Annotated in this window: 49 protein-coding genes (1 of these 49 running past the window's edge); 2 read left to right on the top strand and 47 right to left on the bottom strand. The window is 48.1% G+C overall.

The window, feature by feature from the left end:
- On the bottom strand, positions 1-197 hold the 5' portion of the coding sequence (locus AC27IB_RS05035) for a hypothetical protein (protein ID WP_296044574.1). The gene continues 61 nt to the left of window position 1, outside the view; 197 of the gene's 258 nt are visible here — the first part of the coding sequence; the start codon lies at positions 195-197; the stop codon falls past the left edge of the window.
- Positions 198-411: 214 nt separating this feature from the next.
- Between AC27IB_RS05035 and fabA the strand changes: the two genes are divergently transcribed.
- Entirely contained in the window at positions 412-930 is a 519-nt protein-coding gene (gene fabA / locus AC27IB_RS05030) for a bifunctional 3-hydroxydecanoyl-ACP dehydratase/trans-2-decenoyl-ACP isomerase (RefSeq protein WP_296044471.1), read from the top strand.
- Between the two features lie 94 nt (positions 931-1,024).
- Here fabA and rmf read toward each other — a convergent pair whose 3' ends face one another.
- The 29 genes from rmf to AC27IB_RS04885 all read right to left on the bottom strand — a co-directional run bounded on the left by rmf (position 1,025) and on the right by AC27IB_RS04885 (position 42,301).
- Complete coding sequence (rmf, locus tag AC27IB_RS05025) at positions 1,025-1,201, bottom strand: ribosome modulation factor (protein WP_296044470.1); 177 nt, start codon at positions 1,199-1,201, stop codon at positions 1,025-1,027.
- A 311-nt stretch (positions 1,202-1,512) separates the two neighbouring features.
- Positions 1,513-2,295 carry a DUF817 domain-containing protein gene (locus AC27IB_RS05020; protein WP_487119362.1) on the bottom strand — a complete coding sequence of 261 codons (783 nt, stop codon included), beginning with the start codon at positions 2,293-2,295 and terminating at the stop codon, positions 1,513-1,515.
- Positions 2,296-2,384: 89 nt separating this feature from the next.
- On the bottom strand, positions 2,385-4,121 hold the full coding sequence (locus tag AC27IB_RS05015) for a DUF3466 family protein (RefSeq protein WP_487119360.1): 1,737 nt from the start codon (positions 4,119-4,121) through the stop codon (positions 2,385-2,387).
- 21 nt (positions 4,122-4,142) lie between these two features.
- Positions 4,143-6,068, bottom strand: a complete 1,926-nt coding sequence (uup, locus tag AC27IB_RS05010; protein WP_296044464.1) for an ATP-binding cassette ATPase Uup — start codon at positions 6,066-6,068, stop codon at positions 4,143-4,145.
- A complete protein-coding gene (locus tag AC27IB_RS05005) occupies positions 6,065-6,298 on the bottom strand; it encodes a glutaredoxin family protein (protein WP_296044462.1) in 234 nt (77 codons plus the stop codon). The genes uup and AC27IB_RS05005 overlap by 4 nt, the downstream gene beginning before the upstream one ends.
- Positions 6,295-8,415: a bifunctional 23S rRNA (guanine(2069)-N(7))-methyltransferase RlmK/23S rRNA (guanine(2445)-N(2))-methyltransferase RlmL gene (gene rlmKL, locus AC27IB_RS05000; protein ID WP_487119357.1), complete on the bottom strand. Its 2,121-nt coding sequence runs from the start codon at positions 8,413-8,415 to the stop codon at positions 6,295-6,297. Before rlmKL ends, AC27IB_RS05005 begins: the two co-directional genes overlap by 4 nt.
- Positions 8,415-9,422: a quinone-dependent dihydroorotate dehydrogenase gene (gene pyrD / locus AC27IB_RS04995; protein WP_487119525.1), complete on the bottom strand. Its 1,008-nt coding sequence runs from the start codon at positions 9,420-9,422 to the stop codon at positions 8,415-8,417. The genes rlmKL and pyrD overlap by 1 nt, the downstream gene beginning before the upstream one ends.
- Before the next feature lie 131 nt (positions 9,423-9,553).
- Positions 9,554-14,389 carry an NAD-glutamate dehydrogenase gene (locus AC27IB_RS04990; RefSeq protein WP_487119355.1) on the bottom strand — a complete coding sequence of 1,612 codons (4,836 nt, stop codon included), beginning with the start codon at positions 14,387-14,389 and terminating at the stop codon, positions 9,554-9,556.
- A gap of 195 nt (positions 14,390-14,584) precedes the next feature.
- Positions 14,585-16,906, bottom strand: coding sequence for an efflux RND transporter permease subunit (locus tag AC27IB_RS04985; RefSeq protein WP_487119353.1), 2,322 nt, complete (start codon positions 16,904-16,906; stop codon positions 14,585-14,587).
- Positions 16,907-16,915: 9 nt separating this feature from the next.
- Positions 16,916-17,953 (bottom strand): WD40/YVTN/BNR-like repeat-containing protein, encoded by a 1,038-nt coding sequence (locus AC27IB_RS04980; RefSeq protein ID WP_487119351.1) that lies wholly within the window; start codon positions 17,951-17,953, stop codon positions 16,916-16,918.
- 64 nt (positions 17,954-18,017) lie between these two features.
- Positions 18,018-19,385, bottom strand: coding sequence for a DUF1329 domain-containing protein (locus tag AC27IB_RS04975; RefSeq protein WP_296053615.1), 1,368 nt, complete (start codon positions 19,383-19,385; stop codon positions 18,018-18,020).
- An 18-nt stretch (positions 19,386-19,403) separates the two neighbouring features.
- Positions 19,404-21,467: a DUF1302 domain-containing protein gene (locus AC27IB_RS04970; protein WP_487119349.1), complete on the bottom strand. Its 2,064-nt coding sequence runs from the start codon at positions 21,465-21,467 to the stop codon at positions 19,404-19,406.
- 199 nt (positions 21,468-21,666) lie between these two features.
- Entirely contained in the window at positions 21,667-21,903 is a 237-nt protein-coding gene (locus AC27IB_RS04965) for a DUF2835 family protein (protein WP_487119347.1), read from the bottom strand.
- Positions 21,893-24,493, bottom strand: coding sequence for an aminopeptidase N (pepN, locus tag AC27IB_RS04960; RefSeq protein ID WP_487119345.1), 2,601 nt, complete (start codon positions 24,491-24,493; stop codon positions 21,893-21,895). The genes AC27IB_RS04965 and pepN overlap by 11 nt, the downstream gene beginning before the upstream one ends.
- 20 nt (positions 24,494-24,513) lie before the next feature.
- On the bottom strand, positions 24,514-25,977 hold the full coding sequence (gene nhaC / locus AC27IB_RS04955) for a Na+/H+ antiporter NhaC (RefSeq protein WP_487119343.1): 1,464 nt from the start codon (positions 25,975-25,977) through the stop codon (positions 24,514-24,516).
- A gap of 10 nt (positions 25,978-25,987) precedes the next feature.
- Positions 25,988-27,322, bottom strand: coding sequence for a sodium-dependent transporter (locus AC27IB_RS04950; RefSeq protein WP_296046863.1), 1,335 nt, complete (start codon positions 27,320-27,322; stop codon positions 25,988-25,990).
- 126 nt (positions 27,323-27,448) lie between these two features.
- Positions 27,449-29,488 (bottom strand): carboxy terminal-processing peptidase, encoded by a 2,040-nt coding sequence (prc, locus tag AC27IB_RS04945; protein ID WP_487119340.1) that lies wholly within the window; start codon positions 29,486-29,488, stop codon positions 27,449-27,451.
- A 4-nt stretch (positions 29,489-29,492) separates the two neighbouring features.
- A complete protein-coding gene (proQ, locus tag AC27IB_RS04940) occupies positions 29,493-30,155 on the bottom strand; it encodes an RNA chaperone ProQ (protein WP_487119523.1) in 663 nt (220 codons plus the stop codon).
- A gap of 21 nt (positions 30,156-30,176) precedes the next feature.
- Positions 30,177-30,461, bottom strand: coding sequence for a hypothetical protein (locus tag AC27IB_RS04935; protein WP_296046858.1), 285 nt, complete (start codon positions 30,459-30,461; stop codon positions 30,177-30,179).
- The gene (locus AC27IB_RS04930) at positions 30,458-30,916 is read right to left on the bottom strand and encodes a GAF domain-containing protein (protein WP_487119338.1); all 459 of its coding nucleotides are present in this window, start codon (positions 30,914-30,916) and stop codon (positions 30,458-30,460) included. Before AC27IB_RS04930 ends, AC27IB_RS04935 begins: the two co-directional genes overlap by 4 nt.
- Before the next feature lie 85 nt (positions 30,917-31,001).
- A complete protein-coding gene (locus AC27IB_RS04925; RefSeq protein ID WP_487119336.1) occupies positions 31,002-31,679 on the bottom strand; it encodes an SIMPL domain-containing protein in 678 nt (225 codons plus the stop codon).
- A 65-nt stretch (positions 31,680-31,744) separates the two neighbouring features.
- Positions 31,745-32,974, bottom strand: coding sequence for a nucleoside recognition domain-containing protein (locus AC27IB_RS04920; protein ID WP_487119334.1), 1,230 nt, complete (start codon positions 32,972-32,974; stop codon positions 31,745-31,747).
- 220 nt (positions 32,975-33,194) lie between these two features.
- Positions 33,195-34,316, bottom strand: coding sequence for a pyridoxal-phosphate-dependent aminotransferase family protein (locus AC27IB_RS04915; RefSeq protein WP_487119332.1), 1,122 nt, complete (start codon positions 34,314-34,316; stop codon positions 33,195-33,197).
- 508 nt (positions 34,317-34,824) lie between these two features.
- Positions 34,825-35,691, bottom strand: a complete 867-nt coding sequence (tesB, locus tag AC27IB_RS04910) for an acyl-CoA thioesterase II (RefSeq protein ID WP_487119330.1) — start codon at positions 35,689-35,691, stop codon at positions 34,825-34,827.
- Between the two features lie 49 nt (positions 35,692-35,740).
- Positions 35,741-37,585 (bottom strand): protein kinase domain-containing protein, encoded by a 1,845-nt coding sequence (locus AC27IB_RS04905; RefSeq protein ID WP_487119328.1) that lies wholly within the window; start codon positions 37,583-37,585, stop codon positions 35,741-35,743.
- Positions 37,582-38,439, bottom strand: a complete 858-nt coding sequence (locus AC27IB_RS04900) for a 23S rRNA (adenine(2030)-N(6))-methyltransferase RlmJ (RefSeq protein WP_487119326.1) — start codon at positions 38,437-38,439, stop codon at positions 37,582-37,584. Before AC27IB_RS04900 ends, AC27IB_RS04905 begins: the two co-directional genes overlap by 4 nt.
- Positions 38,440-38,557: 118 nt before the next feature.
- A complete protein-coding gene (locus tag AC27IB_RS04895) occupies positions 38,558-40,126 on the bottom strand; it encodes a dihydrolipoyllysine-residue acetyltransferase (protein ID WP_487119324.1) in 1,569 nt (522 codons plus the stop codon).
- Positions 40,127-40,133: 7 nt separating this feature from the next.
- Positions 40,134-41,111, bottom strand: coding sequence for an alpha-ketoacid dehydrogenase subunit beta (locus AC27IB_RS04890; RefSeq protein ID WP_487119322.1), 978 nt, complete (start codon positions 41,109-41,111; stop codon positions 40,134-40,136).
- Complete coding sequence (locus AC27IB_RS04885; protein WP_487119320.1) at positions 41,111-42,301, bottom strand: thiamine pyrophosphate-dependent dehydrogenase E1 component subunit alpha; 1,191 nt, start codon at positions 42,299-42,301, stop codon at positions 41,111-41,113. Before AC27IB_RS04885 ends, AC27IB_RS04890 begins: the two co-directional genes overlap by 1 nt.
- Positions 42,302-42,621: 320 nt before the next feature.
- Here AC27IB_RS04885 and AC27IB_RS04880 point away from each other — a divergent pair, with 320 nt between their 5' ends.
- Entirely contained in the window at positions 42,622-47,430 is a 4,809-nt protein-coding gene (locus AC27IB_RS04880) for a S8 family serine peptidase (protein WP_487119318.1), read from the top strand.
- Between the two features lie 90 nt (positions 47,431-47,520).
- Here the strand turns inward: AC27IB_RS04880 and AC27IB_RS04875 are convergent, their stop codons facing one another.
- From AC27IB_RS04875 to AC27IB_RS04795, 17 genes are all read right to left on the bottom strand, one after another.
- Positions 47,521-48,021: a hypothetical protein gene (locus AC27IB_RS04875; RefSeq protein WP_487119316.1), complete on the bottom strand. Its 501-nt coding sequence runs from the start codon at positions 48,019-48,021 to the stop codon at positions 47,521-47,523.
- Between the two features lie 131 nt (positions 48,022-48,152).
- Positions 48,153-48,521 carry a DUF3703 domain-containing protein gene (locus AC27IB_RS04870; RefSeq protein WP_296046831.1) on the bottom strand — a complete coding sequence of 123 codons (369 nt, stop codon included), beginning with the start codon at positions 48,519-48,521 and terminating at the stop codon, positions 48,153-48,155.
- Positions 48,514-48,975: a hypothetical protein gene (locus tag AC27IB_RS04865; RefSeq protein WP_487119314.1), complete on the bottom strand. Its 462-nt coding sequence runs from the start codon at positions 48,973-48,975 to the stop codon at positions 48,514-48,516. The genes AC27IB_RS04870 and AC27IB_RS04865 overlap by 8 nt, the downstream gene beginning before the upstream one ends.
- Positions 48,976-49,030: 55 nt before the next feature.
- Positions 49,031-49,387: a DUF1428 domain-containing protein gene (locus tag AC27IB_RS04860; protein WP_487119312.1), complete on the bottom strand. Its 357-nt coding sequence runs from the start codon at positions 49,385-49,387 to the stop codon at positions 49,031-49,033.
- Between the two features lie 101 nt (positions 49,388-49,488).
- Positions 49,489-50,040: a histidine phosphatase family protein gene (locus tag AC27IB_RS04855; RefSeq protein WP_487119310.1), complete on the bottom strand. Its 552-nt coding sequence runs from the start codon at positions 50,038-50,040 to the stop codon at positions 49,489-49,491.
- A 53-nt stretch (positions 50,041-50,093) separates the two neighbouring features.
- Positions 50,094-50,600 carry a helix-turn-helix domain-containing protein gene (locus AC27IB_RS04850; protein ID WP_487119308.1) on the bottom strand — a complete coding sequence of 169 codons (507 nt, stop codon included), beginning with the start codon at positions 50,598-50,600 and terminating at the stop codon, positions 50,094-50,096.
- A 119-nt stretch (positions 50,601-50,719) separates the two neighbouring features.
- Positions 50,720-51,055: a hypothetical protein gene (locus AC27IB_RS04845; RefSeq protein ID WP_487119306.1), complete on the bottom strand. Its 336-nt coding sequence runs from the start codon at positions 51,053-51,055 to the stop codon at positions 50,720-50,722.
- Positions 51,056-51,072: 17 nt separating this feature from the next.
- Positions 51,073-51,285 (bottom strand): hypothetical protein, encoded by a 213-nt coding sequence (locus tag AC27IB_RS04840; protein ID WP_487119304.1) that lies wholly within the window; start codon positions 51,283-51,285, stop codon positions 51,073-51,075.
- 99 nt (positions 51,286-51,384) lie between these two features.
- On the bottom strand, positions 51,385-51,741 hold the full coding sequence (locus tag AC27IB_RS04835) for a hypothetical protein (protein WP_487119302.1): 357 nt from the start codon (positions 51,739-51,741) through the stop codon (positions 51,385-51,387).
- 53 nt (positions 51,742-51,794) lie between these two features.
- A complete protein-coding gene (locus AC27IB_RS04830) occupies positions 51,795-52,181 on the bottom strand; it encodes a tautomerase family protein (RefSeq protein WP_487119300.1) in 387 nt (128 codons plus the stop codon).
- A 61-nt stretch (positions 52,182-52,242) separates the two neighbouring features.
- Positions 52,243-52,707 (bottom strand): hypothetical protein, encoded by a 465-nt coding sequence (locus AC27IB_RS04825; RefSeq protein WP_487119298.1) that lies wholly within the window; start codon positions 52,705-52,707, stop codon positions 52,243-52,245.
- Positions 52,708-52,755: 48 nt separating this feature from the next.
- Positions 52,756-53,070, bottom strand: coding sequence for a hypothetical protein (locus AC27IB_RS04820; protein WP_487119296.1), 315 nt, complete (start codon positions 53,068-53,070; stop codon positions 52,756-52,758).
- Between the two features lie 60 nt (positions 53,071-53,130).
- Positions 53,131-53,619 carry a P-loop nucleotide/nucleoside kinase family protein gene (locus tag AC27IB_RS04815; RefSeq protein WP_487119294.1) on the bottom strand — a complete coding sequence of 163 codons (489 nt, stop codon included), beginning with the start codon at positions 53,617-53,619 and terminating at the stop codon, positions 53,131-53,133.
- 48 nt (positions 53,620-53,667) lie between these two features.
- The gene (locus AC27IB_RS04810) at positions 53,668-54,579 is read right to left on the bottom strand and encodes an alpha/beta hydrolase family protein (protein ID WP_487119292.1); all 912 of its coding nucleotides are present in this window, start codon (positions 54,577-54,579) and stop codon (positions 53,668-53,670) included.
- Positions 54,580-54,889: 310 nt separating this feature from the next.
- The gene (locus AC27IB_RS04805; RefSeq protein ID WP_487119290.1) at positions 54,890-55,330 is read right to left on the bottom strand and encodes a putative quinol monooxygenase; all 441 of its coding nucleotides are present in this window, start codon (positions 55,328-55,330) and stop codon (positions 54,890-54,892) included.
- Positions 55,331-56,115: 785 nt separating this feature from the next.
- Complete coding sequence (locus tag AC27IB_RS04800) at positions 56,116-56,655, bottom strand: P-loop NTPase family protein (protein ID WP_487119288.1); 540 nt, start codon at positions 56,653-56,655, stop codon at positions 56,116-56,118.
- A gap of 295 nt (positions 56,656-56,950) precedes the next feature.
- On the bottom strand, positions 56,951-57,589 hold the full coding sequence (locus AC27IB_RS04795; RefSeq protein WP_487119286.1) for a LysE family translocator: 639 nt from the start codon (positions 57,587-57,589) through the stop codon (positions 56,951-56,953).
- Between the last annotated feature and the right edge of the window lie 82 nt (positions 57,590-57,671).

Genomic DNA, 57,671 nt, shown 5'->3' with positions numbered 1-57,671 from the left:
GCGTACATTAAACGAATTGAATTTGACAGCACCTCGTTGTCATTCCAGCCGGTTTTCTGCTGTATTTCTTCATAACAACTTAAGGCCTCGGGTGTAACATACCCCCTCACCTGACGTTTACCGGCTTCGCGCTGTCGCTCTCGGAAGCGCTTTTGTTTATCCGCATTGGCGCGTGGATTCTTCTTGGACTCAGTCATGATACCCTGTATGTAATCAGAAAATGTGTAGCTCAACATGGCGGCTTGCCTCCCCGAATTAAAGTGGGTGACAAAGGTTGAGCGCTACTTCGCGCATTTTAGCCTAAAATTAAAGTATATCCTTGCCAGAGGGCAAAAAATTTACTGTTCAGAGTTGTTTAGCTTACAAGTGTTCGCTAAATTACGCACGTTAAGAATAATCGATGGGAATACAATGACAACGAAACAATCCAGTTTTAACAAAGAAGACCTGTTAGCTTGTAGCCGTGGCGATATGTTTGGCCCGGGTAACAGCCAGCTTCCGGCCCCTAACATGCTTATGATGGACCGAATCAGTCTGATATCTGAAGAAGGCGGCGAGTTCGATAAAGGCCAGATTATTGCTGAATTAGATATCACTCCCGATTTATGGTTTTTTGACTGTCACTTCCCGGGCGACCCGGTAATGCCAGGCTGTTTAGGTTTGGATGCCATGTGGCAGTTAGTTGGTTTCTTTCTGGGCTGGAGTGGCGGTCCGGGTAAAGGTCGTGCTCTGGGAGTGGGTGAAGTGAAATTTACCGGCCAAATCCTGCCTACCGCGAAAAAAGTAACTTATAAAATTCAAATGAAGCGTGTTGTTAAGCGTCGTTTATTTATGGGCCTTGCCGACGGTATTGTGGAAGTAGATGGACGTGAAATTTACGCCGCCAAAGATCTTAAAGTGGGTCTGTTTCAGGATACCAGCGCTTTTTAATTAAGCTTGTCAGTCCGGATAATGCACGGCATTTTACCGCTATCAGGTGCATTATTAAAAAAGCCCCTTAAACGGGGCTTTGACTCAAGAGATGTTAACGAACCACCACACCTAGCTGGCGGTCTTCCATGGCCTCTCTGTACCCGCCTAACCATTCCGAGCGAGTATCGCACGTTTGAAAGGGACATATTTCCTTAGAGCGACCGCTGATTCCTGCCTGATAGCCTTTAGCGTGAGCGCGAGTCAGTTTATCTCTTTTTTGTCTTTTCATTGAATAGCCTCTTTTGTTAGGTTAACAGTGAACAGAATAGGCCAGCAACTCAATACATAATTAGTGGTAGTGTGGCTTTTTCTGAGCACTATTTATTAGATAGTGCAAGGCATGATTTGGTTCAAGAGTGATTAGTGTTTTTAGTTCTTGACAAACTATAACGATCTGAAATTTCGATTCATTTTATATTACAATTTTTTTTCATAATTGTTTCAGCATTTAAAAGTAATTGGTCTAAAAAGCGCCGCAAGTTGGTACAGGTCAAATTATGACCACTTCAAAGATATGATTTTTGCTTATATAGCCACTAGTTAGCGCTTAATTTTGCGAATATTCAGGGTGTTAATTAGCGATACCAGTACAAAACTCAGCAACATAAGCAAATACCACGAACTCAACTTGGCTAACGGCACCATTTGCCATTGTTCATGCTGGTTAGGGTATATCCAGATATTAGCAAAAGTTGCGATATTTTCTGCAAACCAGATAAACATCGCCACCAAAAACCAACCCAATAGCAATGGCATATAACGGTGCGTTTTAATGACGCGAAAATAGATACGGGTACGATAAAAAAGTGCCACGGTAGCAGCCAGCAATAGCCAGCGAAAATCCGCGATAAAGTGATGCGAAAAGAAATTAATGTAGATCAGGCAAACTAAAACCACGGTGAGTTTTACAGGCGGATAATGGCTGTATTCAAACTCAAATATTCGCCATACGCGGGCAATATAGCTCCCCACTGCACTGTACATAAAGCCGGTAAACAAGGGCACATTGGCAATACCAAATACATAAGCTTCAGGATACGTCCAGGATCCAATAGCATCTGAGGTTTTGAATAATTCCATCACCGTGGCCACCAGATGAAAAACGATGATGACCAATGACTCCCTAAGCGTTTCCAGTTTAAAAGCCAACAGGACAACCTGAAATACAATTGCGGCAATAAAGATAAAGTCGTAGCGATGCAAACCATCAAGCGGATACCAGAGGTTCGTGCCTATCATTAGCGCCAGTAAAAAGCCGCCGAATACACAGGCATTGGCCTGCTTAAGCCCGAATATCCAAAGTTCCCTGATAAATTGCTTCATGCGTTGCTGGTTTTATTTATTTGAATGAGGAATAAAAAACACCCGGCTAATGGCCGGGCGCTTTATATCTTAAACTGATCTACCGTTGCTTATTTTTTAACGCGGCGGCGGAACACGGCCAGCAAAGAGAGTAATGCAATCCCATACCAGGATGCAGAAGCTCCCTGACGCTCATAAGGCTGTTCCTCTACGCTGTCACACTGCTCAATACTGCCGGTGCTATTAGGCGTGAGTTTGACGGCCACGATGCGATCTGTCTCTACAGTGTCGCCAGCATCATTTAGCACTTCATCACCGGTAATGTAGCGCTGTGTTGAAACGTAGCGGGCATTCGCAATAATTTCGTTATTATCGTTGATGTCCATAGCAGACACCAGCGTATACTGTTCACGCTGTTCACAGGTAAGCAGGGTATTCAGGTCAACAAACTCCCCTACATTCATGTCGTACATAAACGCGCGAAGCTGGCGGTTAGTCTGGACATCAGACTCGTATTCCCCTTCCCCAACAACAATACCGTTGTTGTTAATCGCTCGAGGGGTGACCGCGGCAGTCTGAAAAAAGCCCTGCGGATATTCCGCTTCGCCACTGTCAATGTTGTAGATAAACAGCTGGTTTCGGGCGACACCGTTATTCTCGCGTAATACAGTACCCACAACCCAGTTATCATCGTTAATGTCTACCGCTGAACTACTGAGATTTTCTTCGCGGGGTAATAATTCGGTAGTCTCACCGTTAGCGAAAGTGGCAGCAACTATATTGGCGTAATAAGCTGCTTGGCCACCGGGTAAAGTATAGATAATACGCTCACCGGTGTGTGAAGTGCCCACGGCTACGCCATTATTGTTTATACCTCTGGCCGTGCTGGTATAGCCGGTTGAATCTTCATCTTCTTCCGGGGTAAATACCATACCGTACTGGGTAGACGATAATACATTGCCCTGGGCATCTAATTGCCAGGTCACAGCCCGGCGATAGCTGCCTGTGGTGATGCTTCTGGCCAGGTTATAGATACACAGCTCAACCGGTGTTTCACCGCGGGTTTCATCATCAAGACATTCGTCGATATCGGTCTGATAATCTTCGGTAAGCGAAACACTGCCCCAGCCAGCTACCTGCAGGGATTCGTTAATAGCAAACGCTTCACTAAAACCATTAATACCGGTATCGCCTGGCATCGTTGGTGGTAATGCCGTGGTTACACCATTGGCTTCAACAAAAGCCTGAGTCAGCGTGTCGTTTACGATATACGTAAACTCATCACCGTCTTCATTGGTGTAATCCACTTTGAAAAACGGCGTGCTGCCGGCGCCCACAAAGAAGTCGCCGCCTACTGAGTCATTTAACTGGCTGTAGGCACTGCGGGTGTAATCTTCGAAGGTTTCATCGATGACGTCAAAACCCGGGATTAAATCGGCAGTAACCGTATCGCCCTGATAACTGCGATAAGTCGCTAATGACTGAATGAGAATATTGATACCATTGCTGCTACTGCGACCGTTCACGACATAGGCATACAGCGCCTGATAGTCAGCATTACTGAAAACGCCTTGTTCCACGGCTTCCGGATCTTCAAAGCCATTGGTAAAGGCTTCGTTTTCGAAGTCCAGAATCGACAGGTCTATAGGCGGGTTATACTCCGACTCACTCACGACCACCATGGTGCCTGTGTTATCAATGGACTGGGCAAAGTTAAAGAATGATTTGTCCTGCACCGGTGCCAGGGTTAAATCATAGGTTGCTGCAGTCGCTAATGGCGATACCGCAACGGCAGTCACTGCGGAGGTTGCAAGGATTACTGCAGATGCAAGCTGTTTTAGTTTCATTCAAAATCCTGTTTACTGCTGTCAATCTTCCAGCATACTTTCAAGTTCGTCCCAGCGCGCATAAGCCTGGGATAATTGTTCTTCACTTTCAGCAAGCGTGCTAAGCACGGCTGAAGTTTGTTCGCTTTCCTGTTTAAAAAACTCAGGGTCGTTTACAAGAGCTTGTTGTTCTTCTACCTGTTGTTCCAGTTTCTCAATTAGCGCTGGTAAATTATCGAGTTCGCGCTGATCTTTATATGATAACTTTTTCGCCTTGCGCGGAGAAGCCTTTGCAGTCGGACTGACTTTTTCTGATTTAGTTTCATTTTTTGCTGTTTTTGCAGAAGAAGAAATATAAATCGATTTCCCCTGCCCGGCATACCAGCTTTCAATATCAGAATAACCGCCAACAAACTCCTCAACTTTACCGTTTTCGGTAAACAATAAACTGGAATTTACAACATTATCAACGAATTCGCGATCGTGACTGACTAAAATCACCGTACCGGTGTAATTAATCAACAATGTCTCGAGCATTTCGAGAGTTTCTACGTCCAAATCGTTGGTCGGTTCGTCGAGAATAAGCACATTGCTGGGCTTAAGCATCAGGCGTGCAATCATCAGACGATTCTTCTCTCCGCCGGATAACGACTTCACCGGCGCATTAACCCGTTCGGGAGTAAACAAATAGTCCTGCAGATAACTCATTACGTGGCGCGGATGACCATTGACCATCAGATCACGTTTGCCGTCGGCCACCACATCAATTACCGTTTTTTCCAGATCCAGGCCAAGGCGATGCTGGTCAAAATAAGCCACTTCCAGATTAGCCCCCTGGCGACTACTGCCAGACACTGGCGATAATTCACCTAACAACAATTTAATTAAGGTACTTTTACCACACCCATTGGGGCCTATCAGGGCGATTTTGTCACCTCGCAGTACAGTTAAATCGAGGCCTTTAACGATGGTTTTACCGGCAATTTCGTAGCTTAGCGCGTTCGTTTCAAAAACCAATTTCCCTGAACGAGCCGCCGTATGCTGAGCCATAGCGGCATTACCGGTGAGTTCACGGCGGGCTGAGCGTTCCTCTCGAAGCTTCTTAAGCGCCCTTACGCGCCCCTCGTTACGGGTACGCCGGGCTTTTATCCCCTGGCGGATCCATACTTCTTCCTGGGCAAGCTTCTTATCAAACTCAGCCTGCTGACTGGCTTCTACTTCCAGATCGTGCTCTTTTTTATCCAGGTACGTCTGATAATTCCCCGGGTAGCTGGTAAGCTGGCCACGGTCTAAATCGACAATACGGGTCGCCATGGCCCGGATAAACGCCCGGTCGTGGCTGACAAAAACGATTGCCCCCTGATACTGCTGCAGACTTTGCTCCAGCCAGCGGATCATTTGCACGTCGAGGTGGTTGGTTGGCTCGTCGAGTAGCAGAATATCCGGTGATCGCACCAACGAGCGCGCCAGCGCTGCCTTACGTCTCCAACCACCCGACAGCGATGCCAGCGAGGCATTACCATCCAGTTGTAGCATAGTCAGCGTCTGCTCTATTTTTTGTTCAAACTGCCAGGCATTCTGAATTTCAAGCTGCTCCTGAAGCGACTGCAACTTGTTGAGGTTTTTTTCGCTGGGATCGTCGGTGACCAGCTGAATTTGCTTAAAATAGCCTTTCAGAATATCGCCTACTTCAGCGAGCCCTTCGGCCACGTAATCAAACAAGGCGATCTCTGTGGTTTGCGGCGGGTCCTGCTCAAGACGGGCAATAATAGTATCCCGTTCCACAACACGCTGGCCGTCATCGGGGATCACATCGCCGCTGATCACTTTCATCAGGGTCGATTTACCACTGCCGTTTCGGCCAACAATACACACCCGTTCGCCCGGTTGAACGACCAGTTCAACACCGTCGAGCAAAGGCGGCGTGCCAAATAGCACAGATATATTTTTAAGTTGTAACACACTCACTTCAGAAACAGCTCCAGTTCATCGAGCGTAAACGGCCAGCCCAGTTCGGCACCGTTATCCTCACGCTTTAATACCGGTATACGCACGGCGTACAAATGATAATGCTCGGTATTATCACGGATATTATGTTTGGTAATTTGCAGTTGTTCGTAAACGGATGATTGCCTTAGCAGCGCATCCGCATCATCACATAAACAACAGTGTGGGCCAGTAAAAAACGCTATCTTCATGACAACGTCAGTACATAACACTGGTGAATATTACTGTGCCGGGCAAAATCCTGCGGAATGGTTTGCGCCGAGATATTCTCAACCGCTAAACCCAGCTCTGCCATGGCGTTTTTGTCCAGCTTAAACCCGCGCTTATTGTTTGAAAACACGATAGTCCCGCCCGGATTTAAACAACGACGTACCTGGGTTAACAGCATGACATGGTCGCGCTGCACATCCCAGGTGGTATCCATTCGTTTGGAATTAGAGAAAGACGGTGGATCAACAAAAATGACATCGTACTTGCCGTTGTGCCCGACTAACCACTGTAAACAATCAGATTGCACAAAGTGGTATGCCCCGTTGAGTTGATTCAGCTTAAAATTATCCTTGGCCCAGTTGATATAGGTATTCGACATATCAACCGTCGTTACCGAGCGTGCACCGCCAAGCGCTGCTGCGACCGACACACTGCCGGTATAGGAAAACAGGTTCAGTACGTCTTTGCCTTTGGCCATCTGGCGCACTTTCTGGCGGGTGATACGGTGGTCCAGAAATAACCCGGTATCGAGGTAATCGGTAAGGTTAACGTACAGTTTGGCGCCGTTTTCCCACACCACTTTACGGTTACCGGTGGTATTCACCTTTTCGTATTGTTGTTTGCCTTTCTTCTGCTCACGTACTTTGAGCATGATCTGTTTAGCCGGAACGCCTGTGACCGCCGGTAAATACAGCAGTACTTCCTGCAGGCGACGACGGGCTTTTTCCGCATCGATGGTTTTTGGTGGCGCATATTCCTGCACAACCAGACAATCATCGTACACATCAATGGCAACGTTGTATTCAGGCAAATCGGCATCATAAATACGGTAGCAGTTGGTATCCTGCTGTTTAAGCCAGGGTTTGAGTTTTTTCAGGTTTTTCTTCAGCCGATTGGCAAAATCGTTGTCCTGACTATCTCCGAACTGTTGGCAGTTATTGGCATCCAGTACGTAATTAACCAGTTTACACTCGAGTTTGCCATTCATCAGGCTGTATTCTTTATGGCCGCGTAGTTTAAGCAAACGTAACAGTTCACGGTTACTGCTTAACAACGAGACCTGCCAACCCTGCCAGTGTTGTTTTAGTTGCTCACCCCATTGTGCAAACAAAGGGATTAACTCCGTCAGCTCACCCAATCGCTCACCATAAGGCGGATTAGAGACCAGGTATCCTGGCGCCGCGATCGCGGCTGGCGGCGCAAACTTGGTGGCATCTGCTACGTTAAACTCAATGAGCTCAAACACTCCTGCCTCATTGGCATTTTGTTTGGCAATAGCTACCAGCTTACGGTCTATATCACTGGCAAACAGCTTAACCGGAGGCGCAACTTCTTGCGACTTTGCCTCTTCCAGTAACGCCTGCCAGTCGCTTTCACGGTGGCCCAGCCATTTGCTGAAGCCCCAGCGGGACCGACCCAGGCCAGGCGCTTTATTGAGCGCCATAAGCGCAGCTTCAATCACCAGTGTGCCGGATCCACACATAGGATCCAGTAATGGTTTTGACATGTCGTTTGCCCAGCCACTGCGCATTAGCATGGCGGCGGCCACGTGTTCTTTTAATGGCGCCAGACCGGCATCCTGACGATAGGCCCGCTGATGCAGACTGCCACCGGAGAGCTCTATGCCAATCAGTACTTTGTCTCGATGCAGACGCCCACTGAGCACTACATCAGGAAAATCACGATCGACATTCGGGCGTGATTGCGCTTCTTCATAGAAATGGTCAACAATGGCGTCTTTAATTTTAAGCGCGCCAAACTGAGTGTTATTAATGGCATTGCTGTTGCCATTGAATTGCACCGAAAACGTGTTATTCACGCCAAAGTGCATTGACCAGTCGACGTCTCGGGCACTTTCATACAGTTGTTCGGCCGTAGCCGCGTCACCTTCGTTTAAAATCCAGATCACCCGGTTAGCCAGACGCGACCACAGGCAAACCTTGTAGGCCGCCTGCAAATTGGCTTTCACACGCACCCCACCACGAGCAATTGTTAGCTCTGCCTCCGGGCAGAGTTCACTGAGCTCTTGTTTAAGCAGCTCATCGAGACCGCGACTGGTGGTGACTAAAAAACCGGCTTGAGATTGTGAATCAGACATTAAAGGCCTTCAACCAGCTGTTTCACTAACGCCGGTCCCTGATAAATAAATGAAGAGTACACCTGAATAAGCTCAGCACCCGCCGCCATTCGTGCTTTGGCACTGGCCACGTCGTGTATACCGCCAACACCGATAATCGGCATTTTACCGTTCAATGCGGCGTGTAATTGTTCGGTGACCAACTGGCTTTGGTTAACCAGCACTTCACCGCTTAAACCGCCGGCTTCCCCGGCATGCGCCAATCCTGCCACGGCCTGACGATCCAGGGTGGTATTGGTGGCTATCACGCCATCCATTTCGGATTTAATCAGTGATTCGGCAATGCCATTCACTTCTTCCAGCGTTAAGTCCGGCGCAATTTTAATAAACAGTGGCACATACTTACCATGTACCTGAGCCAGCTTGGTCTGAGCTTCTTTTAAGCCACCCAGTAATGCTTCCAGGGCGGCACCATATTGCAGGTTGCGCAGTCCCGGTGTATTCGGTGATGAGATATTGATGGTCACATAACTGGCATGCTCATACACTTTATTCAGACAAATTAAATAGTCATCCAGCGCATTCGCTTCTTCGGTATCTTTGTTTTTACCGATATTAATGCCTAACGCACCGTCATAACGACTGGCTTTAACCTGCTCAACCAGATAATCAACGCCTTTGTTGTTAAAGCCCATACGATTGATAATGGCGTTTTTTTCCGGTAACCGGAACAGGCGAGGCTTGGGGTTACCCGGCTGCGGGCGCGGCGTGACCGTTCCCACTTCAATAAAGCCAAAGCCCATGGCGGCAAACGCATCAATGCACTCCCCGTTTTTGTCCAGTCCGGCCGCTAACCCGACAGGATTTCTGAAGGTCACGCCAGTAACGGTTACCGGCTTATCCGGTGTGTTAACACGGTACAGGCCAGACAGCAGCGTGCGCTGGGTGCGGTGTAACCATTTAATACTGAAATCGTGGCTCTTTTCGGGTTCGCAGTTAAGCAATACTTTTTGGATCAGATCGTACATGAAGTGTTTTAACGCCATAAATTAAAGCCCCGGCTGGTAACTTATACCGGTCGGGGCTGTGAAGATTATGTTTGCAACCTCACGCTGACTTACGCCAGCGCAAAGCAGGTATCAACCCATGGTTGCGTAGTTTACTGGTTCGACTTCATGCTTAAAAGCATCAATTCACGCAGAGCAACAGAAAACTTCGCAAAATCGTGGCTAGAGCTGGTTTTAAACTCACTCATCATATGATACCAACGTTTTAGCAAGGCTTCATTATTTTGCATCCAGTTCTCTAAAATAGCATCCGCATCCTTGGATTTACCGTTGCCAGCCAGCAAGGTGGCCACAATAGAGCGCTGCTGCCAGTCAAGTTCCTCACGGTAAGACGCTCTTGCCAGTGCTTGCCAGTGATTACCTACCGGTTGATTATTGATCTGTTCCAGGAACCAGTGCAGTTCAAGGGTTGAGCCTAACTGGTAATACAACCGCGCCACTACATCGATGCTATGGGTATCCTGTTCGACGACCTGAGTTAAATCAAGCGCGCTGAATAAGTTACTGAAAGCCGCCACGCGGATTGCGATATCCTCGGGAACGCCTTTGTCTATCCAGTTCTGCTTAGCTTTTTCTAACTGCGCAATTTCCTGTTTCACCAGGTAGTTGGTCAGATTTTCACACAGATCATTCACCGCTGGCTGATATTTCTCAATGCACTGCTGAATATCATTGCAGTTGTCGCCGTGGCGAATATACCAACGGGTACCGCGCCGCATTAAGCGACGGGCCGATTCCAGCATCGCCAGTTGTACTTTGGCATCGACTTTATTGTCGAGGCTTTCAATGTCCTGCCACAGTTGACCAATGCTGAAAACACCTTTAACAATGCTGTAAGCATTGGTGATTTCCACCATATCCGCGCCGGTTTCTTCCTGCATGCGATAAACAAAATTTGCCCCCATGTCGTTAACCATATTATTGGTTAACTTGGTAGCAATAATTTCTGCCCGTAACGGGTGCTGCTGCATTTGTTCAGCAAAGCGCTCACGCAAGACTGGCGGGAAGGCGCCAATCAACAGTTTTCCGTGATACGGATTGTCCGTAAGGGCCGGGATATTCAGTTGGTCTTTTAACACCATCTTGCCGTAAGCTGTAATTACGCTCAGCTCAGGCCGTGTTAACCCGCGGTTTTGTACCGCTCGGTCTGAGATTTCATCGTCATTGGGGATAAACTCGAGCTCGCGGTTGAGCGCACCGTCTCTTTCCAGACCGTGTATGAAACGCAACTGTTCTTTCAGCGATGACACCCCGGTCATCTCCGTAACGGAGATGGTCTGAGTCTGACGATAGCAATCCTGCAGTACAATTTTTGCTACATCGTCGGTCATGTCATACAGCAGGTTGTTACGCTGCTTCACAGTCAGATCGCCATTACTGACCAGCGCGTTAAGCAGAATTTTAATATTGACCTCGTTATCCGAGCAGTCAACGCCGCCGACGTTATCAATAAAGTCAGTATTCACCCGCCCGCCATTGGCAGCGAATTCCATACGGCCCAGTTGTGTGGCGCCAAGGTTACCGCCCTCACCTATGATTTTGGCTTTAATATCACAACCATTCACCCGTAGTGCATCATTAGCGCGGTCACCCACGTCAGTGTGGCTTTCTTTCTTACTCTTCACATAAGTCCCGATACCACCGTTCCAAATCAGGTCGACCGGCATTTTCAGGCAGTTATGGATAAGCTCCGTAGGCGTCATGGAGCTTTGGCGGGTACCCAGCCAGGTTTTCATCTCAGGCGTTAATGTTATGGATTTCGCCGCCCGGCTAAACACACCACCGCCTTTGGAAATCAGAGACTTATCGTAATCGTCCCAGGTCAGGCTGGGGTTTTCAAATAACCGCTGACGCTCTTTATAGCTTTTCGCCGCCTCCGGGTCCGGATCGAAGAATATGTGCATATGGTTAAAGGCAACAATTAACCGTGTGTGCTGTGATAACAGCATACCGTTACCAAACACGTCGCCGGCCATATCACCCACCCCCACACAGGTGAAGTCGGTGGTCTGACAGTCGACGCCAATTTCGCGGAAGTGTCGCTTAACCGACTCCCAGGCACCGCGGGCGGTAATGCCCATTTTCTTGTGGTCGTAGCCGATGCTGCCACCCGAGGCAAAGGCATCACCCAGCCAGAAGTTATATTCTTCAGATATACCGTTGGCGATATCTGAGAAGGTCGCAGTACCTTTATCGGCGGCAACCACCAGATACGGATCGTCCTCGTCCAGGCGCACTACGTTTTTCGGCGGCACCACGGCACCATCAACAATGTTATCAGTAATATCCAGTAAGCTGCGGATAAACGTCCGGTAGCAGGCCTTCCCTTCCTCGAAAATTTCCTGACGGGTAGCGCCGGCTGGCAATTGTTTACAAACAAAACCGCCTTTTGCGCCTACCGGCACAATCACGGTGTTTTTTACCTGTTGTGCTTTTACCAGTCCCAGTATTTCGGTACGGAAGTCTTCCTGTCGATCTGACCAGCGTAAGCCACCTCGGGCAACCCGCCCGCCACGTAAATGGACCCCTTCAATTTTGGGACTGTAGACGAAGATTTCATACTTCGGCAGCGGCAGTGGCATTTCCGGGATCAGTTCTGGTAATAACTTAAACGACACGTAAGGTTTGTCGCTACCGTCTTCTGCAGGCTGATAGAAATTGGTCCGCAACGTGGCATTAATCATATCCAGGTAACGACGAATGATACGATCGTCATCAAGGTTGCTAACCTGATCCAGCGCCTCAGTAATTTTATTCTGCAGGGTTTCCTGACGTTTCTTGTTGGGTTTGCGGCCCGGATTAAAAATAAGCTCAAAGTAACTGATCAGCATTTCAGCTATGTGTGGATAATTCGACAACGTGTTGGCGATATAATCACGGCTGAAGCTGCTGCCAGTCTGGCGCATATATTTAGCAAACGCCCGCAGGATTGTTACGTTACGGCCTGTCAGTTCGGCACTTAAGACCAGACGGTTGAAACCGTCGTCTTCCAGATCGTTATACCAGACTTTGGCGAAGGCATCCTGGAACAGTTGCTGGGCTTTGACCATGTCCAAATCGTTACCGCTCTTATGCAGCATGGTAAAGTCCATGACCCACTTAAGCTTGCCATCGGCACACTGAATTTTATACGGGCTTTCATCGATAACCCGCAGGCCAAAGTTTTCCAGAATAGGCAATACATCCGACAGATGGATAGGCTCAAATAAGTGAAATAATTTAAGCTTGACCACCTGACTGTCAGATTGCTCTTCCTGGGGCCGGTAAAACAACATGCCGAGGTTTTCTTCAGGTGTCAGTTGCTCCAGTTTTTCAATGTCCACCAGTGCCGCACTGGGCAGGTTATGCTCTGTATACGAAGGTGAAAAGGCATTGAGGTAATTACGCTCAAGCATTTTCGCTTTGGCTTCACCATAGGCGGATGATAACGCAGACGACAAGCGGTCATTCCAGGTTTTGGTTAACTCAATAATATTCTGCTCAATATCCTTCACATCTAATTCCGCATTGTTGTCTTCAACCCTGGCTATATAGTGAGTGCGGGCATATACCGACTCTGAGAAAAACGTGGTAAATTCCACTTCCCCACTGGCATTTAATGAACGCTTGAGTAATGCCTGGGTTTCTTTTCGTAACTGGGTGTTATAGCGTTCTCTGGGCACATAGACCATACAGGAGAAAAAGCGACCAAAGGTATCCTTGCGAACGAATAAACGGGTAATGCCCCGTTCCTGCATCTGGAAAATGCCGCGAATAATTTCGGCCATTTCTTCTTCTGGCGTTTGCAGTAATTCATCCCTTGGGTAGGTTTCAACGATATTGTTGAACGCCTTGTAGGCATGGGTATCCGGATCAAACTCTGATAACTCACAGATACGGCGGATCTTGTCCGACAGCAACGGAATATCCTTGGTACTGCTGTTATAGAAACTGGCCGAGTATAAGCCCAGAAAACGGTGTTCACCGGTTACCTGCCCATTGCTGTTAAACTCTTTGATACCCACATAATCCATATAAGCCGGGCGATGAACCCGCGAACGACTATTGGTTTTGGTTAGCAATAACAGGTGCTGACTCAGCGCTTCTTCCCGGGCCGTGGCTGGTAGATTCGATAACAACCGGGGTTTATCACTGATAGAGTTCTTCATCAGTCCGAGGCTGCTGTTGTTGTCCGGGGTCCACTGATGATCGCCTTCAATGGCGCTGACTGAATAATAGCGATAACCCATTAACGTAAAGTTATGATCGCCCAGCCAGTCAAGGAATCGCAGAATGGTGTCTTTATGCGTTTTATCGACCGGCAGCTTTTTCGCTTTGCTTACCTGACTGGTAATGTCTTTGAGCTTATCCAGCATAGGTTGCCAGTCTGCCACGGCCAGCGAAACTTCATCGATGGTGGAATGCAGTTCATCGGCCAGTTGCTCCAAATCCGCCTTACTGGTCTGACGGTCAACTTCAATAAACACCACGGTTTGCCGCAGGTTGCTGGTTTGATTAGCCTCCAGAAAACTGACAAGTTTATGCTTGTCGTCGCGCTCAATGTTCATCGGGCTGTGGATCAGCATATGCGCGGTAATCCCCAGACGGTTTAATGCCATCCGCAGAGAGTCTACTAAAAACGGAACATCGCGGATAATCAGCTCAACTATGGTGTGGCTTGATTTCCAGCCGTGCTTCTCTATTTCCGGATTAAACACGCGCACGTGCGGTGTACTGGCATCGAAGTTTGAAAAATTATTCCACAAGCTGAGTGTGGCGCCGTATAAGTCGCTGTCGTTGCGATTCTCAAGGTCGTCCAGAGAGATATTTTTAAAAAAATGCCGGCCAAAGGTGTGAATGTGCTCACGGCTTTTGGCATCTACTTTCTTGTCGATAAGTGAAAAAACATTCTCAAGCAAAACTGAATAGCGCTGAGAGTTAGCTGTCATGTGCTCTACCTAATGATGATTTTATAAAATAGAATTTTATTTAAGTATAGATTGTACATACATATTTTCTCGAAAATATGACTGAATTAAAACCCCTGTTTTTACATCATATTTACATTTTGGGTAAGTATTCAGATTATGCAAATAAAAAGGAGCCCTGAAGGCTCCTTTGTTGGTTACTTATGCGAAAAAATATTAATTTTCCGAGCGGTTGAACCATAGCAGTCTGGCCAGCGCCGGTAACACTACAATGGCACCGAGCATATTCACCAGGAACATGAAGGTAAGGAGGATGCCCATATCGACCTGGAACTTGAGTGACGAGAATACCCAGGTGCTAACGCCAATGGCCAGTGTTATACCGGTAAACAGCACCGCACTGCCCCGCTCTTTGAGCGCCTCAAGGTAGGCTTTTTCCACCGGCATACCCTGCTTGATCAGGCCGTTCATGGTCGACAGAATATAAATACCATAATCCACACCAATCCCTACACCCAGCGCAATCACCGGCAAGGTATAAACCGTCAGGCCAATACTCAGATAGGTCATTAACGCCTGAGCCAGTACCGATACCACATACAACGGCAGTACCACGGAAATCGTTGCGCGTAGCGACCGGAAGCTCAGCAAGCACAATATGATGACGGCACCAAACACATACATCATCATTGGTGTTTGCGCTGCCTGAACCGCTTCATTGGTGGCCGCCATTACGCCTACCGGACCCGAAGCCAGGCTAAAGCGGGTGTTATCTGTTTGATATGCTTGTCTGAAGTCCTTCACTGCATCCACCACACGGGTAATGGTTTGCGCTTTGTGGTCTTCCATAAACAGAATGATTGGCATCACCGAACAATTACCGTTAAGCAGACCCGAAGACGTGGGTACGCGAGAAATTGCCTGCACCAGTGTTTGCTGATTTCGCGGCAGTACCTGCCATTTAGGGTTCCCTTCGTTATAACCGGCATTAACCACCTTCGCTACCGAAGCCAACGAAACGGCAGACTGAACGCCATCCACATTGGTCATCTGCCACTGAAAGTCATCAATGGCGCGCATGGTGTCGTAGCTAGTGCAGGCTTCCGGGGTAGTTTCAACCAGTACCGAGATATAATCCACGGTCACTTCGAAACGGTCGGTGATCAGCGCAGTATCCTGATTATAGCGGGAGTCCTGATGCAACACCGCTGCACCGGCCTGAATATCACCAATCTGCATTTGTTTGGACTGGACAAAACCCAGCGCAAATAAAATACCGGTAACCAGCACAATGGTAATGGCGGATTTTTTTCTGCAGCAAACATCGAGAATATGCCACATCCCTTCTGACTTCGCTTCTTTACCGGCAAAACGGTCAAGGTAGTGTTCCGGGAAACGAATAAAACTCATTAATACCGGTAACAGAATCAGGTTGGTCAGGATTATCACAGCCACACCCAGACTGGCTGTAATGGCCAGTTCTCGAATAATACCGATATCAATAACCAGTAACGTTAAGAAACCGATAGTGTCTGACAGTAAGGCTATTCCACCCGGGATGAGCAGCGCTCGAAATGCTGCCATGGCTGCTTGTTTAGCGTTATCGCCTTTAACAACATTTTTCTCCACCGCATTGATCATTTGTACGCCGTGACTCACGCCTATGGCAAACACCAAAAACGGAACCAGTATCGACATGGGATCCAGCCCAAAGCCCAGCGTGGTCAATAAGCCCATTTGCCAGACCACTGCAATCACCGAACACATAATCGGTAGTACGGTCAGCATTATATTGCGGGAGAAGAAGTACACCATGAAGGCGGTGATCACAATCGCAATGGCAAAGAACAGCACCACAAATTTGGCACCGGTTGCCACATCGCCAATCATTTTGGCAAAACCGATAATGTGTACGCTTACCTGATCATCCTCAAACTGACCACGCAGCTTGGTTTCCAGCTCATCAGCGAGCGCCAGCGTGTTAAGCGCTTCACCGGTTTGTGGATCCAGCTCCAGTAACTGCGCCGTGACCATGGCACAACGGTAATTGTTCGACACCTGACGGCCAACAATTTTGGCCTTCTCAATATTGGCCGCCACCGTATCCAGGGCATGTGGATTAGATGAATCAAAATCGGCCGGGATCACCGGGCCGCCGGCAAAGCCACCTTCAACAATTTCGGTAAACCGTGTGGACGGTGAATACAATGACACCACCAGTGAGCGGTTAACACCGTTGATGAAAAACAGTTCATCATGGACATTTTTCAACGTGTCAAAGAAATACTGATTAAATATATCACTGTCTTTGTCGCAAACCGCTACCAGTACATTGTTCGCCCCACCAAAATCTTTGCGGTGCTCCATATAGGTTTGCATGTACTCATGGTTTAACGGGATGTTTTTTTCGAATCCGGCATCGAGCTTCATACGCGACGCCTGAAACGCCAGTACCAGGGTAGCGAAGATAAAGAGGATGATAACCAGCGGCCGATTATTAAAAATCAGACGCTCTAGAACTTGACTAAAAGAAGACATAACTACAAGTTAATCCAAAGAAAGTGAATAGATGCCATCGGCGGCAGTAACAACCGTTTGGCCATCAACGGACACCGCATTTAACAGCGCAGATTTACTCTCGGTTTGCGAAACACTTACGCCTGCCGACGGTGAACAATTATTGGTCGGCGCGGCATAGGGGTCGAACGGTAACGTTTGTAATGGCAAAGAAGCGTTTACCATTACCCCATTGTTGCCAATAAAGGCCAGTTGCTCAGGGCGGCTAATAATGGAATTTAAGGTGGCAGTACTACAGGTTTGCAAGGTTTCCCATTGCTCGCCATCTTCACTAACCAGAATATTACCGCGCAAGCCGGCAGCAACCATTAACCCGGAGTCCAGTTGCACAAAGTCGAAAAATGAACCGGTATATTCTGATTCAAGCCGTTGCCAGCTCTGGCCGTCATCGTCGCTCATAGCCAGTAACCCGGCTTCACCGGCAATCAGTAAGTTACCGTCCTGACCGCGGGTGATACGGTTTAAATGGGGTAATATGGAATTTAACTCCAGTTGATAGAATTCTTCGTCTTCCTTACGGATCTCTTCGAGATATTCGCGGTCATAAGGATTAAGAAATTCGGCATGTCGAACGCTGTTCCAGCTTTCACCGCCATCACTGGTTTGATAAAACAATCCATAGGCACCAATGGCAATGCCACGACGGCTATCGAAAAACATCACATCTAAAAACGGGCGTTCCAGTTCCGGTTGATACAGTTGTACCTGCCACTGGGCGCCACCATCGCTCGAATGCATGATGATGGCATCATGACCGACCGCCCAGATATGCTCACCAACCAGAGTCACTGCCGTTAGGGTGGATTGGGTGGGGACCGTAATCTGACTAAAGTCGCTGTCGGCCCGTTTAATTAGCACGTGGCCGCGTTCACCAACAGCAACCGTGATATCGCCAGAGGCAATATCCAGTAATAAGGATTCTTTAACAAGGGGTGCCTGATAAGACTGCTCAGCATGCAATGCAAAAGAAACTAACAACAGTAGCACCGAAGAAATGGATTTACGCATTAAGACGTTTAGCCTCCGTCTGATTAAGAAAACGGTTGGCAAGGCCAACCGTTATTCTGAAGTGTTATCTCATGCCTTCGCGGCGTAATGCCTGAGGCGTGAACTCGGCTTCTCTTGGATTAATCGAGAAGTCGTACATTTTCTCTTCATTATCCAAACCAATTGCCAGGTAACGGCGTGAGTTCAGGTCGTGATAAACGTCCAGCGTTGACCACTGAGTCGGGACTTCGTAGTAGTTCACACCATAGGCCACAGCAACACGGTAAAGTTCACCACGGTTGTCGTACATATCGGCCAGTTGGATCTGCCAGCTGTCTTCATCGATATAGAACACACGTTTCTGATAGATATGGCGTAAGCCTTCTTTCAGCGTTGCCTCAACTACCCATACACGGTGTTTTTCCCAACGGGTTAAATCGGGGTTTACGTGATTGGGCTTAAGAATATCTTCGTAGCTTACTGAATCGCCGTGCAAGGTGTAGTTGTTATACGCAACGTACATTTCTTTCTTGCCTTTCAGTTCCCAGTTATAACGGTTTGGCGAGCCGTTAAACATATCGAAGTCATCGGTGGTACGCAGACCATCCGCCGCAGTTCCCGGCGTATCATAAGCGATGTTAGGTGCCAGACGCACACGACGCTGACCGGTGTTGTAGGTCCAGGCTTTACGTGGTTCCTTTACCTGATCCAGGGTTTCGTGAACCAACAGTGCCGTACCAGCCAGACGTGCAGGCTCGGTTACTTTCTGTTTGAACATAAACAGCACGTTGTTTTCCAGCAGGCTCTCTGGCGTAGCGTTTTCCTGTGAGTATTGAATTAACAACTGCTCATCGAAACCAATAACGTTGTAGTCGCCGCCAGCGGTTACCGCTGCCTGCCCACCGTTACGCTGAACCGCTGGTCCGCGGTAACGGGCAATGTGGTTCCAGATTGCTTCCAAGCCATTTGCCGGGATCGGGAACGGGATACCTACGGCCGCTCCGGCCATACCGTTACCGTCATCCAGTAAGGTAGCGCGAGTAGCGTTAGCTTTGGTTGCATCGTAAACAAATTGCGGGTTTGAAGCTGAACGATGGGTTTTATATACCGGTAATTTAAAAGTGTCCGGATAAGTTTCGAACATCTTCTTTAAACCTTCTGATAACTGGTCAGCATATTGCTGATAGTTGGCAGCGGTAATCTCAAATTCAGGTGCTTCACCGGCATACGGATCCGGGTGAAAATCCCCGGCGCTATAACCTGAAGGCATAGACGTAATACCACCGGTCCAGGCTGGGATTGAGCCATCCGCATTACCCGCCTTTTCACCACCAAGCGGCGTTAATTCTGTACCTAGTTTAGCCGCATCCGCGTCACTAACTTTTGCCTGTACAGGCACTGTCGTCAGAGCAACCGTCAGGGCTGCTGCAATAATTCCAAATTTTTTCATCATAACAAATACTACTCTTATCTAGATTGCATACTTGATGTTGAACGAAACGAAGTCGCGGTCAGCCAGTTGGTTAGTGGTACCAATACCACCCCAGAATGCACTATAAGAGGCTGTCGCAGACCACTTACTCAAGTAATCAAAAGTGAATGAAACGTTGGCTGATTTTGTATCCTCAGTGAACAGGAATAATGGGTCCGGCGTGGTACCTTTCACGTCATGTGAAAAAGTCACCCGGGTCCGCAGATTAATTCCGGAAAACACGTTGTTATGATCAGCCACTGCCAGTAGTCGATAACCCCAGGCATCATCCGTAGCAAATGGGTTAGTTTCAGGTCCGTTTGATAAGCCTGTATGTAAACCGGTACGCGGATTACCTGTTTCAGTAGGCTCCAGCGACGGTGTACGACCGGTACCCGGTGCATTAAGACGCACTACCGAAGGATCCGGGAAATCCACAATATTAACATACCCTGCTTCACCCAGCAGGATCAGGTTGTCGGTGCCAAGTGCCGGACCAAATACATGTGATACGGTGAACTGCGCCTGCCAGGTATCTGAGAACACGTAACCTTGCGCGGTTTCTCCCGGACCGACAGCCCGGTCAATATTATTTAACTGAGATATACCGGCTAAATCCGGGCGTAAACCCGCATTCGCCAACTGCTCAGGCATCCCCATGTAAAGTAATTCTACATCATCAATCTGCAGCGGTTCATCCTGACGGTAAGCGAACTCACCGGCAAGGGCCGTGGTACCGATATTGGTATTGAAGCTAAAACCATACAGTTTAATGTCTTCGGGATAATAAAACTTCGCTTCGGTGAACGCCTGTAACTCAGTAATGTTATCGCGATTAATGTTATGGCTGGCAATGTAGGCCAAATCTTCCGCAATCGCCGCGCTGGTGAAGTTCGAGGTTTCCCCTGAAATTAACGGACGCTGACTATGGTAATTGATATGGTAGAAACTCATTTCAGTTTCATTCAGCGCTTCGGCAAACCAGGTTAACCGTAACCCGTACTGCCCCTGATCATCGGCATCCACATGAGCCGCATCGCTGTAACCGCGAATAGCCACCTTGGTTGGATAGGCAAGGTAGGCCTGACCAATCGCCGCAGGATTGCCGCCGGCACGCAGCGCATCACCCAGTCCGTTTAATGACGACAACAGGAAATCCAAATCGATATCCGGGTTACCGGTAAAGCCTAACTGAACGTTATTAGCCTGACCGCCCTCGCCTGCAAAATCGTTGGTGGCAAAATAACTACCGGCAACCGGTAACCAGCTGCGCTCCCATTCGTACTGATAATAAGCGGAGACACTAACATTCTGGGTAAGGCCCAGTTGCGCAAAGACCATTCCCACCGGAATGAAGACTTCTTTGAGTTCTGCACCCGGTGTGCGGGCACGAGTAACGTCTACCGGGTTAGTGGTATTGATACCGTGCTGAATGAAGGTACTTTCCCCCCAACTGACAACCTGCTGACCAACCCGAACCGTTAGCGGGTTATCGCCAATCCACCAGTCGCCATAGAAGAACGCGTCGAGCAAACGCACGTCTGTACAAAGCAGTTCTTTGGCTTTTGGATCGTCACACAGCTCGGTGTTCTGTCCGGTAATGGGATTGTCCCATGGACGGTCGTTGTCCATTTGTTCAAAATCATAAAACCAGAAACCACGAGCGAAAAAGCCGATATCGCCATAGCGAATGTCTAGTTCGTGGTTACCGGAAATTTGAGTAGAGAATGCTTCGCCTGAATCGTGTGCCAGGTTACCCAGATCACCATTACTGGAGTAGGCACCATTAGCCAGCGCCCATACATCGCCACTGGGATAGATAACATTGGTCGCAGCGTTATAACCCGACCAGTTAAACTGAGGATGATTACTGTTACCAATTAAATTGTAGTCGCGGTCTTCAACACGAATACTGGTAGCCAGTGTCAGGTTAGTATCCAGCGATACGGATACATCACCAAAGTCCCATGAAGCGGCACCGGCTGGTAGCGAGGCGGCACCTAAAAAGGCAAAAATTCCAGCTGCGATAGGCGATTTCTTAAATGCGCTAAGCCTGGTTATCATAATTTTTATACTCCTGATTCAACAGTAACCTGCTGATAAAACGACAAACTCATCGGTTTATTTAACAAAATGATTACATCATTTTACACAGATGGCAAGAACTAATCGTACCAGTTGAAAAAAAGCAGCGTTTTTAATCTGTTACAAAAATAGAGTCTGGTAAGAACGTTCTTAACCGCTTGATAGTTATAGTTCAAATTCAGGCAACGCGCTCAAAAGATTTAATTTTATTTTGCGCAGTTACCACAAGCCTGAAGCGGCCATAAAAGCCACGACTATCAATAAATTGGCGAATGCGGCCCGATGGTACCTGCACCCGCTCGCCGGAATCAGCGGTCAATACCACAACCGGTATTGAACCGCTGTAAAGGAGCTGACACTGGTGGTATGGCTCATTTACCGAAAAAAAATATACTTTATCGGTGTTATGAATCATGTCCGTAGGCCAGCGCTTTACTGACTTTTTCGTAAAGATCTTTACTCAGTGACGCATCGTCAAGTAAGCGGGACAACTGCTGTCGCATCAGTGACTGACGTGCTTCAGCAAAGTGTTGCCATTGGGTTAATGGCGTAACTAACCGGGAGGCAACCTGTGGATTGGTTTTATCCAGTTCTAACAGGTAGTCGGTCAGAAATCGGTATCCACTGCCGTCATCGGCATGGAAACCTGAAGTATTGTAAAAGGCAAAGCTGCCAATCACCGCGCGAACCCGGTTAGGGTTTTGCTGGCTGAACTGGGGATGCTGGCGTAATAAAGTCAGCTGCGCCAGAATATCACTGCGATCGCAGGTGGCATGTAAACCAAACCACTTATCCAGCACCAGCGGATCGTCGCGCCAGCGTTGTTCAAACTCATTCATCAGGTTATTAAACAACACTAAATCGAACTGTTGTGCGGCTTTCAGCGCCCCCAGTGTGTCTGACATATTATCGGAGCCTGAAAACTGCTCCTTGATCAACCTTTCCGCCAGCGGTAATTCAGCCAGTAGCGTGAGCACCACATTCTTACAGCGGCGAGAACTGACCTGCTGTGGCTCGTAGGCGTAAGAGTCGGCCTGATTGGTTTGATAAATAACCAGTAATAAATCAGACATAAACTCGGCCAAATCATGGCTAAATGCCTGTCTGGCTTCGTTTAAGGCGTGAACATCTATATTGTCACGGCTCTGGCAAAGCGTTTCAAAACTCGGCACAACCAAACACTCACCGAGGATCTCAGGGTTGTCCTGGCTCGCTTCAACCGCTTCATACAGGCCTTGCAAAATGGCTTTTTCAACCCGTTGCGGGCTGCCCAGATAATATTGCTCAATGCACCAGTTATACAACTGCTGAATGGCATCCCAACGGCTAAATGCATCGTTGGCAAAACGGAAGGTATGCAACCATTCCAACGGTGTTAGATCGGAAGTCAGTTTAACCGGCGCGGAAAAGTTACCCAGCGCTACCGGCGTTATATCACTCCCTTTACCGGTAAAGGTTAATTCAGTTACCGGTTTATCCAGAATAACCAGATTATCGAGGAACATGCCGCTATCTGGCGCTACGTGCTGGCCATCGGCCGCCAGAAACTCAATTTGCAGCGGAATATAGAGATCGTGCTTATCGGTCTGGTCAGCCGTTGGCAGGTTTTGCTGGGTCAGCGTTATAGTCAGTTTATCGCTGGCGCCATCGTAATCGCGTTTAACCACAACACGAGGCGTGCCCGATTGACTGTACCAGCGGGAAAAATGGGTTAAATCAATATCGGTGGCCGACTGCATGGCAGATACAAAATCATCACAGGTGACGGCCTGGCCATCATGACGGCGAAAATACTCGTCCATTCCTGCTCTGAAACCGTCGGCACCAAGCAAGGTATGCATCATACGAATGACTTCAGCGCCTTTATCGTACACCGTCACGGTGTAGAAATTATTCATTTCTATCACCTCATCCGGTCGAATGGGATGACTCATGGCACTGGCGTCTTCTGCGAATTGATGCTCACGCATCACCCGTACTTGTTTGATACGGTTACTGAGCGGTGAGCTCATGTCACTACTAAACTGCTGATCCCGAAAAACCGTAAGGCCTTCTTTTAAGCTTAGCTGGAACCAGTCGCGGCAGGTTACCCGGTTACCGGTCCAGTTATGGAAATACTCATGAGCAATCACCGACTCCACGTTAAAGAAGTCTTCATCGGTGGCTGAAGCCTGATCGGCCAGGACAAATTTACTGTTAAAGACATTCAGCCCTTTGTTTTCCATAGCGCCCATATTGAAGAAATCCACTGCGACGATCATATAAATGTCGAGGTCATATTCGAGTCCGAATACTTCTTCATCCCAGCGCATGGAGCGTTTTAAGGCCTCCAGAGCAAATTCACCGCGTTGGCGTTTACCCTGGTCTACGAATAACTCCAGTGCTACCGACTTACCGCTTTGTGTAACAAAGGTATCGGTTAACTGATCAAAGCTGCCTGCTACCAGCGCAAACAAATAGCTTGGCTTGGGAAACGGGTCCTGCCAAAGGATCCAATGGCTGCCGTCTGCGTTGCTGCCCTGTTCAATGGGGTTACCGTTTGCCAGCATGGTTGGCAGACTGGCTTTTTGGCCAGTTATCTTTACGGTAAAACGCGCCAGTACGTCCGGGCGGTCGAGATAATAGGTAATACGGCGAAACCCTTCCGCTTCACACTGGGTACAGTACACACCATTAGACAAATACAGTCCTTCCAGGGCTTTATTTTCTGAAGGGTTGACCTGGGTAACGATACGCAGAGTAAAGGCATCAGGTACATTATTCAGTACCAGACCGGTGTCGGTTTGCTGATAGTCGCCAAACGGCAGATCATCAACCACGACTTCCAGCAGTTGCATGTGTTCACCGTCGAGCTCAAGAGGGGCGTCTGCCGCACCTTGTCGCGTAACCTTCGTCTCGCTGACCACTCTGGTTGCAGTGGGATCCAGCGTAAAGTCGAGGGCAATATCAGTAATTGTAAACTCAGGCGCGCGATAATCTTCGCGGCGTTTAGCCACTAGCGTCATTTCATCTCCTAACAAGATGTTTATTTTGCTGCAGTCACAGACTCAGGCGGATCAAGACGGAGAATTTTAATTCCCAGATAAGCATAGATCACTGCCATCACCGGACTGATTAAGTTAAAGAAGGCAAAGAAAATATATTCAAACGGATGCACCATTAATACACCGTGCATGTAAGCACCGCAGGTGTTCCACGGGATAAGAGGTGACGTAATGGTACCGCCATCTTCCAGACTTCTGGATAAGTTTAGCTGATCAAGTCCGCGCTTGGCGTACTCATCTTTATACATACGACCCGGCATCACGATAGCCATATACTGATCGGAAGTAATCAGGTTAGTACCAATGCAGGTCAGGATAGTTCTGCTGACCATAGCACCGGCCGTTTTAGCGCCATGCAGGATGGCACCGACAGCGCGTGTTAATAACCCTACCCGCTCCAGCACCGCACCAAATGACATCGCACAAACAATTAACCAGATGGTATTAAGCATGGAAGACATACCACCACGGCTCAGCAGACTGTTCAGGTTATCGTCGCTGGTATTAAAACTAACGCCGTCAAATAACGCCGTCCAGACCACCTTCAAAGCCCCCACAGAAAACGAGTCAGCGCTGTCTTTCATCGTTTGAACAACGTCAGGCTGAAAAATCAGGGCCCAAACACCGCCCAGCAGCGCGCCAATACCTACGGCAGGAAAAGCCGGCATTTTGCGTACCGCCAGTGTTAACAGCACGATCAAAGGGACCAGCATGAAAATATTGATGTTAAAGGTATCATCCAGTAGCACCTGCATCTGCTGGATTTTCTCGGCAGATTGCACGCCTGACTCGCTCAGGCCGATGATCACAAACAGGATTAACGCCAGCACAAAACTCGGAATGGTGGTCCATAGCATATAACGAATATGCTCAAACAGGTCGGTTCCGGCTACGGCCGGTGCCAGGTTGGTAGTTTCGGATAAAGGTGAAATCTTATCGCCGAAATAAGCACCGGAGATAATCGCCCCGGCCGTAATAGCCGCAGACATATCCATTCCGGCAGACACGCCCATCAGTGCAACACCCACCGTTGCCGCTGTAGTCCATGAGCTACCAATACTCATTGCTACAACCGCACAAATAATACAGGTGGCGGCATAGAACATACTGGGATTTAGCAGTTCGAGGCCATAATAAATCAATGTGGGGACGGTACCGGCCAGCATCCACGTGCCTATCAGCGCGCCCACTACCAGCAAAATAAGACAGGCACCCAGTGACACCGAAATGCCCTGAATAATGCCTTTCTCAATGTCATGCCACTTATGACCATTCTTCATACCTATGATCGCCGCCAGGCCGGTGCCGATAAGCAGTGACACCTGGTTGGGTCCATAAGAAGAATTGTCGGCGAATAAGTACACCGCCGTGCCCAGCATCAGAATAAGTGAAATAACCGGGATAAACGCGTCCATTAGCGTTGGCTGTTTAATGTCTCGGGTCATGATGATTTCCTTATGCAACCGAACGATAGAACATCAGTAAGATGACCAGCGGACAAACAAATTTCACGTACCACGGCCAGATTTTCCAGAATAAACGCTGTTCCATATCCGGTGCGCTGACTTTTAGCTCTGCCAGAATTTCGTTTCGCTTCCATACCCAGCCAGCAAAAATACACAGCGCAAAGCCTAATAGCGGCTGACTGTATTTGGTAGTAAGGGCAATAACGAATCCAAACAGCGTGGCGAAATTAAAGATAATCAGCGCACTGGCCGCAAAGATAATCAGTGACACAATCAGCACCGCTTTCGGGCGTGAAAGATTTCGGCTTTCCGACAAATAAGCTACTGGGACTTCCAGCATAGAGATGGAGCTGGTTAACGCGGCAATCACCATTAAGGCAAAGAATACGGTTGATACCACAACGCCAATAGGGCCGATGGTATTAAACAATGCCGGCAGCACGGTAAAGATTAGCTGGTCACCGGCAATTAAGTCACCGGTCGACGAGAAGATTTCCACGCCATTATTCAGCGCTACGTACATGGCCGGAATAATCAGCATACCGGCAATAATCGCTACACCGATATCCACCAGAGCCACGGCTGCGCCGATAGTGGGTAAGTCTTCCTTTTTACTCATGTATGAGCCATATACCAGCATGGTACCTACACCGAGCGACATAGAGAAAAATGCCTGCCCCATGGCATCTATAAGCAAATCAGGGTTAAGAACAACTGAAAAGTCGGGTACCAGGTAAGCTGCCCAGCCTTCACTGGCGCCAGGCTGAAAACTCACATAAACGATCAGCACCCCCATCAGGATAAACAGGGTTGGCATTAAACGGACCGACCACCGCTCGATACCTGCTTTTACGCCGCCGAGCACAATGTATGAAGTCAGGCTCAGAAACAGCGCGCAAAACACAAGATTGGTACTGAGTGAATAGCTGGTTAACCAGTCACCCACCGCTTGTGGGGCTACCGGACGACTGGCCGATTCAGCAAAAAAAGCGATCATCCAGCCGCCAACGATGGCGTAAAAGGCGAGGATCAAAGACACCGTTACGCAGCCCCATAACCCCGTAAGGCGGCCTAAAGGATTGCGGGTAATTTGCCCCAGTGAATCGACCATGTTGGCGCGATGCGCGCGGCCAATAACCAGCTCTGCCATTAGTACCGGATACGCCAGCGCAAAAGCCAGCAACAGGTAGACCAAAACAAAAGCTGCGCCGCCATTACTGGCTACCTGAGTTGGAAAGCCCCAGATATTGCCCAACCCCACTGCTGAGCCGGCAGCTGCCAGTATAAATCCGATACGAGAAGAAAACTCACCACGAACCGCCATACACGTTGTTCCCTTTATTATTGTTTTATATATATTTTAATACTGTCGTTAGTATTTGTGATTTGTGTGTCTGATGCAATGAAAAAAGGGCTGACAATGCGGTCAGCCCTTTAATGAAGCGAAGTACTAGCTACGGGTTAGTGCGTATTTCCCCGTGTTTACCATATCAAGCGTAATGTTGGCGGCTTCCGTCAGGTACGGATCCAGCTCTTCAAGCTCTTCAGGCAGGTCTTCAAGATCCTCTACTACTGGCAGACCCATTCGGGTGAGTCGCTCATTAGCACGGGACAATGCTTGTTCTTCATTTTCTTTTTTCTCAGCCAGGCGTTCTGACTCAACCAGAGAAATAAAGTCTTTGTCTTTATTTTCTTTGTACTTTTCGATGTCTTTCTGAATATAACCAAATTCAGGATCCTGCATGATACGTGCATTGTGCTTGGCGGCCAGTACATCCAGGGCACTTTGGGTATCCCCAAAGGTGGTGTAATTGGCGCGCTTGATGCTATCCCACGGTAATGCGTTCTCTTCCTGACTCTCGCCCCACTCTGCCGGATCAATTGGCGATGGGAACGGGATATCCGGTACAACACCCTTATGCTGGGTACTGCCACCATTTATACGGTAGAACTTAGCGATGGTGTACTGCACGCTGCCCAGCGGGTTTTCGTACAGGTCGTAAATACGGCCCAGACCTTTATGCTGTTGCACGGTACCCTTACCAAAGGTTTGCTCACCAATGATTAAAGCGCGGTTATAGTCCTGCATTGCCGCGGCAAAGATTTCAGAAGCCGAGGCACTGTAGCGGTCTACCAGCACGGTCAGCGGGCCCTGATAGGCTACTTTACCGTCTGTATCCTGATTAACGCTCATACGGCCGCCTTCATAGCGGATTTGCACTACCGGCCCCTGCTCGATAAAGAGACCGGATACCAGTGTTGCCTCAGAAAGTGAACCGCCGCCGTTACCACGCAAATCCACAATAATGGCTTTAACGTCTTCTGACTTCAGCGAGTTAATTTCCTTTAACACATCAACATGGAGATTGTTGTAGAAACTCGGAATAGAGATTACGCCAACTTTTTCATCCATGTGCGGACCTGATTCAGGCACAAACACTTCTGATTTGGCTGCGCGATCTTCCAGTTTGATTTTGTCTCGGATCAGCGTAATGACCGATACAGTGGTACTTTCAGTTGCGCCTTTTTGCACCTGTAAACGTACTTCACTGCCTTTCGGTCCTTTGATCAGCTCTACTACGTCGTCAAGACGCCAGCCAATAACATCAACAAACTCTTCGTCTTCCTGGGCGACGCCAATAATTTTGTCTTCCGGCTTAATGGCCTTTGACTTATCGGCCGGTCCGCCAGGCACAATGCTCTTGATAACGGTAAAGTCATCTTCGCTTTGTAATACAGCGCCAATGCCTTCCAGTGACAAATTCATGTCCATCTGGAACCGCTCAGCATTTCGCGGTGACAAATAGCTGGTGTGGGCTTCGATGCTGCGAGCAAACGAGTTCATCACCGTTTGAAAGACGTCTTCACTCTGCGTTTGCTTAAGTCGCTTAATCGCACGCTCGTAACGTTTGGTAAGCAGTTCTGTAATTTTATCCTGCTCTTTACCAGCCAGTTTCAGGTTCAGCGCGTCGTACTTAACCCGCTGACGCCATAACTCATCGAGTTCAGCCTGATTGGTTGGCCACGCGGCTTCTTCGCGATCGTAATAAAATTTGTCACCTTCTTTCTCGAAATTGAACTCACCGTCCAGCAGCGTCAATGCATACTCATAACGGTTAATTCGGGATTCAAGATTGCGGTTGAACATATCGTAAGCTACCTGCAGATTGCCGCGCAGGATGGCCTCGTCAAATTCGTCACGATGCTTATTGAATTCAGCGATGTCAGACGCTAGAAAGATATTTCGATTTCCGTCGAGAGACTTAAGAAAGCGGTCATACACTTTCTCAGATAACGAATCATCCAGCTTAATCAGTTTGTAATGTTCACGGGTGAACAAAGTACTGATGCGCTTTGCCGCGGAGGAATGCTGCGGCTCTTGCTGGAGAATCGGCAGATCTTCGACACTATTGCCAGATGTAACCGCTCCGGCTCCTACGCTTAACGCAAGAATTGCACTGGCAACGGAAATGCGAAGTATATCTTTCATATTACTACCTCTTAGAACGTGCTAAACGCAGTGTTTGCGGATTAACCTTTACTACCATCCCCGTATCAAGTTGAACATGCACACCATCTTTTGCTACTTCGGTAATGACCGCATGCATCGGCGCCTTGCCTAATTTTACCGTTACCGATGTACCAACGGTTAAATCGGCATCAGACAACTTGGCCGGGGGCGTCTTTATTGGTCTGCTATTTTTCGATTTAGTTCCGTTATTATAGCGTCCGGCAGGAGATTTACCCGCTTTGTCGCCGTTATTCGCCGCAGATGAACGGGCATCTTTCTTACGATTTGCCTGTGCAGCCTGTTTGCGCTTCTCAGCAGCTTTGGCCTTACTTTCGTCCAGTTGCTTCTTGGCGTGTTCTTCGTGCTCTTTTTCGATTGCCGCATCCTGATTACCATCCAGATCAACGCGAAAGTTACCTTTCTTGATGCTGTACAAATAGCGCCAGCTATTTGTGTAATGGCGCAGGCTCGAGCGCAGAAGCGTTTTACTAACGCGCTCCTCTTCCTCGAGGCGCTCGGCAAGATCTTGAAAAATGCCAATTTTAAGGGGTTTTGCTTCACCTTCTAAGGTAAAACAATTAGGAAATGTCTCGGCAAGAAAGGCAATAACCTCTTTGCTGTTACTAAACTTCTGTGATGATTCCATCAATGTCAATGTGTGTCAGTGTTAATCCAGATTGTCTGCATCATCCCAAGTTGCTAAGAGATGGTCAACCCAATCAAGCAAATCATCATCATTTACGTACAATAAATTGTCATCCTGATGCCAAATTGACCAGGTATGGGCCAATATTTTCTCTAAACGCTCGGTTTCGATGTCTTCTTCAGCGCGATCGTAGACCATATGTAATACCGTATTGAGGCGTTCAGCGGCCTCATCCGGATCGTCAAAGATATCTTCCATATCCTGCCAGGTGGCCAGTACCACCTGAATATCGACCATGTGCTTCATGACAATTCAGCCACCAGGGCATCAACAATCGCCGCCAGACCCGCTTCATCGTCTGCACTAAAGCGGGATAATTTCGGGCTATCGATATCCAGCACGCCCAGCAGGTCGCCATTGACTACCACAGGAATCACAATTTCAGACTCAGAAGCCGCGTCACAGGCGATATGCCCGGGAAATGCATGGACGTCGTCTATGCGCTGAATACTGTTGGTTTGTGCCGCCGTGCCACACACGCCCTTCCCCATAGGAATTCGTATGCAGGCTGGCAGCCCCTGAAATGGCCCGAGCACGAGCTGTTCGTCTTTGTACAGGTAAAAGCCGGCCCAGTTTACGTCATCCAGATTGTGATAAATCAGGGCGCTTAAATTGGCCAGGTTAGCTATTAAATCGGGCTCGCCGGCGATCAGGCTTTTGGCTTGCTCAAGTAATTGAGGATAAAGACTACGGTTATTCAAAATACAACTCTCAAATATAAAACGCTAAGACCGGCGAAGTGTAGCAGTTCCCTCAAAAAAGGTTAATCAGTGAATCCCGGACCAATTAATTCTCGATAGCGAATGTGACATTCACCGCAGCCGAGGTTTCGGTCTGACCGGGTAAACTAAAGGCATCTTCCTGTTGCACGCGCATTCTTACTCCAACCGGCGGCTGGTTATAAGACATAGACTCACTAATCGAAATGACGCCTCCGACAGCAACACCCATTTGCTTAGCGATAAGACTGGCACGGGCTTTAGCGTCTTCCACTGCGGCAATCAGCGCCTCGCGATAAACCTTTTCGGGGTCAGAGTTAATGAACTCAAATTGATCGATACGATTAATGCCGCGCTTCATGGCCCCATCGAGGACAATATCGTAGTTTTGCAGTTGATTTGAGGTTACGCGTACCTGACGACTGAGCACAAACCCCTTATGTTCTCTGCCATTGGGAGTATGTTCATACCACGGCGACAAATTAACCGACATCGATTGAATATGCTGTTCATCGACGCCCTGAGATAACAAAAAGCTCACTACTGCATTGAGTTTTGCATTAGCCTGCTCGTTGAGTTTGCCCACTACTCCACCACGTTCTTCTATTACCATGGTTAAGGTATAGGCATCCGGTGCAGCAGCCACAATGCCCTGGCCAGACACCTGTAAGGTGCTTTGTTCGGCCTGAGTGTGAAAACTTAACGCCAGGCCTAATGCCGCAGCGGCAATCACTTTCCAATTCATAAAACCACTCCTGTTTTGTTGACCCGCGCAGTATGGCAGCCAGTTTCTTAACCTAAACTGAACTGTTAACCAAAGAACCAGTAACTTACGACAATAGCCGTAGCAATCCCGGCGACGTCGGCAGCCAGACAACACGCCACCGCATAGCGCGAATGCTTAATGCCCACCGCGCCTAAATAAACGGCCAGCACATAAAAGGTGGTTTCGGTAGAGCCCTGCATCACAGACGATAAACGCCCGGCAAAGGAATCTGCACCGTGATGTTGCATGGTTTCAATCATCAGCGCCCTGGCACCACTGCCACTGAGAGGTTTCATCAACGCAGTAGGTAACGCATCGACAAAACGCGGATCAAATCCCAGCATGCCAGCCACACTGGCAATCATTTGCACTATTATGTCCATCACGCCACTGGCCCGCAGCATACCAATCGCAACCAGCATGGCCAGCAGAAACGGAATCAGCGAGACAGCCACCTCAAAGCCTTTTTTGGCGCCATCGACAAACTGTTCGTAGGTATTATTACCTACCCGCCAGCCGGAAATCAGCACGCCTACCACAAAAGTAAACAGTAAGCTGTTGGCTACAATGGCTGACTGGCTGGCCAGTTCAGAGGCGGCCAGTTGGGCAAAATATAGAATAACCGCGGCCAGTAAGCCAAATACGCCAACCAGATACAGCAACACCACACGATTAAACAAATTAATACGCTGCACCAGGCAGGTTACAATTAAGCCCGCCAGGGTGGATGCACTGGTGGCCAGTAAAATAGGAATAAATACATCGGTAGGCTGCGCTGCGCCCTGTTCACCGCGATACAGGAAGACCGCGATGGGAAACAGGGTCACCGATGAGGTATTAAGCACCAGAAACAGGATCTGGCTGTTGGTCAGAGTATCTTTTTTCGGCGCCAGGGTTTGCATATCCTGCATGGCTTTAATACCAAACGGGGTTGCTGCGTTATCAAGCCCCAGCAGATTGGCTGACATATTCATGGTAATACTGCCCAGCGCCGGGTGGTCGCGGGGAATATCAGGCATAATGCGGCATAAAAATGGTGCCAGTACACGGGAAAACTTTCTGATTAACCCCGATTTTTCAGCCACCTCAAAAATACCGAGCCAGAAAGCCAGAACGCCTATCAGGCCAATGGCAATTTCTACGCTAAGGGTAGCCATACTGCTTACCGCATTCATTACATCCTGAAAACCACCGGGATTTTCACCCCACAGGGCCTGATATAAGGTCGCCAGAAATGCGCTGACAATAAAGATAAGCCAAATTCGATGCAGCATAGAAGAATAACCTGAATAATGAGTAAACAACGGGCGGACAGGTTAAAGGGTATAACAGGAAAGCGGACAATGGCACTGTCGATCCCACCTTCCTGGGGGTTACCTGACACGACAGTTTGAGATAGTAGCGTTAAAGGCTGGCAATTAACAATTTTTTATTTTGCCAGCCTTAATATTCAGGAATTTTTTAGTCGTACTTCAGACGTCATCTAAACCGAGGTTATTTAAGAACCGTCTTTAACGCTGCCAGACAAAAATCAACATTTTTGTCGGTGCAGGCTGCGCCCATCAGACCGATACGCCATACTTTTCCGGCAAACGCCCCTAAGCCGGCGCCAATTTCAAGATTGAAGTCGTTCAATAAACGGCTACGTACCGCGCCATCGTCGATCCCTTCAGGGATACGTACCACATTTAATTGCGGTAAACGGTAGGCTTTATCAACGGCCATTTCAATGCCGAGCTCCTCAAGTCCGGCAACCAGCTTATTATGCAAATTCGCATGGCGCTGCCAGGCATTCTCTAGTCCTTCCTCATGTAACATTACCAATGATTCATGCAAGGCATAAATGCTGTTGACCGGGGCTGTGTGATGGTAAGCACGTTTTCCGCCCTGTCCCCAATACCCCACAATCAGGTTCATGTCTAAAAACCAGCTTTGCACCGGTGTTTTACGTTGCTTTATGACATCAAGTGCTTTGTCACTGAATGATACGGGTGAAATCCCGGGCACGCAGCTTAAACATTTTTGCGAACCGGAATAAATGGCATCGATTTGCCAGTCATCAACACACAGTTCAATGCCGCCCAGAGAAGTTACTGCATCAACAATGGTCAGGCAGTCATACTGACGAGCCAGAGCACACATTTTCTCGGCATCATTACGCACCCCGGTAGAGGTTTCGGCGTGCACAAAAGCAACCACTTTAGCTTCCGGGTGCGCTTTTAACGCGTCTTCGAGTTTGTTCAGATCCGTTTGTTTGCCCCAGTCGTCTTCTACCACCACAGCTGTTGCCCCGCTACGCACTACATTTTCGCGCATGCGCATGCCAAACACACCATTGATACAAACAATAACGGTGTCACCGGGCTCAATAAGGTTAACAAACGCCGCTTCCATTCCCGCCGATCCGGGTGCGGAGACAGGCATGGTTAACGCGTTTTCAGTTTTAAAGGCATACTGTAGCAGTTCTTTGGTTTCATCCATTAAACCGATAAAATCAGGATCCAGATGACCCACAGTACTGCGAGCCATGGCATTTAGCACACGGGGGCTGACGTCGGAAGGACCCGGTCCCATCAGCGTGCGTTGCGGGGGAATATGACTGCTGTATGATTTCATTGGTGATACCTGCTCAGTAAATTAAACCTGTGGGCGTTATTCTGGCAATTCAGATACCAAACCACAATCGTAGTTTTGGTTGAATGGCTGATTATCGATATTCACCTTATGAATAGAAAAATCGCATTTTCATACCGTCAGGTATATAGGCGCCATTTAATACACATAACCTGTGGATAAATATTGTACAAACTGGTTATATTTTGTGCATTCGCTGTCAATTATGTCTGCAATGACTGGCGTAACTTGCTGGTTAGTATCTATAATTGATTAAAAATGGGACGAAACAAAAAAATTGTTTATAAATTGAGCGATTTTGAGCTATGATTACAAATCTACAAAGAAGATTTGTTCACTTCTCCCTTTGTAAAAGTTAGCGCACGGCTCAGCAATGAGCCATTCCCCTAGGCCCGGAACTTTTTAAGTTCTGGGCATTTTTTATGGGGCTATATCGATTATAGCGGTGGTATCACTGCCAGTGGTCTGAATCCTTTCTAGCGCGACGAAGTTAATCGGTGATCCGCATCAGGCCTTCCTGCATGGTTGAAGCCACCAGTTCACCCTGCTGATTAAACAACTGACCACGAACCAATCCTCTGGCACCACCGCTGGCGGGACTTTCCATAGAGTACAATAACCACTCATTCATATTGATGGGGCGATGAAACCACATGGCATGGTCAATAGTGGCAATCGCCAGGTTTCGATCGGTGATCTGCACCCCGTGAGGCTGCAAGGACGTGCTTAAAAAATGGTAATCACTGGCATAGGCTAACACCGCCTGATGCATGGCCTGCGAATCACCCAGTGCTTCATTTGCCCGCAGCCAGGTATAACGTTCAGGCTTATCATTCTTAGACGTAAATGAACGTACGGCATCCACGGTACGAATGTCTATGGGGCGATGATAGCTTAGTGCTTCACGCATTCTGCGCCCGATATTGTCATAATTACGTTCGTACATTCTGATGTCGGGTTCAACCTCTTCTGGTGCGGGTACATCAGGCATATCGGCGTACTGATGCTGCATTCCTTCTTCCGGTTGCTGAAAGGACGCCGTCATGTAGAAAATATTACGGCCATTCTGAATGGCTTTGACCCGCCGCGCCGAAAAGCTCTTGCCGTCGCGGACAACCTCAACGTCGTAGACTACCGGCTGCTTTGCGTCACCAGGTAATAAAAAGTAGCTATGGAAAGAGTGGGCAACGCGGCCTGCCGGCACGCTTTCCCAGGCCGCTTTTAATGCCTGACCTAACACCTGCCCACCAAATAAGGCACGAAAGCCCAGATCCCAGCTCTGGCCACGATAAAGTCCCTTTTCCAGGGTTTCTAATTCCAGTAAAGAGGCAACTTTAACTTCGTTTTGCTGTTCCAAGAGTAACTCCCAATAGATAAACAGATACGTTCACTGCCAAAAAGACTGACTACCGCGTTCGGGGATTGCGAGGATAAAACTTGTCGGCACATTTTGCCCGGTGCTCAAAAAAACGCGTGTCTTTGTAAGGTAACTTCATAAAACCACAGGTGCCTTCACCTGTTAGTTGTGGCAGTGAATCAATGATTTCTTTCAGTAACGCATTAAACTCATTTTCCTTCGTATGATCAAGCAAACGATAGTAACTATGAATCTTTAAGTGTTTCTCAAGCGCCTCGAAAATAATACAACCAGTGTGGTGAATGGCATTAAGCGCTTTAATGGCTTGCATGATTTTTGTTGGTAAGGCGAGGAACTCGTCCGGATCATCACCGTCTTCAAAGTACGAATGCACCCGGCTCTCAGACGTACTCAGTGACACACTGGATTTTTCATAGGGGATAACGGTAGCAGCCCCGGCCACAAATGGCGATTCGATTTGCTCACGCTCAATATGCAGGGTGTTTTTGGCATCAAACAGGCAGCATTTGAATACCCCCTGACGATGTATGGCCCGGGCCAGGGTAACCACGGTATTTACCGCATGTTTAAACGCTTGCTCCTTACTCGGATCCTGCAGGTTCAGACTCGAATCTATATACACGCCTTCAGGCTGCCAGTGGATAACCAGCCCTCCCACCACCGGATAACGGGCCAGCCGGCTTATTGCCGCTAAAAAGCCTTTTTCGGTCGCGCCCATACCATCGAGGTAGTTTTTATAATAACGCTCAAACTGCGCATCATTTAAGTAACTCAACTGACTGAGCTCGTCAGCTTGCTGTTGGCTAAGCTCATTCTGCTGGCGTAGAAACGACTTACGGGAACTGTAGACCACCGACTCGATGTTCTTTCGCTGTTTGGCTACCCATACCGGCAACAAGGATTCGTGGCGCTCGGAATTATCATTAGCGAACACCAGATTGTCGAGTAATTTCAGGTGCGACAAAAAGTAGTCACCCCCACTATGCTGTTCTGTGAGGTTGTCGCTAAGCATAAAGGTAAGAATGTCTGACAAAATTTTCGGTAATCCGAGCGACGATGGCGGGATCACCTGATGCGCAAACCGGGCCGACTGCCCGGAAGCCAGTGCATAAAGGGTACCTGCCAGCCCCTGCTCGTCGAAGCGTGGGCTTGAGCGCTCGCCATTAAGCTGCGCATCGCCAATAAAGTAGATGTCTCCCAGGCGAGCATTGGTTTGCTGGATATCTCCCGACATTAAATCCAGTACGTTGTTTTGCACCGGTTGCAGGTGTTCATCCAGTTGCGCATACACACAGGATCCCCAGTCGATAAGACTCAGGCGTTCATTGTCTTCATCCCAGACCAGGTTGGAAGGTTTAATGTCGCCATGTACGATAGGCCGGTGACCGCCGTCCAGTTCAAACTGGCGTAAATACAGCAGGATTTTACCCAGTTGCACGGCCATCTTTACAATCAGTCGCGGCCCGACAGGCCCTTCGCGTAAACTGTATTGTTCCAGATCGATGCCAGGCGCCCGCTCCATCATCAAAATGGATTGCCTGCCCCGTTGGTAGAATTCTTTCACTGCCGGAATATGCGAGTGCCTGAGCAGCCCCTGCATAAACGCTTCTTCCTCGAGGCGGTCCTGAATGCTCACGGGCAGGGTAATGCGGGTAAATTTAAAGACCAGTTCTGCACCAGCCTGATCGCGCCCGCCAAAGGCAAATCCATAGGCCCCTTTACCAATCAGGCTGATATCGGTAAAGCCCAGACTTTCCAGTTGGGCAATACACAGGTCTATCCAGTCTTTGAGTTTTTTGGCATCCGCATGCGAGAGCAGATAGACCGACTGCTCTTCAGGAATGTAGAAGTGGCGAATGCCTTTTCTGGTCATGACTCGATATGATTAAGCCATACCACGTTGTGCTGGCACTGAGTACCTAAACGGGGGCAAAGTTCAGTCAGACTGTTAGTTAAAATGGTGTCGATTTGCCAGGCCGGGTTAATAAAGCACACGCCGGAGCCGTACATCCCGGTATCAGCGTTTTTATCTTCGGCCAGCAATTCTACCTGTAGCACGTTGTGATTAAGCTCTGCCAATGTCTGGCACAGGGTTTCAGACTGGCCCTGTTTATTACCAGCCCGGGCCGATAACAGCGGATACCAAATTAGAATTTGCGCCTGAGGCCAGCGATTTAAACACCCTTTTACGGCTTCCATAACCGCCTGATATTCACTCAGCGATTCGTATGGCGGATCAATTAGCACCGCACCGCGATTAGGTTTAGGCGGCGATAAAGCAATTAGACCCTCCAGGCCGTCACGAAAATGGCTGTGAACCTGCCCCTGCCCTTTATGGCGCTTTAACACGCCTTTTAAATTAGCAAATTCACCCGGGTGCAGCTCCATCACATGCAGAGCATCGTTACTGCGCAGTAAGTCAGCGGCCAGTACCGGTGAACCAGGATACTCATTATTATTCCGGTAGAGTGCCAGCGCCGCTAAATATTCGATTAACAGCGGATCCTGCGGCGAAAACTGATCCAGCTTTACCACACCGTCTTTGTATTCTCCGGTTTTGTTGGCTTGTTCCGAGTCGAGGCTGTAACAGCCCGAACCACCATGGGTATCGATTAAATTAAACGGCTTATTCTTCTGTTTCAGGCGATTGATAACCGCCTGCCAGCACAGATGTTTAAGGATGTCGGCGTGGTTACCGGCATGGTAGCCGTGTTGGTAGCTCAGCAAAATAGTGCTCTCTCTTGAAACCTGTTTGAGGTTCTGGTGACCGTAGACACAGGTAAAACTTGCGCGATGTGCGCAAGTTTATCGCCCGGTGCACAAAGATACCAGCCTCGTTAAAGGGTTAACGCAGTTTGCTTAACATTTTGAGTGGATGGGTAAGATAGTCCAGCCACAAATTGTTAAACCGCACCATTGTTGCGCCATCAATCACCCGGTGATCGGCTGACCAGCTGACCTGCATAACAGACTGGCTGATCACGTTTTGCTGCTCGTCAAAACGCGGTAACGATTGAATTTTGCCCAACGCCACAATAGCCAGTTCAGGACAATTAATAATCGGCGTTGCCGTGGTGCCTCCCAGTACGCCCACATTGGAGATGCTGATGGTACCGCCTTTTAAATCACTGCCGCTTACTTTGCCCTGTTTGGCGTCAGCCACAATACGCTGCATGGCCTCGGCGATGTCCATCACACTGAGTGTTTGTACCTGCTTAATATTGGGTACCAGTAAGCCAGCACGACTGTCGACTGCGAAACCAATGTTGTGGTCGTCAAAGTAGGTCATGGCATTGCCATCCTCACTGAGCCGGGCGTTAAACTGCGGAAACTCCGACAGGCACAGCGATAGCGCTTTTATAAAAAATGGCATAAAGGTGAGCTTAATGTCTGCGCTGGCAAATTGCCCCTGCAACGACTGTTTAAGCTCAATCAGCGAGTCCATGACCAGTTCATCAGACACCGTAAAGTGTGGAATAGTGCTCACCGAGCGGATCATCTGTTTGGCCATGGCTTTCTGCACCGGCGTTAGGGGCACTGTTCGGCTGGTTTGCTCATTCGTACTGGTTGGCGTAACGGCTGGAGTGGGCTCACTCTGTTGACCCTGTTGCAAGGCGTTTAGTACATCCTGCTTGAGCACCCGGCCTTTTTTACCGGTGGGCTGAATGTGTTGCAGTGGCAAATTGTGCTCTTTGGCCAGTCGTCGCACGGCCGGACTGGCTGGTACCTTGCCTTTAATTACTTTGGGCGGCTCAAAGCTGCCTTCCTGAAAGCCACCGGGCACGTCCCGGGTTGGCTGCACAGACGGTACAGAGGTGTTGCTGTGAGTGTTGGCCACCTCAGCCTCCTGCGCTACCGATAAATCAAATAATGGCTCATGTACTTTGGCAATCTGCCCGACCTCGTGATAGCGCTTTACCAGTGTACCGGCATGTTTGGCAGGAATTTCCACCACGGCTTTATCGGTCATCACTTCAACAACCACCTCATCTTCGGCAACAAAATCGCCGCCGTCGATGTGCCATTTAACGATTTCACATTCAACAATGCCTTCACCAATGTCTGGCAGAATAAAGGTTTCTACGGCGCTAGCCGCCGCTTCGGATGGCTGAGACGCCATTACGGTTTGTGGTGATTGCTCGGGTGCTGGCTGCTGCGCTTCAGCGGCGTTATCGGCTCCCGCGGGCTTAAGTTCAAATAACGGCGCGTGCACTTTGGCAATATCGCCGGGCTTATAATACAGCCGGGTAATAACGCCACTGTGGATAGCCGGAATTTGCACCGTGGCTTTATCGGTCATGACTTCTGCTACCGGTTGGTCTTCTTCAACCGAATCACCTTCATTTACCAGCCATTCGAGTAATTCGCACTCAACAACGCCTTCACCAATATCAGGCAAAATAAAATCTGTCATATTTACCTCAGTAGTTCAGCATGCGTTTAAGGGCTTCATAGGTTTTGTATTCGTCTGGCATGTATTCTTTTTCATGGGCCAGCGGATACGGCGTATCAAGGCCACATACCCGGGTAATGGGCGCTTCAAGATATAAGAAACACTGTTCCTGAATATGTGCGGCAATTTCACTGCCGAATCCCGAAGTAATGGGCGCTTCATGGTTGATGAGCAAGCGTCCTGTTTTCATTACGGACTCCGCAACGGTGTGCGCATCCCAGGGCAAAATACTGCGTAAATCAATGATCTCGCAAGATACCCCGTCCTCCAGCGCCATGGCCGCCGTTTTCTGAATAGTCTCTACCTGAGCGCCCCACGCCAACAGCGTAATATCGTTACCTTCCTGAATTACCTCAGCCTTGCCCAGGCCAATGGAATAATCTTCCTCCGGCACCTCACAAACCGAAGCGCGATAAAGGCGCTTAGGCTCCATAAACAACACCGGGTTGTCATCGCGGATTGCGCCCAGCAACAGGCCTTTAGCCTGATAAGGATCGCGTGGCACCACCACTTTAAGGCCAGGAATATGACTGAAAAACGCCTCTGGTGACTGAGAATGGTAATGACCACCGGCAATGCCACCGCCGTAAGGGGTTCTTATTGTCAATGAGCCACAGGAGAACTGCCCGCCGGACCGATAACGGAATTTGGCCGTTTCATTAACGATTTGGTCAAAAGCCGGAAAGATATAGTCGCCAAACTGGATCTCAGCCACCGGTACACTGCCCTGAGCTGCCAGACCGTTGGCAAAACCAATAATGCCCTGTTCAGTAAGCGGCGTATTGAAACAACGTGCCTTACCAAACTTTTCCTGCAAATGACTGGTGGCTCTGAATACGCCACCAAAATGGCCAACGTCCTCACCAAATACCACGACCTTTTCATCGTCGGTCATGGCAGTGATCAAGGCCTGATTAATTGCCTGGAGTAAATTTAACTTTGCCATTACTTGCCTACCTCGCCCGACGTTTTAGGATATTTATCCGGGTAGCGTTTAATGTGTTCCAGTAATGCCTCCCGCTGTGCTTTGAGGTGCCAGGGCACATCGCTGTAGACGTCCTCTACGATATCGCTAATTGGATTAACCGGGACTTTCTCGGCGGTTTTGAGCGCGTCCAGAATATCGCTACGTACCGTTTTAAGGTATTGCTCGGTATCGGCTTCCTGCAGCCATCCCTTATTGAGTAACCACACCTTAAACCGCTCAAGGGGGTCTTTCAGGCGCCATTTCTCTTCTTCTTTTTTCGACCGGTAGCCGCTGGGGTCGTCTGAGGTAGAATGGGCAGCCAACCGATAGGTCATGGCTTCAATCAATACCGGTTGAGAGGCGGATAATGCCAGCTCCCGGGCTTTCTGCGTGGCACTGTATACTGCCAGCGGATCGTTGCCGTCAACCCGGATAGTCCGCACACCGTAACCAATCCCGCGTGACGCAATGCCATCCCCGGCAAATTGCTCTTCGGCTGGGGTAGAAATAGCATAGCCATTATTTCGACAGAAAAAGATCACCGGGCAGTTAAGCACTGCCGCCATATTCAGGCCGGCGTGGAAGTCGCCCTCTGAGGCTGCCCCTTCGCCAAAATAACAGATGGTGATGGCATCATTACCTGCCAGTTTCTGCCCATAAGCGTAGCCAGCTGCCTGCGGAATCTGGGTTCCGAGCGGCGATGATATGGTCATAAAATTAAGCGTTTTGTCGCCATAGTGGATAGGCATCTGACGCCCTTTATTCAGATCCAGGCGATTGGAGAACATCTGATTCATAAACTGTGCAGAGGTGTAACCACGAAACGCCAAAGCGCCCTGCTCGCGGTACTGACTCATGATCATGTCATCTGCCGAGAGCGCTGCGGCACTACCTACAACAGCGGCTTCCTCACCGGTGCTGGCCAGATAAAAACTTATACGGCCCTGACGCTGGGCGGCCACCATCCGTTCATCCAACATGCGGGTATACAACATGGTGTGGTATATCTTTATGGCCAGTTCCTGACTGATTGCGGGCTCTTTTGCTTTAGAATACACCGTGCCGTCGGCATCCAGAATGGCCAGCATCGGAATATCCAGTAACCCATTTTCTATTATCCTGACCTCGTGTGTCATCGACACGTTGCCCAGGTGATTTCTGTCGTTCATAGGGTTCCTCTAAAACGCCTTATTGTTTGAGTACACTCTAGTGCAATCGAGGCAGGAGCGTCCTGTCAAATTAACAATATGTTTACGTTTTATTAAATTAAATATCCTAAATGGATCACAAAAATTGGGATGATTATGTTAAGTGGTAAAAATGTGGTGCAATTCAGGCTGAGTTCAGACGAACTATTTAGGATAAAACGGTCCAAATTACTTACCTGTCACGTACAAACGACAACGAGCATTACATAACCCGCGCGGCTGTGTTAAAAAACAATCCCGACAGAACAAGGACATTGTTCTTTTCACTTTGGAGTATTAATGTGAAGCAATTATCATTGATCACACGTGCTGTTAGTGTCATTTTGCTGGCTAATGCCTCTTTTGCAGTCGCTCAGCAGATCACGCCAACATCAGTCAATAAGCCCATTCACCGCCTTAACCCAACAACCAATTCAATAAAAAACCAGGTTAATGGCAAACAAACTTATATTATTCAGTTGCATGAGCCTTCGGTTGCCCAATATAACGGCGGCATTCAGGGCTATTCAGCAACCAATCCTAAAAGCCGCCAACAGACTTCTCGACTCGCCACTGCCAACCATGGAAAACTTGATGCCTCAGCCAGCCATGTCACGGCATACCGTGAATATCTGCAGCAGCGGCAACAGGCTGTACTGGGCAAAATTTCTCAAATCACCGGTCAGGCAACCGCTAAACGTCAGTTACAGTTTGCCATTAACGGTATGGTGCTGGAGCTGACATCGTCACAGGCAGAGAGAGTCCGGTCACTGGCTGGTGTAAAGTCAGTAGAAGCGGACCGAAAACTAAAGCTCAGTTCAGATACCAGTCCTGAACTGACCGGCGCGACCGGCGTATGGGCCGGGGCAACACTGGCAGGCACCAGTGCGCTGGGAGAAGGCACGGTAGTTGCTATTTTTGATACTGGCATTAATACCGATCACCCATCATTTGCCGCTACCGGCGGTGATGGCTATACGCACACCAACCCGCTTGGCAGCGGTAACTATTTGGGTGATTGTGCTGGCAGCTATGCTGCGTTATGTAACGATAAGCTCATTGGTGTTTACAGCTATGCGCAAATTACCAATCAGTATGCAGACACCGATGTATTTCCGCCGGGCCTGCCGCGCAACGGCGAAGATTATAACGGTCACGGTTCACACGTAGCGGGCACCGCAGCCGGAAATATTCTGTATGACGTCCCTTCGGTGGGTCTGGCCTATGATGTGGAAGAAAGTGACGGCTACGCCGGCGAATTTGCTTTCGCTCAAATCAGCGGAATTGCGCCCCATGCCAATATCATTTCGTTCCAGGTGTGCCTGCCCGGCGAGAACGACGATGAATATAACGGCTGTTATGCCAACCTGGCGGTTACCGCTATAGATGATGCAATTGCCAGCGGTGTAGTTGATGCTATCAATTACTCAATATCCGGCGGCGATGAAGTGTGGGGCAATACGCTTAGTGAGGCCTGGTTATCGGCCAATAATGCCGGCATTTTTGTAGCCCACTCCGCGGGTAACGATGGCCCTGATGCTGCAACCAGCGATAAGCTCTCCCCCTGGCTAACACCTGTGGCTGCCACCACCCACGGCCGTACCTTGGATCTAACCAAAACTATCGGTAGTTTCACCGGTGGCTCTGGCGCGCCGTCCACGATTAGCGGAGAGAGTAATACCGGCGCAATCACCGCAGACATTGTGTATGCCGGCGATTTCCCCAACCCGAACGATCCTGGCGGCGATTCGGCCCAGTGCCTCCAACCTTATCCGACCGGCACCTTCAACGGTGAAATAGTCGTCTGTGATCGCGGAGACATTGCCCGCATCCAGAAAGCGATTAACGTGGCACAGGGTGGCGCAGGCGGATATGTGCTGGCTAATTTAGCCAACGGCGCTGAAAATTTAGTCGCCGACGAGTACGTGATCCCCGGCATTCATATTGCTGCAAGCGATGGTAACAGGCTTAAAACCTGGTTGGCGTCAGGCAGTAATCACCGCGCCACCATTACCGCTACCGCCGGTATACGCTCGGTAGACAGCACCCTTGCCGATAAAGTAGCCAGTTTTTCATCCCGCGGGCCGAATACTCAGTTCAGTACGCTGTTACCGATGATCAGCGCACCGGGTGTAGATATTTATTCAGCCTATTCAGATGAACACTATGGCCATGAAACCACCGGCCCTGCCCCGGCGGATTACGCCTATCTGGATGGTACCTCTATGGCCTCACCCCATGTGGCCGGTGCAGCACTGCTGCTGCGCGAGTTACACCCGGACTGGAGCGCCGATGCCATTCGCTCAGCACTAATGATGACGGCTGAAACCGATATTGGCATTAGTGGCAGTGCCGACCAGGCTAACTGGTTGGATATGGGGGCCGGACGCATTCAGATAGATGCGGCGGCTAATGCTGGTCTGATAATGGAAGAAACCCAGGCCAATTATGAAGCGGCAAATCCAGCCAGCGGCGGTGAGCCGAAAACACTGAACATTCCGGCTCTGGTGGATAACAACTGTCTCATTGAATGTACCTGGCAACGCACATTCACCGCCACCCGCAACGGCACCTGGACTTTCAGTCTGGACGATATGGACAGCGGTTTAGCACTGGACGCACAACCCGCCAGCATGACGTTATCGGCTGGTCAGTCTCAAACAGTGACCTTCACGCTGAGTACCTGGAACGTAGCAGACAATGACTGGGTATTTGGCGATGTGTTAATCAGCGGCAATGACAACAACCCGCAACACATGCCTATTGCGGTAGTGGCTTCCAACGGCAATTTCCCGAATTTTGTAGAGCGAACCAGTTATCGTAATGCCGATTCTGCGGTACTTGAAGACTTGCTGGCTATCGAAATTACCAATTTCACCTATGAAGTAACGGGTCTTACTCTGGGCACTAAAGTGTCGGGCAATTTAGCACAAGACAGTGACCCCAGTGATTTTTACGATAACCCGAACGATGGCGTGTATAGCCTCGACGTGGTTATCGAAGAAGGCACGCCGCGCCTGGTGGCTCAAACCACCGCTTCGACTGCGCCGGATCTGGATTTATATATAGCCTATGACAATGACAACGACGGTATTTTTGATGAGGACGAGCTCCTCGCTCTAAGCGCCGGCTATAGCTGGAATGAGTATATCAGTATTGAATCACCGCCAGCCGGAAGCTACAGGATATACGTTCACAACTTTACCGGCAGCACCCAGCAACAGGACAGCTTTACGCTGGACTATGCCGTGGTAGGCAGCAGTAATGACGGTTCGCTGAGTATCGACGCTCCCCCATCGGTTGCTTTGCGTGAATCCTTTGACATGCGCTTGCTATGGTCGCTGGACAGCAGTATTCCCGGCGATCGCTACTATGCCAGCGTGGCATTGGGCAGCAGTGCGCAAACGCCGGACAATCTGGGCATTATCCCGGTGGATATTATTCGAGGTGAAAACGACGTACAGCTGGCAGTGAATGGCAGCGATCGCGTGTCGCCGGGCGAGACAGTAGATTACACTGTTGATGTACTGGCCAACACCAGTGCTGAAGATCGCAACTATGAAATTGACGTGACCATTCCCGATGGCGCCAGCGTCGTAGCAGGCAGCGTTACCGACGGTGGTGTGGTAAACGGCGATATTATCAGCTGGTCAATTACGCAAAACATAACAGCCAGTGCATCCGGCTATACCGTAACAACTCCACAAAGGGACGGCCAGTGCCGGGTTGATACTCATAGTAATAATGGTTACATCGACCTAACCGCATTGGGTTATCAGCCACTGCAAAGCAGTGATGGTGAGTTACTGGCCGCCTTCCCCGTTTCGGTTAACGTATTGGGCGAACATTGGAACGGTATTTCAGTCTCTTCCAAAGGCTTTGTTACACCGGCATCTGCTACGGTAAACACCTTCCCGGCCATCAACCGGATGCTGGCTGATGGAACATACCGTGGTGCAATACTGGCGCCCCTGTGGCGTAACTGGACACTGAATAATGCAGCGGGTTCGGGTATTACGGTTGCCACTATTCATAACGGTTCAGCCACAGTGATAGAGTGGAAGGGATTACAATCTGCTGGCTATTCGGCTGATATGCAGGTGATCCTCAACCACGATTCTCAACCCGGCGAACCGGCTGTGATTTATGCTTATCAAAATGTGCGCAGTGGCAGCGAGTCTCTGGCCGGCACTGTAGGCTGGCAAAACAGTAATGGTAAACGGGGCGCGACCCTGGCATTTAATTCCGCTAACACCAATAATCCTGGCGGTGATGTAGAATCGCTGATCCAATCGGGTACGGTGCTGTGCCTGACGCCACAGGTATCGACCACGGCCACCGGCCCGGCCGCACTTGATTTCAGTTTGCAGATAGACGCTGACGCTCAACTTACTGGTTCATTGCCGGTATCAGTGACTTCGCAGGTACCGAATATTCCGGGTACTCAGGAAGAGATAGGTGAAGTGAACACTGAAGTGCAAATGCATGCGGCCCCGGAACTGCTGATTGCTGGCAGTGAACAGGCCAGTATTAGTCTTACGGAATTGCAAGCCTCTGTATTACCGCTTACGGTTTCCGATGCCAATGGTGACAACGTGAACCTGAGTGTTGAGCAGCTAAGTGGCCCCGCCGCATCGATTAACGTGGCAGGTGAGGTGATCACCATTACTCCCGCATCGGTAAGCGCTGGAACAGCGCTTCGCTTAAGGGTAACCGCTACTGATGAATATGGCTTTACCGATACCGCTACGGTAGACATTACGGTAACGCCGAATCAACCGCCGGTGCTGACCATCTCTGCGCCATCGAGCGTACAGGAAGGCGCAACCATTACCATCAGAGCCAGTGCAACAGACCCTGAAGATGACGACATCATCTTTACCATTAATGGTGTACAGGGTTCGACGTTCAGTTCCACCGCACCGGACACCAACGAGACCACTACTGTAAGTTTCACAGTTACCGCTACCGACGGTCAGAATACGGTGTCGGAAACAGTGACCGTTACCGTCAATAACCGCCCCAGTGGCGGTGGTGGCAGCCTGTCACTGGCTTGGCTTGGCGGTTTGCTGATAGCGTTATTCAGCCGACGCAAAAAACGGCTTGGTTAACCTCTTAAGCCTTTAATGAAAAGGGAGCAGTTTATACCGCTCCCTTTTTTGTTGAGGACATTTTGTGCATGCCAGATGCCACAGACAGGCTTATACCGCCTGAGTGACGATTTCAATTAGTCGTTTTTTTTGCTTACAGGCTTCATACCAGAAACCACCGGATACCATGGCCACTCCCAAAAACATCATGGCAAATGGAATTAACATAGGTAAGGAAAAGCGGTGCAGGTTGGATAATGAAAATAAGCAGGCTATGCCGGTAAAGCTAAACCAGATCACCATACCTACGGTAACCAGTAAATGCAGTCGCATGGTTACCTCAATATGACAACCGTTGGCAACAGGTTTAATTTTGCCCTCAATAACCGGTAAGAAAGAGTTCCGATAAGCCACGTTGCGCATGAGCTCAAAATCATACTGACCTACCCGCCCCTTAAACTCAAAATCACGGTTAAAGCCCAAGGTGCGTTTTTTAGCCGTGTGTTCTTGTAGTCTTTGCGTGATCTCTGCTGCAGAAAACCGACTATCCAGTGTAAAATTATCGCGAGGAATGAGTTTTATTGTTTCGGGTAGTAAAGCCTTTATTGCCATTTCTGATCATTACTCCAACCATGAACGCCCCGCTAATACGGGCCAAAGGATACTTCTGGCCGGGTGCTGGCCTCGTTATGACCCGGCACAAAGAACAATCTTTCTTTATCACTTCGGTTAGTGGCTAACGCTTACTGAACGCCCTGTGCTTTTTCTATTGCAGTCTGGTGTTCAGGAGTTAAAGGTAAGCGCTTAAAGGGACTAATATCCGCCCCTCCCGTGTTACCAACCGGAACCAGGCCAATAGCCGTTTTTGTGGCGGCCCCCACTATTCGCACAAGCTGCCCCAGGCATTCGCCAACATCCTTATGACGCAGCGCCCAGCGTAACATGAGCCAATGGACCCGAACATGCCACCAGGTAGATGACTGTCCCAATACGTGGGCATTCTCAAGATGCTTAAAAGCTGTCTTAAAGCGCCCTGCCGCTTCATTAGATTCAGATAATGCCAATTCAGACTGTACGCTGCTGGTGATATTTCGGGTAAACCTGCTAAGCATAATTTTTATTAACCGCCCTTTCGATAAGATAAAACTGAAACCAGACCATAACCGGCATGGCACTAAAGCTGTATATCAGCCAGATATAAGCCGCTGACTGTTGTTCTGCCAACAGTATTGAAATTATCCCATAGGCCAGCCAGTAAACAATCTGTACTCTAATACTTACCGGCAATGATAACACCACAATGGTATCTAAAACGCTGGCTTTCTTATAACCAGAACATGCCCGGTAGACTCTCAGCGCGCCATGATGAAACACTACCAGTGTGACCATAAAGGAAGCGAAAGTGACTATATTCAGATAATACGAATACCCCAGAAAAAACATCGGTAATACCGTCGAAGCTATCTGCAGATAAAAGCAGGCAACATAATACTGGACTTTCTGCTTCTGACTCAGGGCTTCACAGGCCAGGTCGGTAGCCAGTTGGTTAGTGTTCCAAATATTCATAGGTCCTAAATTCCGTTTTTACCCATTGACCGGGGGGTTACACATTGACACGGTTTTACGCGTGAATGATAGTTGAAAACCCACCGTAGATTAGACGTTTACCGTCAAATGGCATAGGGTTATCCGGATCGGGCTTCATTCTGGGATCCTCCATAAGCGCCTTCCAGCCTTCATCCCGGGCTTCTTTGGATGGCCATACTGCCCACGAAAACACCACGACTTCGCCTTCTTTACATTGCACGGCTTTATAAAATGAAGTGACTTCGCCTTCAGGAACATCATCGCCCCAGTTCTCATAAATCTCGATAGCCCCATGCTCCTTAAAGACGCACGAGGCCCTCTGCGCTTGTTCAATATACTTGTCTTTATCAGCTGCTGACACCGGGATTACATAGCCATCGACATAGGTCATGGTGGTTTCCTCTGTTGTTTTAATTTATCAATTACCCCCTGGCAGGGCCCGGTAACGCACCGGTTAAACTCAGGCTACCACAGACGAAAGACCAAATACTGTTATTCATCTTTAAAGTCCGAAATACCCCAGTAGTTATTGGATTTCCGGGTTTGAATAAGCCCCCATTGGCGAAGATACTTTCTTATATGGAGGATTAAATAACCATGTGAAAATACAATTATTTTATCGTGTTGCTGAGCAAGACTGAGAATCTCACTCGCCGCTTGCCATGCACGCCGCCGGGCGTTCAGGTACGACTCGAAGTGCCCCTTTTTACCCAGCATCCATAACCCCCGGTTCAGATAAACCCAGCTCCATGCCCTTATGGTAAAAGGCAGCTTATAGCGGGGAATGTCCATCTCTCGAAATAGTTTTGACTGATAGTGAGGCTGACACCCCGAAAAAATTAAGCAACTATGCACGGCACGTGGCAGATCGCTTGAAACCCGATAATAATTTTTATAATTAGCCTGGCTCAGATGACATGGCAGGCTATGATCTGCAACCAAAGAGTGATTGTAGTTTTTTACCCAATTCGCAAACCCGGCGGCATTGAGTAATGTATTGACGGCCTTTTGTGGACGACCATGACGTACTAAAATAATCTCCATTGCCTGCTGATACTTCCTTATCAGTTTGTGACGGCCTGAAGTAGCGCTATTAATTAATGCTCGTTATCCAGGCGACGTTGCTCACTTTGTTGCTCAACTAATTTCGAGACTTTGGCTTTTTCCCAATTTTCACCAAAGGGCTCAAATACATAAATTGCAAAGCCAGCGATCAGCATACCAAACGATATGAAGACCACAATTAACGGGCCGGTATTCTCGCCATCGTTATAATTAGGCAGCATAAACGCTACAAATACCGTAATTAAAAAAGCCGAAAAGGCATAAAAATATTTGATCGCTTTTACTTTTGCCTTTGCCTGTTCATGTATTCTTTTACTGTTTTCAGAGCTTAAACCGCCTTCACTTTGAGACGGGTTATCACGCTCAATCGCGGCTTTGAGCTCATCCACAGAAATTTCAAACACGGATGCCAGCGATTTGAGCGTTTCCAAACCAGCGCCCTCGCCCTTTTCAACCCGTTGGATTGTGCGCACGTTTAAATGGCTTAATTGCGCCAGTTGCTCCTGCGACCAATGCCGGGTAAGTCTTAATGATTTCACTGTTATTCTCTTTTTTGTTGTGAATGCCTTAACACTATACACCACCGGGGCTCCGAGGGTAACGACAACCAACCGACAGTTACCCGACAGTGAATAAATACCGCTCGGCCAGATAACCTTTATGACTTGCGAACGGAGGGATCTTTTTCATGTAACACCGTTAAAAACAAACCACCCCGAGCCCGATTTAGCAAGGCAAAGAACGGGTATCCTAATGTTGCAAATAGTATAAAAAGAAGCGGCATAGCCAACAAGGCAATGAAAAACACCCCAGGCGCTGGCGCTTCAATGCCTAACAATAAGAACAATAAATAAAAACAGCTAAAAAATAGATCGAGAGATATCGCAAACACCGCGAATATTTTCACAATTGAGGGAAAGCTTAATCGCACCCGGTTATGTTGTACCCGAATATGTTGTTTCAACTGATGGCCACTCACAACGCCTGTTTTCACTCCCTGTTTAGCTGCGACTATACTGTCGGTTTTGTTTTATTTAACGCGCTAAATATCTTATCGATGATCAGGTAAACAATCACTAAAACCATGAGCTTTGTGGCATAGTGAAACAGGTCGGGTAAAGTGGAAATAGTAAAGATGGAGATATCAAAAAAAGCGACCCCCATCATCCCGGCGAGGTTTTCAATAATCACCATGACGATCAGGAAAGTAACAAATACTTTCATGCCAAATAATCCTTTTCAACCCGATTGAGTCGTATAACTAAACACGGTTTTAACGGTTATAACACTGCCCTACAGTATTGATTACCAATTACCGTTTGATTAGCTCAACGAAACTGACTCGAAAATACTTATATAGGTTAACAGCGACAGCGCCAGTATAAGCGACGACAGCAAAGAAACCCCAATCGGAATAACGATTAACTGCCAGAGCTTTAAAACTAGAAATTTTCTTAGCACAAAGCTGAATACAACTATCGATAACACTGCACCGGCAGGCTCAACCAGACCTGAAATCTGAATCACTATCCCCGACATTATCTGAATCGTCAGAAAAGCCAGAGTAAGCACCAGGCTGCGTTTATTGAGCTGTTCAGTTACTTTCAGTAATCTCAGGGTAATCCGGAAACCTATAAAATCGCCGGCAAAACTAGCGACTAAAAACAATAGTACAAACACACCAATCCTCTATTTTGAAGCCAACACCACAGTGCATACACCGCCTGCGAATCTTAAATATCTACCTTGTATTGCAAATCAATGGCTTCATCACCCGTCATACCACGAAACCCCCACTGATACTTTTCCTGTTCCTTGATGGTAATTTCAATATCGACAGGCGAAATACCCAGTGTGGATGAAATGGTCGTGAATAACGCTTTAATCAACGCTTTTTGTGTTGCCGGTGTTCTGCCACTCATCATATTAATTTCGATGACGGTGTACGCCTCGGTTCTGCCCTCCGGATAGAAAAAATCACTTTCTGTTAATGGCACGAAGCGGTGGGCCCGCTTACCTTCAGGCATGCCTAACACCGATTGCATACAGCCGTGGATAGCATTAGACAATTCACGCTTTATCGGGTTGAGATGTTTGTTAATTCCGTAAATGACTACCATTTTTTGTCCTTAATTAAATCTTTCCTTAGTTAAAATTGGCCATCCTGGCGTGGCCGTATGGCTAGCGGTCAATATGATCCACCCTGGCTGCTTTACCCAGAAATATCAAACACTGTAAAAACCAATACAAGCTAGCGAGTATTAAAATCAGGCCGCCAAAGAAATTAAAAACAAACAGGCAAACCAATAATCCCGTTACCACATAACCATGGGTAATATATCGAAACTGCCTGAACGTCTTAAAGCACGCCTGAGTCTCCCTATGCATAAACACCAGCGCATAAAATGTCACAGAGAAGATAGCCGCGCATAAATACTGATTACCAAACGCATTGTAACTCCAGATGATGGCTAACAATGGCATTAAGCTGATCCCCAGAAAACTTCTTAACTGAGGCAATGCGGCCTTTAAACCACTCGCAAAATGCGCATTCTGTGATTTTTCAGACGCAGTCCATTTAGCCAGACAAAAAGGTAAATACAAAAAAAAAGCGATAATGCCCAACGGAATAAGTACAATTTCCACGGTTATTTTCTAACCCGTAAGCGCTTGTTCAGAAGTAAATCCATCTGTTTACTGCTTTTCATTCCTGATCATATCGTTTGCCACTTCTAACATAATAAGTACCTCGCACGGAGAATATTGTTCGAGTAAAGATACCGAACGATAGTTTACCCATTCAGAGATCGGATCAAATTCATTTTTCTTTTTGAACGTCAGTTCTTTTAACTGCACCAGGCATACGCCCTGCATTTTTGCGCTTTCTACCACATTAGCCTTAAGCGCAATCTTTTCATACTCTTTCGCCACCATGTCATATCTGCTGGTTGCTGATAAAGACGAAAAGGAAATGAATGTAATCGCTAACGCGCACAGAATTCTATTCATTGTTCTAAACCTTAAAATAGATAACGTCATGGGTTACAAAACTGCCAACGTATAGTCGTATCATGTCACGCGCACTATATTGAGATTCTCGCTGGCAGCAGGCGCTTCAAAATACCGGGTAACCTGATGAAATACTGCTTCTGTATCAAATTTAGCTCTTTGCGGCTGTTCAACGCGACGTTGAGCAATTTGTGCTAAACACTGTTCATCAGAAACGTCTAAATACCAGAGCTCATGCTCACTGTGTGTTTCAGTACACAACGATGTAAACCAGGCTCTTTGTTTTATAGTGTTGGCAGGAAAATCCATCACAACGTTACCGCCTATGTTAAGTAAACCCTGTACATGGCTTTTAACAAACGGCCGGATAAGCGCTGAGTATTTGATGTAATCGTCAAAGGTTTGAATCAGCTCAGGGTAATGTGCTGTGAGCCAATCATCTTCTGAAATCACCACCGCGTTATTTGCTTTCGCAACAAGTCTGGAACGGGTGGATTTACCCGCGCCCATCTTGCCGCAGAAAAAGAACAGCTTTCCCGGACTACTCATGTTTTCTCCATTAATGGCCAGCCGCTGAGCGCATCGTCAACACCTTAATCAAAGGAGCTTTGCCGCCGCCTCAGACATACGTTTATACTCATGGCCGACATCAGGTACAAGCTGTATCTGCCAGTTAAAATAAAGGCCCTGCCTCGCGGCTACCTGTTGCGAGGAATGGAAAAAATTTGTTCCTCGTTCTAACCGGTTGGTGCCCTGCTCCATGGCATTGCCGGTTTGGTCGAGTCGCCCTTGTTGGGCATTGTTGTCCAACTCACCAAGGAGCACCACCAGATGCTTTGCAAATGAACCTTGCAGATCTTTGTGCACTGTAGCCAGCCCATAAGGGTAAGGCATCATGTCATCCATAAACGAATACGTGCCGGCGTTGGCTGCGATGGCTGTTTTAATCCGGGATTGCGGCTTCATAGCCACCATACGCTGAACAAACTGGCCGCCGGCCGAATGCCCGAAGATATGGTAACCATCAAGGGAAAGCCTATTTACGTTATTCACATGGTCAAAAACATTTTCCACCACGGTAAAAGCCCACTCACTTTCAGGGTTTTCCCACCCAAAATAGCTCTCTAAATTGCCTTCCTGATAGTCATTAGTAATGACCCTATAGAACTTACTGGCAAATTCGGGGGCAACCAGCATCATTCCTTTTTGCTCGGCAAGCTCTGTCCATGCATCGAGATAATCCTCCGCATTTCTGCCCATGCCATGCATAACAAACAGTACCGGATTTTGAGGCGTCCACTTTGCTGGTTTGTATGTCCAGACTCTGATAGTTTTGCGATCGGTATGTTTATAAGCGTTAATGACGAAGCTGTCTTTACCTGCGGGAATAGGTTTTGCTGGTGTTATTTCTGGTCCGGTAGGCAGTACGTACAGATACAGGTAGCCAGCGGCCACAACTACAATGGCGATGAGAAGGACAGACGATAACAGCCATTTGAAGACTCTCACTTAAAACTCCTTTTAAAATATGCTCTCCTGAGCGGCAATGAAAATGGCCTGACATTATCACGCCATGAGGCGCGATAGGATTTTTAAGACTCTCAAGAGCCAGGCCACACGCAGGACTTTCAGACACTGTTGTTAAAAAGACAGGCTGAGTAACGTGATTATTTCAGCAGACTATATCAACTTTTAATTCTGCTTTGTGAAGACCACAAAAATTCTTACAAAATGTTGTTATGTATGGGTTTATCGAACTTGTCTGGAAGATAGTGACGATGCTTTGGAACGGTTGCCAGGAAAGTGAAGAAACGACAGTTTATTTAAAAATTTGATAATGACGTTCTACATTCACGGTAACCTTGCCCCAGTCGGAATCTCTTACTCTGTGCTGATGTTGCTCAAAAGCGCTTTGACTCGTGAACTCTTCATACACATCAAAACGAAGCGGATCGCATTCATTTTCGACAACATTAAAGGTAATGCAGCCAGGCTCTTCAAGCGTCAGCTGTTTATGCTTTACCAACGCCTGCTTTACCGCTTCAAGATCTGACGCAGGCACTAAAATAAACCCCTTTAATGTAACTTTTGACATAAACTCCCTGTGAAGCAAACGTTGAAATGAGCTTAACTTCCGGTATGAATGAGCCGAAGCATCGCTCGGACCGTTGCATTTTTTAGTTATATTGCGAGATAGTAATTCTGCTAAAACGGATCGGTATTTTTCGGCACATCCAGCAAGGTATTGGCGCTGCCACAAACTGAACATCTCTGTCTGATGGTTAACCTGTAGTTAAGCAAATAACTGCAAGCATGCAGAAACTTTCCCAGAGATTTTATTAAGAACACGATAAAAAGCGCGAACTCAACGCCAAACTCTAACAAAAACCTGAATTGGCCAAACTGAAAAAAGGCCATGAAAATTGAATAAAAGAGACTCCCCACAACTATGCTAATTGCGGCAATGGCAAACAAGTAAAACGCTAGCAGTATTGTAAGCCCAAACATGTCTAACACACTGACCGAACCCGAAAATTTCCAGTTTTTATATTTACTACAGCATTTTAATTTCATCGTTAAACCAGCATTATCCTATCAGCTGTGTCCTGAGGGCCTGCTTATGCAGCGCTTCGATTTTCACCTGATTTAGCTAACAAGTAAACACATAGCAAAAGCGGCAAGTTATTAGCGATACCTTGTGATATATAAAAATCATAATCGTTGCCTGTCATTTCATACTTCAGGAAACCAGACACTAAAAACACCAAATACGGAACCGCTATTAAATAAAAATTGATAGTTTTTATGGATATTTTTAAGAACCATGCCTACACGCCAAAGCAGTTTGCCATGGACATGCCGATTGTAGTTAAAGTGACGAGAAATAAGGCAAAGGTGGGAGACAACAGAGACATGGGCCGGAGAACTGACGCCGGAACATAAATAGCTGCAGGTTTATCAGGTCCATTAAGCGTGTTACTCCTTCTCATGTCACACTATCCGAAGGGTTATAATCAGCGGACTGAATCGAATGACAACCGCATTTTATTTAGTGCCTGAGGCATTAGCTAAGAACAATTCTGCTTGTTTGGGGGATTTAATATGCACAAATTTAACCTTGTCTCTCAGCTCACTAGCAAAAAGCTTTGTGTATTTCTGTTTGGTTTTCCAGTAATTTTGCAGCATCCAAAGGATGACTGAATCGGATGACAAAAAGTTGCGTCTGAAAGATTCTGTATTGCCCGTCCCTGCCCAGAGTTCTTGCTTAGACCAGGAACGTTTGAATGAACGAAACAGAATTTGTTTAAACGTATGAAAGAAGGGGTAATCCAACCAAATAATGGTGTCGACATACTGCCATTTTAATGCGTTTGTTTTAGATTGATTGCCATCTAATACCCACGCATCCTGATCTAAAAGAGGTTGCAGCTGACTAAGAAAATCATCTGTTTCTGAGTGTTCCCAGTCAGGGAGCCAAAAAACCGCATCCATTTCGATACAGGGGACGCCTAATTTCCGGGCAAGGCGGCGACTAAAATGAGATTTACCGCTGCCACTCGTTCCGATCACATTGATTCTTTTCATGTTAAAAGCCGGACAACCGGCGAAAGCTTAATTTACAGGTTTGAAAAGGGTAAGAATTGGTCGGATCACATTCTCTTTGACTGTTAACTAACACCAGCAAGCCATTCCATAACGTTAAATAAAAAAACCTTTCATTTTGCTCGCCCTTAGAAGCTGCACCCAATATTTCAACCCGTTTTAGTATCATGTTAAGACCAAAACAACCTTCTCTCTGTAATAACATGACCATTACAAACGATGCATTAAAGCCTGCGAGCTTTTCCCGGCAGCGACCGAAGCGAGTAACCTTCCTGCTTTAGCTGTTTTTCATTAATGCCAACTTAGCTCCAAAGCCAATAAAGACTACACCGGTAATAGAATTTAACCATGCTTTAAACTTTGGATTATTTGCCGCACTTTTCAGCCGTGACAATGCCAACACCATGAAAGAAAACCAAATGAGATTAACTACTGAGTGCGCAGTGACCAGCGCGTATGCACTCAATGCACTCCCTTCCAGTGAAATAAATTGAGGAAAGGCAGCAAGATAGAACATAGAGACCTTAGGATTAAGCACATTTGTTACAAAACCTTCAAGGAATGCGCTACGAACAGAAACCTTACTCACTTTTGCTACCGGTTCTTTGCTTGATGGGACTACTGTCTGGTTAAAAACACTGCTTAATGCTTTTATGCCTATCCAGATCAGGTAAGCAGCACCGAGCATTTTAAAGATAGTGAAAGCCATTGCTGACTGCACCAGGAGAATGGAGATGCCAAATATAGAGAGTGAGCCATGCACGTAAAATGCGGCTACAAAACCGCCGACGTTTGCAAAACCGGCCTTTTGCCCCGAAACCGGGACGGTTTTTGCTATCAGAAAGCCATTTGGACCCGGTGATATAACCAGTAGTGTGGCAACCGAGATGAACGTAATGAGGTTGTTTAAGTCCATATTTTCTCCAACTAAGTAATCAAAGTGTGCCAGTCGCTAACAACTGGCTTTGGTGCACGGTCACAAGGACATTAATTCGCTC

Source organism: Alteromonas sp. 4NH20-0104 (assembly GCF_057547795.1).
The sequence above is the reverse complement of the archived record's forward strand: the minus strand, read 5'-3'. Positions and strand labels throughout refer to the sequence as shown.

Coding starts and splice junctions, on each gene's coding strand:
- AC27IB_RS05020 (WP_487119362.1), bottom strand. CDS start 2,295: ATGAAGCAATTTATCAGGGAACTTTGGATATTCGGGCTTAAGCAGGCC.
- AC27IB_RS04870 (WP_296046831.1), bottom strand. CDS start 48,521: ATGCTTAGCAGGTTTACCCGAAATATCACCAGCAGCGTACAGTCTGAA.
- AC27IB_RS04800 (WP_487119288.1), bottom strand. CDS start 56,655: ATGAAAAGAATCAATGTGATCGGAACGAGTGGCAGCGGTAAATCTCAT.
- AC27IB_RS04890 (WP_487119322.1), bottom strand. CDS start 41,111: ATGGCAAAGTTAAATTTACTCCAGGCAATTAATCAGGCCTTGATCACT.
- AC27IB_RS04895 (WP_487119324.1), bottom strand. CDS start 40,126: ATGACAGATTTTATTTTGCCTGATATTGGTGAAGGCGTTGTTGAGTGC.
- AC27IB_RS04795 (WP_487119286.1), bottom strand. CDS start 57,589: ATGGACTTAAACAACCTCATTACGTTCATCTCGGTTGCCACACTACTG.
- prc (WP_487119340.1), bottom strand. CDS start 29,488: ATGAAAGATATACTTCGCATTTCCGTTGCCAGTGCAATTCTTGCGTTA.
- fabA (WP_296044471.1), top strand. CDS start 412: ATGACAACGAAACAATCCAGTTTTAACAAAGAAGACCTGTTAGCTTGT.
- AC27IB_RS04990 (WP_487119355.1), bottom strand. CDS start 14,389: ATGACAGCTAACTCTCAGCGCTATTCAGTTTTGCTTGAGAATGTTTTT.
- AC27IB_RS04860 (WP_487119312.1), bottom strand. CDS start 49,387: ATGACCTATGTCGATGGCTATGTAATCCCGGTGTCAGCAGCTGATAAA.
- AC27IB_RS05015 (WP_487119360.1), bottom strand. CDS start 4,121: ATGAAACTAAAACAGCTTGCATCTGCAGTAATCCTTGCAACCTCCGCA.
- rmf (WP_296044470.1), bottom strand. CDS start 1,201: ATGAAAAGACAAAAAAGAGATAAACTGACTCGCGCTCACGCTAAAGGC.
- AC27IB_RS04920 (WP_487119334.1), bottom strand. CDS start 32,974: ATGCTGCATCGAATTTGGCTTATCTTTATTGTCAGCGCATTTCTGGCG.
- AC27IB_RS04925 (WP_487119336.1), bottom strand. CDS start 31,679: ATGAATTGGAAAGTGATTGCCGCTGCGGCATTAGGCCTGGCGTTAAGT.
- AC27IB_RS05005 (WP_296044462.1), bottom strand. CDS start 6,298: ATGAAGATAGCGTTTTTTACTGGCCCACACTGTTGTTTATGTGATGAT.
- pyrD (WP_487119525.1), bottom strand. CDS start 9,422: ATGTACGATCTGATCCAAAAAGTATTGCTTAACTGCGAACCCGAAAAG.
- AC27IB_RS04965 (WP_487119347.1), bottom strand. CDS start 21,903: ATGATTCATAACACCGATAAAGTATATTTTTTTTCGGTAAATGAGCCA.
- pepN (WP_487119345.1), bottom strand. CDS start 24,493: ATGACGCTAGTGGCTAAACGCCGCGAAGATTATCGCGCGCCTGAGTTT.
- AC27IB_RS04855 (WP_487119310.1), bottom strand. CDS start 50,040: ATGGAGATTATTTTAGTACGTCATGGTCGTCCACAAAAGGCCGTCAAT.
- AC27IB_RS04820 (WP_487119296.1), bottom strand. CDS start 53,070: ATGAATAGAATTCTGTGCGCGTTAGCGATTACATTCATTTCCTTTTCG.
- AC27IB_RS04875 (WP_487119316.1), bottom strand. CDS start 48,021: ATGGCAATAAAGGCTTTACTACCCGAAACAATAAAACTCATTCCTCGC.
- rlmKL (WP_487119357.1), bottom strand. CDS start 8,415: ATGTCTGATTCACAATCTCAAGCCGGTTTTTTAGTCACCACCAGTCGC.
- AC27IB_RS04985 (WP_487119353.1), bottom strand. CDS start 16,906: ATGTCTTCTTTTAGTCAAGTTCTAGAGCGTCTGATTTTTAATAATCGG.
- AC27IB_RS04840 (WP_487119304.1), bottom strand. CDS start 51,285: ATGAAAGTATTTGTTACTTTCCTGATCGTCATGGTGATTATTGAAAAC.
- AC27IB_RS04915 (WP_487119332.1), bottom strand. CDS start 34,316: ATGAAATCATACAGCAGTCATATTCCCCCGCAACGCACGCTGATGGGA.
- AC27IB_RS04970 (WP_487119349.1), bottom strand. CDS start 21,467: ATGATAACCAGGCTTAGCGCATTTAAGAAATCGCCTATCGCAGCTGGA.
- AC27IB_RS04950 (WP_296046863.1), bottom strand. CDS start 27,322: ATGGCGGTTCGTGGTGAGTTTTCTTCTCGTATCGGATTTATACTGGCA.
- AC27IB_RS04980 (WP_487119351.1), bottom strand. CDS start 17,953: ATGCGTAAATCCATTTCTTCGGTGCTACTGTTGTTAGTTTCTTTTGCA.
- proQ (WP_487119523.1), bottom strand. CDS start 30,155: ATGGAATCATCACAGAAGTTTAGTAACAGCAAAGAGGTTATTGCCTTT.
- AC27IB_RS04905 (WP_487119328.1), bottom strand. CDS start 37,585: ATGACCAGAAAAGGCATTCGCCACTTCTACATTCCTGAAGAGCAGTCG.
- nhaC (WP_487119343.1), bottom strand. CDS start 25,977: ATGACCCGAGACATTAAACAGCCAACGCTAATGGACGCGTTTATCCCG.
- AC27IB_RS04885 (WP_487119320.1), bottom strand. CDS start 42,301: ATGAACGACAGAAATCACCTGGGCAACGTGTCGATGACACACGAGGTC.
- AC27IB_RS04815 (WP_487119294.1), bottom strand. CDS start 53,619: ATGAGTAGTCCGGGAAAGCTGTTCTTTTTCTGCGGCAAGATGGGCGCG.
- AC27IB_RS04830 (WP_487119300.1), bottom strand. CDS start 52,181: ATGGTAGTCATTTACGGAATTAACAAACATCTCAACCCGATAAAGCGT.
- AC27IB_RS04975 (WP_296053615.1), bottom strand. CDS start 19,385: ATGATGAAAAAATTTGGAATTATTGCAGCAGCCCTGACGGTTGCTCTG.
- AC27IB_RS04865 (WP_487119314.1), bottom strand. CDS start 48,975: ATGAATATTTGGAACACTAACCAACTGGCTACCGACCTGGCCTGTGAA.
- AC27IB_RS04935 (WP_296046858.1), bottom strand. CDS start 30,461: ATGAAGCACATGGTCGATATTCAGGTGGTACTGGCCACCTGGCAGGAT.